The following is a 57,376-nucleotide window of genomic DNA, read 5'->3' on the forward strand; positions in this document are numbered from 1 at the left end:
GACGCGACCCACTTCAGCAAGGTATTCAAACAAGCCTACGGAATCACGCCACGAGCCTGGCGCGAGACAAACCACCCCCACTCCTCCACCTGATGTCACAGCATGGCCGGCGTTACCGGAATCACCGCTGCCCAGCCGCCCCGGGGATCAGCCGGGACAAGGCTGAGAACCACAACCGATCGGCGGCCTCATGGCGGGGACGGCTGATGTGACGGCGCAGCACCGCGTTCTCGTGCCACGACTGGCGCCCTTCGACATCTCTGCCGGGTGCGTGCGCCGAGTCGATACGCAGCGCGGTGCTGTCGCTGGTGCGCAAGACGGCTTGCCGGGCGTAGCCTCATTGCATCGAGTCGGCGCGCCTGATCTGATTGTGGCCGCGCATCAGCGACCGTCGCCACTGCCGCCGATCACTCCTCGTCGCTGCCGGTCGGCGAGCTTAGCAATATTGAGTTGGGCAACTTCCTCGAGCGCGATATCAAAATGATCGGCTATCACAGCGATGTACCACAGCGAGTCGCCGAGTTCCTTCTTGAGGTCTTCTATATCCCACTGTGAAAAATCGCTATCGTGATCGCGAACGATTTTCTTGGCTTTTTCGGCGATCTCGCCTGTCTCGCCGACGAGTCCCAGGAGCAGGTGAAAGAGTTCGTTGTGCTTGTTCTTGGGAGCGGCCGTCCGGAGTGCCGCCTGCTGATAATCATTGATGTTCAAGTGCTCGCCTATCGTGTCATGCCATGCGGTTCGGCCGCGTCTGCAGTGGGTTAGTGAAGGCTTGACGCGGCAATTCGGTGGGAGGTCGTGTTACGGGGCCGGGATTCGCATTCCCGGCGATCCCGCTCAGAATAGCCGCGTGACCGCGGATACGCCGCGAGACGTCGATGATCTCTGCATCGGTGGCGAAGGTGGCGATGAGGGCGTCCAGATCGCGGGCGTTGACGGCGTCCACGTAGGCCTGAACGCTCTTGGCCACGTCAGCGGCAGGAGGTGGGGCCGTGGAGGACGAGGCGGCAGGCACTGCGAGCGGCGGGGCGGTCGCGCAGCCAACCGCCAGGATGACGACGACGACAGCGAGCGCCCACCGAATATTGCGAAGAGGTTTTATGGCGTGATCATGCGGTGCCGGGCGTCCCCAGGTACAAGACCTGTTCTCATAACCGATGGCTATGGCAACCGCCGATGCGCTCGGCATGGAGGCTGCGGGAATGATGGTGGGGCAGTGGGTTGGCCACCGCGCTGGCCGATGCGCCCGCTGATCGCCTTGAAGATCCGCCGCTGGTCGTAGCGATGTGTGGGGATCGCGGGTGTCCCGTTGATGGCACCGGTCCCAAGACAGCAATACGCGACACGCTGCCGAATCGCATCCATCGGGAGTCCGCCGCCTGCTGACCCGTGCGGAACTCCACCTTCAACCCACCGCTGAGCCTCCTGTCCCTTGGCCACATCAACGCACCTACTGATGCTTGAATCCCTTCCCGGTACGGTCCAGCGGGTCGGGCGGCAGGCCGAGGTAGTCGGCGCGCAGTTCGTCCCAGGCCGACAGACGGTCGAAGTCGGGCTCGTCGAGGAGCTGCTGGCGGTCGGTCAGGAACGGGTTGGGCAGGAGCACGGTCATGAGCTGGTCTCCGCGCCCGTTGAACATGCGCAGGCCCCACGACACGGGGCTGCCGTCGGCGCTGATGGAGCGGTAGAGCTCGGCGCGGGCACAGCGGCGGATGGCGCCGAGCTCGGGGCCGCCGGCGGTGTGCTCGCCGATGCAGAGGTGGAAGTGCCAGCGGCCGAAGTCCACGGTCACGTAGCCGTCGTAGAGGCTGATGCGTTCGGGAGCGTTGGGGGCGGCGACCTCCCAGGCCGCGCCCTGGACGATGACGCCGAACCAGATGTGCTCCCAGTGCCGCTCGAAGATGCGGGTGACGAGGGACAGCAGCGTCTCCTCGTCGGTGGACAGCGGCCAGACGTGCAGGGTGCCGGTGCCGTGTTCCTCGACGACGGTGTGGCTCATGAGGTCTCTCCTATGGCCCGCGCCCACTGATCGCGGCGGGCTTGGTCGGGGATGAGGGCGCAGTCGCCGCACTTGCCACCGTCGGGCAGGCGGTAGTACAGGCAGCAGCTGCGCCGGACGAAGAACGGGTGGCCGGGTGCGGGTTCGGCGAGTTCGCCGGTGCCGCGCAGCCGTCCGATCCGGAGCAGGTCGCGGCCCAGTTCGATGGCCGCGGCGGCCTGGGCGGGGCGTTGGCGGGCCATCGCCCGGACGGTGCCTGCCAGGGCCGAGGCGGCGTTGCCCCACAGCAGGCCGGGCGCGAGCTTGACGATGCCCGTGATGGTCGTGGCGAGTGGTTCGAGTTGCTCGGTGACGACCCGGCGGTAGAGCATCGCGGGGATCCGGTCGGGAGCGCGTACGTGCCAGCCCGTGAGGCGGGCGGCGCGCAGCGGCAGGGGGCCGGTCGGGGCAGGACGCCAGCGCAGGTCTCCGGCCGGGAGGTCGAGCAGCAGGCCGTGCTCGACGAACACGCCGGCGGGAGGGGACCACAGGCGGGCGGCCAGGCCCTGGAACAGGATGGAGGCGGCGACCCTGCGCTCACGCGTGGCGAGCCGCTCCGCCACCTCGTCGATCTTGTCCGCCAGCGTCCGGGAGCCGGTGAGCAGGTCGGGCAGCGGGCGCCAGCCAGAATCATCGGGCTCGCCGGCGCTCGGCGGGGTGAGTTCGAAGTAGCCGCCGATGGCGCTGACGCCGGCGACCGCCGCCGCGAGCGTGTCCTCGTCCGCGGGCAGCAGGCCGGGTGGCTTCGCCGACCTGGCGGCGGCGCGGGCGAACGCGGCCACCTCCGGCAGGGTGTCCAGGCGCGATCGTGCACCGTCGTAGGCGGCCTCGTATGCCTCGCCGGTGTGCCGGACCGAGAGGACGGGTTCGGCGCCGCCGCTGTGCCAGCCCTCGCGGGCCAGCGCGCGTTCGAGCAGGGGGCGGTGCAGGCCGCCGGCGGTCACGGAGACGGTGCCGGTGCCGCCGGGGTGCAGCGTGAAGACGCCCCCGGCGGCGTCGAAGGAGAGTTCGTCGCCGTCGAAGGTGGTGCCGATCGCTCCGGTCAGTGTCAGCTCCTCCGGGGTCCCGGCGCGCAGCCCGCCGCCGGGTTCGAGCAGCCAGACGCGGTCGGCGACGCGCAGGGCCAGTTCGAGGTCGTGGGTGGAGGCCACGATCACCAGGTCGCGTTGCCTGGCCAGGCGGCGGAGCAGGCCCATGAGCGCGACGCGGGAGGTGACGTCGAGGAAGGCGGTCGGCTCGTCCAGCAGGATGACGGACGGCTCCTGGGCCAGGGCGCGGGCGACGAGGACGCGTTGCCGTTCTCCGTCGGACAGTTCGGTGACCTGGCGGCCGGCCAGGTGGCCGGCCTGGACGGCGGTCAGCGCCCAGGTGACGATCTCGTGGTCGGCGGGCGACAGCCGGCCGCTGAAGCCGGTGTGGGGATGGCGGCCGAGCCCGGCCACCTCGCGGGCGCTGAGCAGCGGGGGCAGGTCACGTTCGGTGAGCACGACGGCGAGGCGGCGCGCCAGGTCTGCGGCCGGGACGGAGGCGACCGGCCGGTCGCCGATCAGGACGGCGCCGGACAACGCGGGTTGCAGGGCGGCCATGGTACGCAGCAGGGTGGATTTGCCGGTTCCGTTCGGGCCGATGAGCACGGTCAGCTCGCCGGGCGCGGCTTCGGCGTCGAGCCCTTCGAGCACCCGGCGTTCGGGCCGGCCGCGCCTGGCCGGGTAGCCGGCGCAGAGCTCTCGCAGGCGGAGCGCCATCGTCACACCCCCAGTCCGGTACGGGCGGCGCGGCTGCGCAGCAGCACCGTGATGACCACCGGCGCGCCGACGATCGTGGTCACGGCGTTCAGCGGCAGCACCACCCCGCTGCCCGGCGCCTGGGTGGCGACACAGCACAGCAGCGCGGTGGCCGCGCCGAGCAGCGCCACGCCGGGCATCAGCAGCCGGTGGTCGGTGGTGCCCAGCAACAGCCTGGCCACGTGCGGCACGGCCAGGCCGAGGAAGGCGACCGGGCCGCAGTAGGCGGTCACCGCGCCGGCCAGCACGGAGGCGAGGAGCAGGGTGAGCGTGCGAACCAGCCGGACACGGACGCCCATCGTGCGCGCGTAGTTCTCCCCGAGCAGCAGCGCGTTGAGTGGTTTGACCCCGGCCAGTGCGCCCGCCAGGGCGGCGAGGCAGACCGGCCCGAACAGGCCCAGGTCGGCCCAGGTGGTGCCGGCGAAGCTGCCCAGGCCCCAGCTGATGAACTGCTGGGCGCGCTGCGGGTCGGTGTAGACGAGCAGCAGGGTGATGACCGAGGTGGCGGCCGAGCCGACCATGACGCCGACCACCAGCAGCGTCACGACCGAGCGGACCCGCCGCGACAGCGCCAGCACCAGGGCGAGCACGGCCGCCGCGCCGCCCGAGGCGGCCACCACGATCCCGGCCCGCCCCAGCCCGGCGACCCCGGCCGTGAACGCGCCGGCGGCGCCGCCCCAGCCGACGATGACGAGCGCCACGCCCAGGCTGGCGCCGGAGCTGACGCCGAGGATGTACGGCTCGGCCAGCGGGTTGCGGAACAGCGTCTGCATCTGCACCCCGGCCACCGACAGGGCCGCTCCGGCCAGGGCCGCGGTGAGGGCGCGTGGCAGCCGTACCGTCCAGATGATCTCCGTGATGGTCGGGTCGGCGGCGGGGGCGCGGAGCACGGCGGCCAGCGCCTGGTCCAGCGGGATGGAGGTGGAGCCGAGGGTGACGGCCAGCGCGAACGCGGCCGGGACCGCCACCGTCAGGCCCCACAGGACACCCGCCCGGCGGCGGTCTGCCGCCGGTGCGGCCGGGATGGCTACCGCGGTCACTTGGTGAGTTTCTGGTAGAAGGTGAACTGATGGCCCGGGGCCAGGTCGGGGTGGAGGATGGCCACCAGGTCGGCGAGGATCAGCTCGGGGTGGCCGACGCCGCGCTCGAAGAAGTCGTTGCCGCCCTCCGGTCCCAGCGCCTTGTTGGACGACCACACCTGGCCCGACTCGTACGCGGCGAACTTGGCGTAGCGGGCGTCGGCCTTCTCCACGTCCGTGAGGGTCTTCCACTCGGGGGCGGTGGCCAGCCACACCTGGGCGTCCTTGGCCTTGGCGAGCACGGCCTCCAGGTCGAGCGTGGTGCTGCCGGGGCCGGGGAGATCGGCCCAGGCGTAGGTGCCGCCCGCATCCTTGATCAGCCTGCCGACGTAGCTGCCGCCGTTGGAGACCGACCACTGGCCCTGGTACATCTGGCCCGGCAGGATCGTGACCGGGGTGACGCCCTTGACCTTGGCGGCCAGGGCGTTGTAGTCGGCCTCCACCTTGTCGAACACCGTCTGGGCCTGCTTCTCCGTACCGGTGAGCGCGGCCATGACTTTGATCCACTCGGCCCGGCCGAGCGCCGTGCTCTCCAGCCATTCGGCGTTGGCGACCACCTTGACACCGGCCTGGCGCAGCGGCCCGTACGCCTTGTCCTCGGTGCCGCCGGTCATGAGCACGTCCGGCTTGGCGCCGATGACCTTCTCGGTGTCGATCTCCTGGCCGGAGGCGTACTCGGTGACGGCGCCGGCGGTGACCCGCTCGCGCACCTGCGCCGAGGTGATGAACGCGGCGGAGGCCACACCCTTGAGCCGGTCGAGCACGCCCAGGTCGGTGACGAAGGGCAGGTGCGTGGTGGCCGCCGAGAACAACGACCTGATCGGCGTCTCGACGGTGATCGCGCCCGCCAGGTCGCCGGTCAGCTCGGGCGCGGGCGTGCCGCAGCGCACCAGCACGTACGTCTCCGCCCTGGCTCCCGGAGCGGGCTGCTTGACGGTGACGACCTGGTAGTTCCTGGCGTAGGCGAGGGTGACGTTGGTGGCGTGCCGCAGCGTCTGCTTGACCGGGAAGTAGTCCGTGTTCGCGTCATAGGCGGTGACGCAGCGGCCGTCGGCGGGTGCCGGGGCCGCGGCGGGCTCGGGGGTGCCGCACGCGGTGGCGGCCAGCAGGACGGCGAGCAGCACGCCTGAGAGGTGGCGGGAAGGGCCCAACGGGGAGCTCCTGGGGGACGGGCCGCGGCGACCGTTCCTCGACGGCGCCCACGGCGGGTGATGAGCGGGATCACCGGAAAGAACCGTGGACAGCCGGGTGCCATGGCGGTCACCGTCCTCTCTTGGGGAGATCCGCCCCAAATTCCTCGAGGAGGCGACCGCGTGAGTCTCCTGGCTCTCGGGTCAACGCTCACCCCGGCCTTCCCACCCATGGGCAGTGGCCTTCGTCGGGGATCGCTCACCGATCACAGTGGCGGGACCGCGCCGGAATCACACCGGCTTCCTCGTTCCGCCGTCGCCTGCATGATGCTGTTAGGTAGATCTTTGCTAGGAGTTGCCCGGTCCCGTGGTCGGTGAAACCGGGAGTGTCCCGCCATCCGGACCCTTGTCGCGTAAGAGGCGTCCGCGCTCTAGGGCGGCCTTTGCGGTCGGTTCGCCCTGTCCGCCAGGCAGGCGCGTCGCACGAGGGAACCCGGTACGAGTCCGGGACCGATCCAGCCGGATGTCCCCCGGATATGGGACGAAGCACGGGTGCCGGGGCTGATCGAGGAAGGCTCGGGCGCGGGCACCGAGCGGCCCTCGTCGCACAGCCGACGCGACTCGGTCATGGTGGCGTCCACCAGGGGACGGTCCGGGCCACCGGTGGGCTCGTCGGCGAGCAGCTCCTTCACGCGTAGCTTCATGGCACGGTCACTCATGTCCTGGGCTGCGAGGGCACATCACGGAGCGGGCTTCCACTCGGGGAGTGTGTTGAACAGGCCGCCGGTGGCGTGCTCGTGGGCCTCCACTCCGACCGTGATGCCCGACCAGCCGCCCCGCACCACGTAGGTGTGCTTGAGGTAGACCAGGTACACCCACACCTGGTCATCGCTGAGGCGCCGCTGGAGTTCGTCGTAGGCCCGTTTGCGTACGGCGGGGTCGGCCGACTGGCGTCCGGTGTCGAGGAGTTTGTCCACCTCGGGCGCCTTGTAGCGGCCCGGGTTGAAGTAGCCCTGGCCGATGAAGGATGAGTGGAACAGCTCGTAGTTGGTGTAGTCGGGATCGTACGGACTGCCCCAGCCCATGATCAACGCGTCCTTGGACATGCGCGCCTCGATGGCCTCCCAGTCCAGCCCGGCCAGTCGCACGTCGATGCCGATCTTCTTGGCGTCCGACGCCACTGCCAGCGCCAGTTCCTTGCGCAGCGAGTCGCCCGCCGGGTACATGAGCGTGAACCGGGCGGGCGTGCCGCCCTTGGCGCGGATGCCGTCCGCGCCGGCCTGCCATCCGGCCTCCTCCAGCAGCCGCACTGCCGCGTCCCGGTCCGGTGCCGCCGGGCCGTCCACCGCCGGGTTGTGCCAGTCGGTGCCCGGCGCGACGGGACCGAACGCCGGTTCCCCGGCCCCCGCGAGGATCGTGGCGACCATGGCCTGCCGGTCGGTGGCCAGGTTCAGTGCCTTGCGGATGGCCAGGTCACCGGTCACCGGCTGCTCCAGCGGGAACATGACGCCCCGGTAGTCGGCGCTGGGCGCCTCGTACACCGTCACCCCCGGCTGGTTCCTGAACCGGCCCGCCGCCTTGGGCGGCAGCTCCGTCGCGGTGAACTCCCCCGCCGCCATCCGGGTGGCCCGGGCGTTGTCGTCGCTGGTGTACGCCAGCACCACCGTTTTGATCGCCGGCCGGGCACCCCAGTACCGCTCGTTGGCCTTGAGCGTGATCTTGTCGCCTTTGACCCACGACCCGAAGGTGTACGGCCCCGTCCCCACCGGGTCGCTCTTGACGTCCGAGCCCTCGGGCACGATGCCGAGCGTGGCCCGCTGCAAAATCGGCGCGTAGGGGTACTTCAGCCGGAACACCACCGTCCGCGCGTCCGGCGCCTCCACCTTCTCGATCGCGGCGTAGTCGCCGCGGATCGGCGAGTTGTTGGCCGGCTTGAGCAGCTCCCGGTAGGTGTAGGCGACATCGGCGCCGGTCAGCGCCTTGCCGTTGTGGAAGGTGACGCCCTGGCGGAGGGTGAAGGTCACCTCGGTCCCCTTGACCTCAGGTAACGCCTCGGCCAACGCGGGTCGCAGCTTCAGGTCAGGGGTGCGGCGCACCAGCCCGTCGTACAGCAGGGAGCCGCCGTCGGGCGCGTACCCGAGCACGGGGCTCAGCGTGTCGGGCTCCGACCCCAGGCCGAGCACGACGGTGTCCTGCGTTCGCGACGCCGTGGGCTGCGTCGGGGCCGAACACGCGGTGAGCGCCAGGAGCATCGCCGCGAGCAGGGCCGGTCTGCGCCTCATGCAGTGACCGTAGAGCGACATACTTGCTATTGCAATACCTTCGCAAGAGTGCGACGGAAGCGGGCGAGCAGTAGTGCGGCGGTGGCGGCGAGGCCGGTGAACAGGCCGAGCCAGGTGCCGAGCGTGTCCAGCCCGACCGGTACGGCCAGTAGCCAGGCGGCGGGCAGCCCGATGAGCCAGTAGCCGACGAGGGTCACCCGGAAGCCGCCCTTGGTGTCGTCGACGCCGCGCAGCAGCCCGACCCCGATGTTCTGCGCGCAGTCGGCGAACTGCATGACGGCCGCCACGAAGAGCAGGCCGGTGGCGATCTCCATCGCCGTGGTGTCGCCCGGTTGCAGGAACGGGCGCAGCACCAGGCCGGGCAGCGCCACGTACAGCACGGCCACGACGCCCATCGCCACGGCCCCGCAGGCCAGCGCGGCGCGCGCGATCCGCCGGGCCTGCCGTGGGTCGCCGAGGGCGACCTCGCGGCTGACCCCGATGGAGGCGGCGTGCGACAGGCCGACCGAGATCTGGAAGACGATGTAGACGAGCTGGTTGACGGCGGTGTGCGCGGCCAGGGCCGCGGTGCCGAAGGTGCCGACGAGCAGGGCGACGACGGAGAAGAAGCCGGCCTCGGAGCCGTAGGTGGCGGCGATGGGCACGCCGAGGCCGGTGAGCCGGCGCAGGGTGGCGGGGCGGGCTCGCCAGGCGCGCAGGTCGAGCATGGGAGCGAGGTCGGGGTCGCGGCGTGCGGAGAGGTACAGGGCGATGGAGGTCAGCAGGTGGACGGTGCTGGTGGCCAGGCCGATGCCGGCCGGCCCGAGGGAACCCATCAGCGCCAGATTGAGTGCGAGGTTGACCACGATGGAGGCGAGGGTGATGCGCAGCAGGGCCTGCGGGCGGCGCATCCCGACGGTGAACTGCCGGATCGCCTGGAACCACAGGCACGGCACCAGTCCGGGCGCCAGCGCCCACAACATGGGCCGCATCGCGTCGATGACCTCGGGGGCCTGCCCGAGCAGCGCCACGCCCTCCCCCACCGCGATCATGAGCGCGGCGCCCGCGACCCCGGCGGCGGTGGCCAGCGCCAGCGCGGCGCGTACGAGGTCGCCGAGGTCCTCCCGCCGGGCGTGCGCGGCGGCCACCTGGTTGCCGACGGCGGTGACCAGGCCGACGCCCATGGTGCGGAACTGGTTGAAGATCACCATGGCCAGCCCGCCGGAGGCCAGCGCCTCGACGCCCAGCAGGCCGAGCATGGCGGTGTCCGTGGTGGTCAGGGCGACCTGGGCGAGCTGGGTGAGAGCGAGCGGTACGGCCAGTGCGGTGAGCTCACGGGTCGTTGTTACCTTGCGCATACTCTCCCTTTAGGGTAGGCACACCTAAGCAAAACTGCACCATGGACGGGGACAAAGTGGACCTTAGTCGGCGTCAACTCTTGACGTCCGCCGGGGGTGCCGGGCTCGTGGCACTGCTCGCGGCCTGCGGTGGCGAAAACGATCCCAGGCCGGCGGGATCGGCCCAGGGTTCCCCGGTCAGCGGGGGCACGCTGCGGATCGGCGCGCTGGGCCGGGCGAGCGCGATCACCCGCGACCCGCACGGCACGCAGGCCAACGAGAGCGACTACCTGATCATCAGCCTCATCTACGACACGCTGACCGCCCCCGGCTCCCCCGACAACACCGCCCCCAGGCTGGCCGCGACGTGGAAGGCCGACGAGGACGTCAAGACCTGGCGGTTCACGCTGGCCAAGGGCGCGACGTTCCACGACGGCACGCCGGTCACCGCCGAGGACGTCGTCTGGTCGTTGCGCCGGCTGCGCGACACCCCGGGCGGCGCGTCCCGCCTGCCCGGCATCAAGACCTCCGGCATCGAGGCGGACGGCGACACGGTGGTGCTCACCTCCGACTATCCGAACGCCGACCTGCCGCTGCTGGTACGGCTGTCCACCTTCGTGCTGAAGAAGGACACCGAGGACGTCTCGAACGCGCCGGGCAGCGGGCCGTTCAAGCTGGGGTGGTACCGCGACGGCAACGCCCGCCTGGTACGCAACGACGCCTGGCACGGCGGCAGGCCCTACCTCGACGCCATCGAGGTCAAGATCTTCGAAAGCCCGCAGGCCATGGCCAACGCGCTGCTCGGCGGCCAGATCGACGTGGCCTCCAACGCCGGCGCGGTCGCGGCCAGGACCGCGGCCGCCCGTCCGGGCGTGCAGGTGCTGCGCCGGCCGAACGACATGTCCATGCCGATCGTCATGCGCACCGCCGAGGGCAGCCCGTTCGCCGACCCCAGGGTGCGCGAGGCGCTGCGGCTGGCGGTGGACCGCGAGGCCATGGTCAAGCAGGTGCTCAGCGGGTACGGCCGGGTCGCCAACGACGTGCTCGGCACCGGCGACGCCGCCTACGCCAAGGATCTGCCACAGCGCACCCGCGATCTCGCGCGGGCCAGGCAGTTGTTGCAGGAGGCCGGGTTCGACCTGACGAAGACGTATCAGCTGCGCACCACGGAGGACGTCGCGGGCCTGGCCGAGTCCGCGACGCTGTTCGCCACTCAGGTACGCGAGGCGGGCGTGCGGGTCGAGGTGGTCAAGGAGGAGTCGGGGACGTTCTGGGACAAGACCTGGCTCAAGGCCGACCTGTACACCACCTACTGGGGCACCAACGACTCGGTGCTCTTCTTCGCCAGCAAGATCCTGGCCGGGGACGCCGCGCAGAACGAGACGGCGTGGCGGGACGCCGAGTTCGACCGGGCGTACAAGCAGGCCGTCGGCACCCTGGACGAGACCACCCGGGCGCAGGCCATGCGCAGGCTTCAGGAGATCCAGCACGAGCGCTCCGGCTACGTGTTGTGGGGCATGGCCGACGGCATCGACCTGGCCGCGGCCACCGTGCGGGACCTGCCCAAACTGCCCGGGTACGGACGAGTGCAACTCGAGCGGGTATGGCTGGCCAAGCAGTAGCGGCGCTCACCCGGCTCGGCTGGGTACTGGCCCGGCGGGTCGCCCTGCTCGCCGCGTTGCTGGCGCTGGTCTTCGCCGTCGTCGAGGCCCTTCCCGGTGACGCGGCCGAGGCGACGTCCGAGCGGGGCGAGAGCGCCGCCGACGTCGAGCGGCGGCGTGTGCTGCTGGGGCTGGACCAGCCGCTCGTGTGGCGGTTCCTGCGCTGGATGGCGGGTCTGCCGGCCGGTGACCTCGGGGTCTCGGCGCGTGGCGAGCCGGTGCTGAGCCTGCTGGCCGGACCGCTGCCGAACACGTTGCTGCTGGGTGGGCTGGCGCTGGCGGTCACCGTGGTGGCGGCGGTCGGGCTCGGCGGCTGGGCGGCGCTGCGGCCGGGATCGTGGACCGACCGGGTGATCTCCGCCTCCGCCACGGCGGTGCTGGCGCTGCCGGAGTTCGTGATCGCGGTGGCGCTGGTGCTGGTCTTCGCCTTGTGGGCGGGCGTGCTGCCCGCCGCCACGCTGGCCGGCGCGGACGGCGCGCCCGCGTCGTGGAACATGCTGGTGCTGCCGGTGCTGGCGCTGGCGATCCCGCAGATCGGCTGGAACGCCCGGATCGTCCGCGGCGCGCTCGCCGACGAGGGCAGGGCTCCGCATGTCGCGGCGGCCGTGCTGGACGGGCTGACGCCGCGCCGGGTGCTCACTCACCATGTGCTGCCTGGTGCGCTGCCTGCCATTGCGGCGGGGGTGGCGACCTCAACGGGCATGCTGCTCGGCGGCGCGGTCGCGGTGGAGACGATCTTCAATTATCCGGGGGTGGGGGCGCTGCTCGCTGGTGCGGTGGCCGATCGGGACGCCCCGATCATCGCGGGTGTGGTGGCGCTGACCGGGGTGGCCATCACCATGGTGCTGCTCGTGGCGGACGCGATCCGCGCCTGGGCGGCAGGGGTACGCCGGTGAAGCACCGCATGGTGTTGCGCCTGCTGCCGGCTCTGGTGCTGCTGCTGGTGGCCGTGGCGGGCCCGTTGCTGGCGCCGCAGCCGGTGGACCAGCCCGTCACGATCCCGTACGGTCCGACGGGGATGGACGGGGCGCTGCTCGGCGGCGACCAGCTCGGCCGGGACGTGCTCAGCAGGCTGCTGCACGGCGGCCGGGATCTGGTGATCTCCTCGCTCGTGGTGGCGGCGCTGGTGACCGGGATCGCGGCCGTGCTCGGCGTGGCCGGCGCGCTGCGGCCCGCGTTCGGGCGCGTCGTGGAGCGGACGGCGGACGTGTTCATGCTGCTGCCGGCCGTGCTGGGCATTCTGCTCATCACGCTGTCCTGGCCGCAGGGTGGCCGGTTGGCGCTCGTGGTGGCGGCGGTGGGTCTGGCCCTCCCGTACGCGGTGCGCTTCATGGCCGCCGCCGCGGCACCCGTCGTGGCCACCGGTTATGTCGAGGCGGCGGTCGCGGGCGGTGAGCGGATGTGGCATCTGATCTTCCGTGACGTGCTGCCCAACCTGCGCGCCACCGTGCTCGCCCTGTTCGGCCTGCGTTTCGTCTCGGCCGTGTACGTGGTCGCGACGGCGGCGTTCCTGCAGATCGGGCCGCAGCCGCCGGCCGCCGACTGGGCGTTGATGATCCGGGAGAACTCCCCCGGCCTCGTCCTCAACCCCTGGGCCGTACTGGCTCCCAGCATCGCGATCGGCCTGCTCGCCATGAGCGTCAACCTGGCGGCCGGCGCCTTCAGCCCCAAGGCGGAGCGCACATGACCGTCCACGCGCGGATCGACGCGCTGACCGTGGCCACGCCGGACGGGCACGAACTGGTGTCCGGCGTCGGCCTCACCGCCCGGGCCGGACGGGTGCTGGCCCTCGTGGGCCCGTCGGGCTCGGGCAAGACCACCCTGCTCCGGGCCATGATCGGCGATCTCCCTGCCGGTACCAGCCGTCGTACGGGCATGGTGGAGACGCTCGGTGTGGACGTCCTCGGCTGTGGGGCGGCCGAACTGCGCGCGCTGCGCCGTACCCGCGTCGCCTACGTCGGCCAGGATCCAGGATCGGCCCTCAACCCCTGGATGCGCGTCGGGAGGCTGATCACCGAGACCGGATCCCCTGGTGAGGCCGCCGACCTGCTCGACGAGGTGCGCCTGACCGGCATCCCCGGGCTGCTCAAGCGCCGGGCGGGCGAGTTGTCCGGCGGCCAGCAGCGCCGCGTCGCGCTGGCCAGGGCGCTGGCCCGCCGCCCGGACCTGCTGCTGCTGGACGAGCCCACCGCCGGGCTCGACGCGGCGCTGCGCGACGAGATCGGCGACCTGCTCCACAGCCTGGCCGCCCGGCGCGGCATGGCGGTGGTGCTGTCCTGCCACGACCAGAAACTCATCGCCCGGCTTGCCGACGACGTCCTGAACCTGCCCGGCGGCACCCCTTCCACGGCAGTGCCTCCGGCGTCCGCCGGGCCCGTCACCGAGCGGGCCAAGGAGTCCGGGCTGCGGGCACGCGCGCTGCACGCCGAGGTGGGCGCGGGGCGCCTGCCGGTGCTGCGCGGGGTGGACCTCGACGTGCCGTCCGGTACGGCCGTGGCCGTGGTCGGGCCGTCCGGGTCGGGCAAGACCACACTGCTGCGCGGGCTGGCCGGCCTGCACCCCTTCTCCGCCGGCACGGTCACACTCGACGGCGTCTCCCTCCATCCGAACGTCCGCGGGCGCGGGCGCGACCAGCGGCGCAGGCTCCAGTTCGTCCCGCAGAACCCGATGGGCGCGCTGAACCCCTCGACGACCGTGTCCGCCGCCCTGGCCCGCCCGCTGCTCCTGCACCGCCGCTGCCCGCGCGCCGCCGTGCCCGCCCAGGTCGCCGCGCTGCTGGAGCAGGTGGGACTCGGGGCCGAACAGGCGGGCCGTTATCCGCGTGAGCTGTCGGGCGGCCAGCGGCAGCGGGTCTCCATCGCCCGCGCCCTGGCCGCCGAACCCGACGTGCTGATCTGCGACGAGATCACCTCGGCCCTGGACGGCGGCACGGCGACGGCGGTGATGGAACTGCTGGTCCGGCTGCGGCACGAGCGTGGCGTGGCCGTGGTCTTCGCCTCCCACGACCTGGCCCTGGTCGAGCATTACGCCGACACCGTGATCAGCATCGGCCGGTGAAAGCCGCATGCCCCGCGCGGGGGCATGCGACTGCCGTCAGTCGACGGCCGGTCCGGCGATCGGGACGTACCCGCCGAACGGGCCGAGCAGCTCGTTGCCGGCCTGGCCCGCGAAGCTGACGCCCAGGGCGCCGCTGGAGAGACGGGCAGGCAGGAGTTGCGCGGCCGCCCGGAAGGACACGTCGTAGGCGATCTGCGGTGAGCTCAGACCAGTTGCACATCATTCGCAGAAGCATATGATTTGCAGACCTGTCATCTGATCGCCCAGCCAGAACCGCTGACCCTGGAGGGGGTGGTTCCCCATCGAGGCACACCTCACGGACACGCACGACGACATCGGGGACCTGCTGCCCCGGCTGGGGCTGCGCAGGACGGTGCCACGCCTGCTCATCCTGGACATCCTCGGCCAGGCGGCCACCCATCTCAGCGTGCTGAGCCTGCACAAGCTGGTGTCCTCGCTGTACGAGACGGTCAACGTCTCCACCATCTACCGCAACGTGACCGTGATGACGCAACACGGTGTGCTGCACAGCATCGACTACGCCGGCGAGACCCTGTTCGGCATCGCCGTGGTCCCGCACCACCACCTGATCTGCCGGCGCTGCGGCACGCTCGTCGAACTGCCCGCCGACCACCTGTCCGAGGCGGTGGCCAGGGTGATGGCGAGCAGTGGCTTCGAGATGAGCTCCGACGGCCAGGTGCTGAGCGGCCGTTGCCACCGCTGTCGGCACGCCATCCGGGATCTCAGCTAGTTGCGGGACTATGGTTGTTGCGAGTTATATGCAAGTACGAGATTTCGAGGAGAGATGGCCCATGGGTGACTACACCCTCCCGGACATGCCCTACGACTACGCCGCCCTGGAGCCCGCGATCACCGGCGAGATCCTGGAGCTGCACCACGCCAAGCACCACGCCGCCTACGTCAAGGGCGCCAACGACACCCTGGACAAGCTGGCGGAGGCGCGCGACAAGGGCGAGTTCGGCGGCCTGGTCGGGCTGGAGAAGACGTTCGCGTTCAACCTGTCCGGGCACGTGCTGCACACGATCTTCTGGCAGAACCTGTCCCCCGACGGCGGCGACCGCCCCGACGGCGAGCTGGGCGATGCCATCACCGAGCACTTCGGCTCGTTCGACGCCTTCAAGAAGCAGCTCAGCACCGCCACCGCCACCGTGCAGGGCTCCGGCTGGGGCATCCTGGCGTGGGAGCCGCTGAGCCGCCGCCTGGTCGTCGAGCAGGTCTACGACCACCACGGCAACGTCGGCATGAACACCACCCCGCTGCTCGTGTTCGACGCCTGGGAGCACGCCTACTACCTGCAGTACCGCAACGTCCGCCCGGACTACGTGGAAAAACTGTGGGGCCTGATCAACTGGAACGACGTGATCGCCCGCTACGACGCCGCCCGCGGCGCCTAGCCCCGATGCCGGCGACGCCCGCCCGGCCCGAGCTTGGTCCGCGGGGCCAGGCGGGCGCCGCCATCCGTCTCGTCCCCGCTGACGAGGTCGACCGCATCCTGGCCGCGGTGGCCGACGCGGCGGACGAGATCTTCACCCGCCCGCCCTGGACGCAGCCGCGCCAGGCCGCCCGAGCCGTCGCCGACCGCCTGGCCGCCGACGCGCTGCTGCCCGGCTTCATCCTGGCGGCGGCCCTGCACGAGGATCGGCTGCACGGGTTCGCCTACGGTCTGCGCTGCTCACGACTCGCACTGGCGGCCTCCCGCCTGCCGCGCGGCGACTTCACCCTCAAGGAACTGGCGGTTCTGCCTCCGGCCCGCGGACGCGGACTGGGGCTGAAGTTACACGACGCGATCCTGACCGCCGCGCCCGCCGCGTCCTGGTGGCTGACCACCCACCCGCGAGCCATCGAGGCCCTCGGTCTCTACCGGCACCGTGGCTGGCGAGTGGCCGCGCTGCAGGGCGCCGAAGACCGTACCCGATTGATCATGTTCCGCGAGACTCGCTGACACATCGGCAGCCCCCGCGCCCGACCCAGGAGGTCCGCCGGATGACCCGCACCCTCCGCATCACCCCTGGGCACCAGCTCTACCTGGGGGCCGACGGCATCTGGCGCTGCCATGAGCCCGACGGGCGCGTGACACGGATCCCCGCCCCCGGCACTCTGATGCGCCGCCTCCCCGAAGCCTTGGCGGGCACCACCGATCCGGACCTGATCGACCTGCTGCGGGCTCTGGAGGAACGCGGCATCCTCACCCGGCACGACAACGCCTCGCCCCTGGCCGGCCGCGTGGTCCACGTGATCGGGGACAACCCGGTCGCCGACATGACCGCCGCGCTGCTCCAGCCCCATCTTAAGGTGGAACGCGGCCCGCTCGACTCGGTCGGGGGCGTGGACATGGTCGTCGCCTGCGCCGGCTGGCTCCCCGACGCCGAGTGGCAGCGCCTCGATCGGCTGTGCGCCGGTATTCCGTGGCACCGCTGTCACGCCGAGGGCCTGACGTTCCGCCTCGGCCCGTGCGCCATCCCCGGCCGCACCGCCACCTACGCCGACACCCGCGCCCGCCGGCTGGCCGCCGCCCGCTCACCCCACGAACTGCTCACGTTGTGGGAGCGGATCGGCTCCGGCGACCACCTGGCCCCCGAGCCGTGGACCGCGACGAGCGGCACCGTGGCCGGGCTGCTGGTCGACGACGTGCTCGCGCTCCTGTCCGGGCAACCGGTCCCGAGCGAGGGCCACCAACTGGTCGTCGGCCCATCGCCGGCCCGGCATCCGGTGCTGCCGCTGCCCCGGCCTGGCTGGTCCGCGGCGGCCTCGCCCGAGCAGCTCGTGGACCCGGAGTTCGGGCTGATCAGGCGGCTGGCGCGGGAACAGAGCGCCCTGACCTCGTGCGTGCTCTACCGCGCGTATGTCTCCGCCACCGACCGTTTCGCCCCCTGGACGGCCGACCGGGTGGCCACCGGCACCGCGCTCGACAAGGCACAGGCGAGGAAATCGGCGATCGGCCAGGCTGTCGAACGCTACTGCGGCAACGCCGTCCCCGATGACCTGAGGCGCGCCCGCCACGCCGACCTGGGCACCGAGGCGATCGACCCCGAAACCCTCGCCCTGTACGCGCCGCGCCAGCACGCCGCACCCGGTTTCCCGTTCACGCCGTTGACCCCGGACTTGGAGATCGCGTGGGCGACCGGCCGCGACCTGGCGGGCGGCGCGGACGTCATGGTGCCCGCCTCGCTCGTGTACCTGAACGATGAGCGGCCACCGCACACGAACGCCCGCATCGGCGCCGGCCTCGCCGCCGGCATCAACCGCGAACGAGCCGAACGGTCGGCGCTGGAGGAGTTGTTCGAGCGCGATGCGGTCACCCTGTGGTGGCTGCGCGGCGAACGGGCCACCCATCTCCCGACGCCGCGTGGCCTGACCGGGGCGGTCACCGAGGCGACAGGCCGCGGCATCGTGGTCACCTTCCTGGCTGTTCCGTCCGAATTCGGCGTGCCGGTCGTCGGCGCCTTCCTGGAGGACCGCGCCCGCCGGATCGTGGCTTTCGGTACCGCCTGCCGCTCCGGCCCGGAACCGGCGGCGGCCAAGGCGTTCGCCGAGGCGGCGGTGTCGTACACGACGAGCTTGGCCCTGCTGGACGGCGACGGCCCGCTGTGGCGCACCACCGACCACCCCTACCGGCCTTTCCGCGCCGACCGGACCTACCGCGACGCCTTCCACGACGACTGGCGCGACCTGACGGACCCGAAACTGCATCCGCAGCTCTTCCTCGACCCGCGCATGCAGGGCCCCTCGCTGGACCGGCTGCGCCATCCGCGCCCCGGCCCGCCGCCGGCGGCCGTGGACCCGCGCGGCTACCTCGCGCGGCTGACCGGTGCCGGGCTGCGCGCCATCAGCGTGGACGTGACCACGCCGGACGTGCGCGCCACCGGGCTGCACGTGGTGCGGGTGGTAGTGCCCGGCCTGTACGCCACCGCGCCCGCGGCCTTCCCCTTCCTCGGCGGATCCCGGCTCGGTACGACCGAGCCGGTCCTCGATCCCTTGCCTCTCGCCTGAGCAGTGTCCGTGATGATGCGCATCGACCCAGATGCCGGCGGCCCGTCCGGACGTCCGCGGACCCCGGACGTGGGCCGGCCCGCACCTGACACGGGAAGCAGGTGCGGGCCGGGGCTTGGTGTCACCGAGACTTCGGTTATGACCACCCCCGTGGCTTACCTCTTACATCCGGGCGTACACGAGGTCTTGTCACTCTGTCTCCGAACCGCCATCCTTGCTTGAGCTGTGTTATTGCAAATCATGTGCAACAAGGAGCCCTGCGTGAGGCGTCCGCCGATCGTCCTGTCAACTCCGCTCGTCCTGACCGGCTGCGGAACCTTCACCATCGCGCGGTGCCGCTCGAACGAGGCGGAGTTGACATGGTGAACCGGACCCTGCTGGGTCTGATCCGTCCGGGGCGCGGCTGGCTCGCCCTCGCCGTACTGGCGGGGGTGCTGGTCTCGGCCACGTACGCCGGGCAGAGCCTGTTGCTGACCGCGGCCGTGGCGCAGGGCGTCGGCGGCGACCTCGCGGCGGCGGTCCTGGCCTGCTGCGCGGCGCTGGCGCTGGTCGCGGTGCGGGCCGTGCTGGTGTGGGGCCGCGAGGTCGCCTCGGCCAGGGGCGCGGAGGTGGTGAAGGCGGCGCTGCGTGATCGGCTCTACCGCCACCTGCTCACGCTCGGCCCCGGCTACGTCGCCGAGGTGCGTACGGGCGGCGTGCTGACCACGCTGGTGGACAGCGTCGAGGCGATCGACCGGTATGTCGGGGTATTCGTGCCGCAGGTGCTCATCTCGGTGCTCGGCGGGCTCGGCATCGTGGCGGTGCTGGCCTGGATCGACCCGGCCGTCGCGGTGCTCGTGGCGGTCACGGCCGTGCTGGCCGCCGCCGCGCCCCGGCTGATGCGCCGCCGGATGCGCGACGGGCTGACCGCGTACTTCAAGGGCTGGAAGGGGTTGAGCGCCGACTACCTGGACGCGGTGCAGGGCCTGCCCGCGCTGAAGGCGGTCGGCGCCGACGAGCGGTTCGGCGCCGGGCTGGCGGGCAGGTCGTGGTCGTTCTACCGGGACTCGCTGCACTTCACGTTCGTCGGGACGGTCTCGGCGGGCTTCGTCGGGTTCTTCGCCGCGCTCGGCACGGCCGCCGCCGTCGGGCTCGGCGCCTGGCAGTACGCCTCGGGCGCGTTGTCGCTGACAGCGGTGTTCGCCGTGCTGCTGCTGTCGCGGGAGGCGTTCCGGCCGGTCACCGAGCTGATGGCGGCCTTCCACGCCGGCCAGGGCGCGCTACCCGCCACGCACGGCATCGCCGAACTGCTCGCCGCCCGTCCCCCGGTCCCCGACACCGGCACCGCGCGGCTGCCGGGCACGCCTCCGGAGGTCGTCTTCGAGGACGTCACGTTCACCTATCCGGGACGGGAGCGGCCCGCCCTGGACGGGGTGTCGCTGCGCCTGGCGGCCGGTCGCACCACCGCGGTGGTCGGGCCGTCGGGGGCCGGGAAGAGCACGCTGATCCGGCTGCTGCTGCGGCACGCCGACCCCGGCGGCGGCAGGGTCCTGTTCGACGGCGTGGACCTGCGGGAGGCCGCGCTGGCCGAGCTGCGCGCCGGCGTGGCGGTGGTCTCGCAGGAGGTCTATCTGTTCCACGGCACGGTCGCCGGCAACATCGCCTACGGGCGGGCCGGCGCGAGCCCTGCCGAGATCGAGCGGGTGGCGCGGGCAGCGCACGCGCACGAGTTCATCGCCGAGCTACCTGACGGCTACGACACCGTGATCGGCGAGCGCGGGCTGCGGTTGTCCGGCGGGCAGCGCCAGCGGCTGGCCATCGCCCGCGCGCTGCTGGCCGACGCGCCGCTGCTGATCCTGGACGAGGCCACCTCCAGCGTGGATGTCGCCGCCGAGCGCGCGCTGGTCCAAGCCCTGGAACGGGTACGGGCGGACCGTACGGTGCTGGTGGTCGCCCACCGGCTGTCCACGGTCGCGGACGCCGACCACGTGGTCGTCCTCGACGAAGGCCGGGTGGCCGAGGCCGCCGCCCCCGACAGGTTGCTCGCCACCGGTGGCGCCTACGCCCGCCTGGTCGCCCGCCAGCAGGAAGGAGCGGCATGACCACCATGACCACCGCCGCCGTACCGTCGAGGAAGGGCGCCCTGCTCACGCTGCTGCGCCCCGAGCGGGCCCGGCTGGCCGCCGCCATCGGCTGCGGGCTGCTCGACCAGGGGCTCGCGCTCGCCGCCGCCCTGCTCGGCGCGGCCCTGATCGGCCAGGCGTTGAACGGCACCGCCGCCACCGACCTGCTGCCCGGCCTGATCGTGCTGGGGGTGCTCGTGCCGCCGAAGGTGCTCGCGGCGTGGGCCGAGTCGTACATCGCCCATGACCTGGCCTTCCGCGTGCTGGCCGAGCTGCGTGACCGCTGCTACCGCAAGCTGGCCGCGCTGACCCCCGGCTACCTGCTGCGCCGCCGCTCCGGCGACATCGGCGCGACCGCGATGGCCGACGTGGAGATCCTGGAGCTGTTCTTCGCCCACAGCCTCACTCCGCTGGTCGTGGCCGCGTCCGTGCCGCCCGCCTGCCTGGTGGCCGCGTTCTGGCTGCATCCGCTGGTCGGCGCGGCGCTGCTGCCCGCCGTCGTGGCCATGGCCACGGTGCCGTTCTGGCTGCGGCGGCGCTCCGCCGCGCAGGCGGAGCGGATGCGGGAGGCGGCGGGCGAGGCCGCGGCGGAGACCGTGGACGCCGTCCAGGGCCTGTCCGAGACGCTCGTCTTCGGCCGTCAGGAGCACCAGGCGGCCCGGCTGGCCGCCGCGACCGAACACCTGAACCTGACCTCGCGGGCGCACCGTTCCCGTGGCGGCGTGGAGAAGGCCGCGGGCGACGCCATCGCCGCGGCCGGCCTGATCGCCGCCCTGCTGGTGGCGCTGGCCCTGGTCAACGCCGGCGCCCTGGCCGCCGGCCAGGTCGTGGTCGTCGCCGTGCTCGGCGCGTTCGCCTTCCTGCCGCTGATGTCCCTGGTCGACACCTGGCGGGAGCTGTCCACGATCCGCGCCGCCGCCGCCCGCCTGCTGCGCATCCTCGACGCGGTGCCGGACGTCACCGAGCAGGCCGCCGGGCCGGTGGACCGGATCGAGCCCGAGGTGACGTTCGAGAACGTGAGCTTCCGCTACGGCGACGGCCTGCCGGACGCCGTGCGCGAGATCTCCTTCACCGTCCCGGCCGGGACGACCGTCGCGCTGGCCGGCCACTCCGGCGCGGGCAAGAGCACCTGCGCCTCCCTGTTGCTGCGCCACTGGGACACCTCGGCCGGTTCGGTACGCGTCGGCGGCCACGACCTGCGTGACCTGCCCTTCGACCAGTTGCGCTCGACCGTGGCCGCGGTGCCGCAGGACACGTACCTGTTCGCCATGAGCGTCCGCGACAACCTCCGCCTGGCCCGCCCCGACGCCACCGACGCCGAGGTGGAGCAGGCCGCCCGCACCGCCTGCGCGCACGACTTCGTCGCGGCCATGCCCGACGGCTACGACACCCTGGTCGGCGAGCGCGGCGCGCACCTGTCGGGCGGGCAGCGCCAGCGGCTGGCCATCGCCCGCGCCCTGCTCACCCGTGCCCCGGTCCTCGTCCTGGACGAGGCCGTCTCCAACCTGGACGCCGACAGCGAGGCCGCCATCGACGAGGCGCTGCGCGCGGCCAGAGGCGAGCACACGACGCTCGTCGTCGCCCACCGCCCCTCCACGCTGCGCGCCGCCGACACGGTCGTGCTGCTGAACGGCGGCCGGGTGGTGGACATGGGCCCGCACGACGACCTGTTGACCCGCTCCCCGGAGTACCGCCGCCTGCTCGCCCGTTGACCCGCTCCCCGGAGTACCCCCGCCTGCTCGCCGTTGACCAGCGCCCACCCCGAGTTTCGTCAGGCCGCTGAGCCCGCGTTCCGGGTCAGGAGCCGGGCGAGAGGATCCATGGCGGCGGTGCTGTCGGCGGGCGGCTTGCCCTGGGCGAGACCCGCGTTGCCTGAGACCGTGATGCCGGTCCGATGACGGTCATCCACCGGGCAACGGCACCCATCCGTCAGGTGATCGGCGCCGAATCCCTGTCATGACCGGTGACGCGTCTTCCCTTCACCGCAGCGGTCCTTCCGAGGTCCTTCGTCGCGGCGCTCGCCCAGCACGGCTGCCTGGCGCGGGACGCCACAGAGCACGAACAAGGAGAAGATCATCATGAGCAAGCGCCTCACCGCCGGTCTGCCCATCCTCGCCCTGGCCCTATCCCTGACGGCACTCACCGCCTGCGCCGCAGGACCCTCCGGCACTGCCATGGCTCCCAAGAGCAGCAGCGCCGCCCCCGCGCCGGACACCAGCGCGCCGACGGCTCCGGAACCCGGCAACGACTCCGCCCCGGAGCCGGCCGCGACGGACGAGCAGTTCGGGATGTCCTGCTCCGCGATGCCCGACGACGGCCAGGGCAGCTTCACCGGCATGGCCGACGAGCCCGTCGCCACCGCCGCCTCCCACAATCCGCTCCTGACCGCTTTGGTCGCTGCCGTGAACAAGGCCGGCCTTGCCGACACCCTCAACGGGGCCAAGAACATCACCGTCTTCGCCCCCACCAACGACGCCTTCGCCAAGATCGACAGAGCCACGCTCAAGAAGGTGCTGGCCGACAAGAAGACGCTGTCGGACATCCTCACGTACCACGTCGTCCCAGGCCGTAAGACCCCCACCGATCTGGAAAGCGGCTCCTTCACCACACTGCAGGGCGGTGAGGTCACCACCATGCGCTCCGACGACGGCTACACGGTCGGCGACGCCACCGTGGTCTGCGGCAACGTCCGCACCCGCAACGCGACCGTCTACCTCATCGACACCGTCCTGGTGCCCCGGAGTTGACGGCCACGACGAACACGGAGCAACCTAGGCCACCGGTTCATCCATGCCCTTTGCGGAGGAACTCCGCGTTGAGAACGTGGGGGCGACGCCGTAGGACGCCTTGCGCGATGCACGGCGCAGTGTGGCCAGGACGGCCGGACCGAGGACGGTGATCGCGACGGTGTTGGTGATGGCGCGGCCGGTGTCCCAGCCCGCGGTTGACGTCAGCAGGGTGAAAATGGCGAAGCGGTGCAGGTTCTCCCATGGGGAATCGCCGGGGACGTAGGAGATGTGGCCGTCGTGGTAGGGGACTTCGGCGCCGGCGATGAACGGCCAGAACCACAGGTTCATCAGAAACCCGAACAGGTACGCCACGGCGATGCCGTAGGCGACCAGCATGGCGATCTCGGCTTTGCCGCTGACGCGGCGCGGCAGCAGCCCGGCGCCCATGCCGATCCACGCTGAGCACAACATCTGGAACGGCAGCCATGGGCCGACGCCGGCGGTGAGGAGCGCGGAGGCGAACAGGGAGGTGCAGCCGAGAACGAACCCGAAGCCGGGGCCGAAGACCCGCCCGGAGAGCACGAGCATGAAGAACACGGTCTCGATGCCGGCGGTGCCGGCGCCGAGCGGCCTCAGTGCGGCGTTGACGGCCGACAGGACTCCCAGCATCGCCAGGGCCTTGGAGTCCATGCCGCCTTCGGACAACTCGGCGAGCACGATGACGATGATGACGGGCAGGATGCCGATGAAGATGAACGGCGCGTCGGGTGCGTGCTGCATGCTCTGCGGCTCGACGCGGACGAGCAGCGGCCACACGAACATCATGAGCCCGATGGCGGATGCCAGCGCCAGCACGAGCATCGAGCGCGGGCCGACCCGGACGGCCTGCGCCCCTCGCGGCGTCAGCGATGTCATCGAGCCTCCGGGGAGAGCGCGGCACGGACGTCGGCGACCGTCAGCCAGTCCGGGCCGAGGATCTTGGCGACCTGCGGCGCGAACGCCGGCGAGCCCCCCAGCACGTCGCGGGCCGGGCCGTCCGCGACGATCTCCCCTTCGGCCATGACCACGACCCGGTCGGCCACGGCCGCGACGAACTCGACGTCGTGGGTGGCGACGAGGACGGCGCGTCCTTCGGCGGTGAGCGTGGCGATGATGGCGGCCAGCGTGGTTTTGGCGTCGTAGTCGAGCCCGCGGGTCGGCTCGTCGAGCAGCATGATCGGCGGTGACGCGGTGAGCTGGACAGCCAGTACGAGCGCGAGGCGCTGCCCTTCGGACAGGTCGCGCGGGTGCGCGGCCGGGTTGATGCCGGGTGCGAGCCGGTCGAGCAGGTTCCGGCACGAGCCGGGCACGGCGTCCGCCTCCCGGTCGGCGGCGGCGCATTCGTCGGCGACCCGGGCGAGATACAGCAGGTCCGCGGCGGTCTGCGGGACGAGCCCGACGAGCGCGCGGGCCCGCGCGCTGGTCAGTTGCCCCGGGTCGTTGCCGGCGACCGTGACGGTGCCGCCCTGGCGCGGTCCCGAGCCCTGCAGCGCCCACAGCAGCGAGGACTTGCCGGAGCCGTTGCGGCCCATGAGTGCGAGTACCGTGCCGGCGTGCAGATCCAGGTCGATTCCGCGGACGGCGACGGTCGTGCCGTATCGGACCGCGATGTTCCGGCTGGTGAGCACCGGCGTCCCGGCTGCGCCGGCCGGGGTGTCCGGGACGGCGAGGAGCGCTTCGCGCAGGGGCTGGGCGCGCCTGCGGGCCTCCCGCACCGACAACGGGAGAGGTTCCCACTCGGCGAGGCGGCCGAGCGCGACGATGGGTGGCCCGATCGGCATGTCGCGGAGTACGGCGGCCGGTGGGCCGTCGACGAGGGTTCCGTCACCTGGCAGGTACAACATCCGGTCGGCGAACGGGACGACGCGTTCCATCCGGTGCTCGGCGAGCAGGACGGTGGTGCCGAGGTCGTGGACGAGCCGCGCCAGTGTCGCCAGGACGTCCTCGGCGGCGGTCGGGTCGAGTGCGGACGTCGGCTCGTCCAGGACCAGGACCGGCGGGTGCATGGTCAGGACCGAGCCGATCGCGACGCGTTGCTGCTGCCCGCCCGACAGCCTGCGCAGGGCGCGGCGGCGCAGGTCGGCGATGCCGAGCAGGTCGAGGGTCTCCTCGACCCGGCGGCGCATGACGGGGGGACGCAGCCCGAGCTGTTCCATGCCGTAGGCGAGTTCCTCCTCGACGGTGTCGGTGACGAATCCGGCGAGCGGATCCTGGCCGACGACGCCGACGAGGTGGGCGAACTCGCGTGGCGGCCGGGAGGAGGTGTCGGCGCCGCCGACCGCCACCCGGCCTTCGAGATGGCCCCCGGTGAAGTGCGGGACGAGCCCGTTGAGCGTACCGAGCAGGGTGGACTTGCCGGCGCCCGTCCGTCCGGCGATGAGCACCAGTTCGCCTTCTCCGATGCTCGCGCCGACGCCTGCGAGGACGGGATCGGGCTGCCCGTGGTACCAGAAGGAGACGTCGGTCAGTTCGATCACGCGGGCACTCTCTCCGGGAGATGTTCGGCCGGGACGTGCTGGAGCTCGGGTGGCGGGGTGAGGAAGGCCGGCAGCGTACCGGCGAGCACCCCGCACAGCGGCTCCCATGACAGCAGCGGCCACGACAACTCGATGAGTGACGGATTGAGGTTCGTCGGGTCCACGCTGGACGTCGCGAACAGCGCGACCGCGACGGCGATCCCGCTGCCGGCAGTGACTGTCTCGGCGAGCCCCCAGCGGTCGGGCCGGTAGCGGGTGCGGTGGACGCGGCGCCCGGCGAGCCGGAACCCGGCCAGCGCCACGGCCAGTCCCGCCGCCAGGACGGGCAGGGCCAGGAAACGGGGTGTGCTGCCGTCGAGGGTGGCGTAGACGCCGACGCACACACCGGCCAGCCCGACGATCATCAGCGCTCCGGTGACGAACCTGGCCTTCGGTCTGGCCTCGCCGGCACGTCCGTACCCTCGGGAGTCCATCGACGCGGCGAGCGACAGTGACCGGTCCAGAGCGTCTTCCAGCACCGGGATGACGATCGTGCGCAGCGCGTGGATCCGCTTGCCGCGGGTCCCGCCGCGGAGTTTGCGGGCCTGCCCGACCCGCAGGACGCTCTCGGCGAGCTGGGGGAACACCGACAGCGCGACGATCACGGCGGTGCCGACCTCGTACAGGGCCGGTGGCATCGCCTTCAGCAGCCGCTTCGGGTTCGCCAGCGCGTTGCCCGCGCCCAGACAGAGCACCATGGCCGCCAGGCGCAGCCCGTCGTAGAGTCCGCCGAGCAGCGACTCGGCGGAGACGTCGCCGAACAGCCGGATGCCGGCCGCCCACGCCGGCAGGGGGATCTCCGGCAGGCTCAGCAGGATCGTGGAGCCCTCCGCGCCGCCGAAGACGAGCCGGAAGAGCACGCGGAAGGTGACGATCATCGCGCCGAGAACGAGGTAGAGGCGGAACGCCATGGCCCAGGGCGCCTCGGCGCGCCGGGCGATCACCATGTGACAGACCACCGCGATGATGGTGAGCAGCAGCCATGGGTTCGTCGTGCGGCTCGCCGCGACGGCCAGGCCGAGCGTCCACGCCCACCAGGCGCCCGGGTGCAGGTCGCGCGGCAGGAAGTAGGCGGCGGAACGCGAGCGCGGCAGGAAGTGGGCGGCGGAACGCGAGCGCGGCAGGAAGTGGGCGGCGGAACGCGAGCGCATCAGGCGTCTCGGGAGCGACGGCGGCGGCGGGCGGTCAGCCAGGTCGCCGCGCCGAGCGCGACGGTCGCGGCCGCTGCCGCCCACGGCGCGTAGTCGCTCGCGCCGGACTGCTCCTTGACGACCTCGGTGATGTCCGGAGCGTCCTGTCCGCCGACGAAGGCAACGTTGTGGGCGGGGTCGTCCGCGACGGATGCCTCCGGCCTTCGGGGCAGAGGGCGCGGCAGGGTGCTGCCGTCCTGCCGGGACGCCTCCTGCGGCGGTGCCGCCTCCCCCGGCTCCTCCCACCGCGTCGGATCCGTGCTCGGGGCATCCTGTACGGCGGGGGCATCCGGGGCCGCGGGATCCCGTGCGGCGGGAGAATCCGGATCCGGACGCAGGGGTGTGGCGGAAGGGCTTGTGCTCGGGGTGGCGTCCACGCGCGGAGGATCCTGCGCGGCGGGAGGGTTCTGGTCCGCACGGGGTGCGGGATCCTGTGCGGCGGGTGGATCCGGGTCCGTGCGCGGGGGGTCCTGGGGAGGGTCGTCGCCGCCCGAGCCGGGCTGGACCGCGCTCGGATCGTTGGTCGTGGGAGCGGGCTCGTCAGGGGTGTCGCACGAGCCGCCCTCGGTTCCGGGACGGACCGCGGCGATCCGCGGCTTCGGGTTGGTCTCGGCGGTGGCGTTCAGGGAGAACGACCAGCCCTCGAACCCGCCCGCGACGAAGTCGCGGTTCTTGACGCCCCACTGGCTGTATTTCCAGGCGCAGTTGTTGCCGGCATGCCAGTACGACCAGTACCCGGCGGCGGGCGGCGTGTCGATGCACGCCTCCATGTAGTTCTCGTTGCCCGTCACCGGGATCTTCTCCACGGCCGACGGCCGGTTCTCGATCCGGCAGATGAACGCCTCCCCCCACCGCTGCACTCCGGCGATCTGGAATCCCGCGCCCTTCAACGCGTCCAGGCCGGTGCCGCGTTCCGGCTGCGGGTTGCAGCGCACGATCGTCGTGCCACCGAGTTGCTGGAAGTCGACGACGACGGTGACACCCGTCCCGTCCTGGCAGAACCCCGGTTTGCCTTTGGACGGGTCGATCATCGCCGATGCGCCGGGCGCCGCCGGGAGAAGCACGCCCAGCATCACGGTGACCGCCGCGAATGCCCGGACGAGCGTTCGCGGACGGCGAAGGGCCGCTCGCTTCATTGGACCGTCAGCGTGGCCGTGTTGTAGACGGTCCCGCCTGCGCCGGTCGCGCGGATCGTGTACGTGTAGGCGCCCTTCGCCGTCGGTGTCACCGTCTTCGTTCCACCCGGGGCCGCCAGCGCGCCCGACCAGGAACCGCCGCCTGCCGCCGGTGCGACCGAGAATGCGGTCAGCGCCGTCGCGTTCGTCGAGGTCCAGGTCAGCGAGGTGCTCTGGCCCAGAGTGATCTTGCGGTCGAGGTCGTTCACGGACAGGCTCACGGTCGGGTTGTCCGGGTTGACCGCGGGGTTGCTCGGGGTGACGCCCGGCGGCGGGTTGCTGGTGGCGGTCTTGTTCAGCGAGAACGACCAGCCCTCGAACCCGCCCGGGATCACGTTGCGGTTGAGCGCGCCGTAGCTGCTGTACGTCCAGGTCGTGCCGGTGCCCGTGGCGTTCCAGTACGACCAGTAGGCGGCGCCGGGAGGGGTGACGACGCACGCCTCGCGGTAGTTCGGGTTGCTGGAGATCGGGATCGATTCGGCAGCCGAGGGGCGGCCCTGCAGCCGGCACACGAACGCCAGGCCCCACTGCGCGACACCCGCCACGCTGATTCCGGCGTCCTGGAGGGCTTGAATGCCGGTGCGCTGGGTACCCGGCGTGGGGTTCGGGGAGCAGCGGGTGAGTGTCGGCGCGGGGGCGCCGCCATTGCCGTCCAGTTCCTGGAAGTCGATGACGACGGTGACGCCGCTCAGGGCGTCGGCGCCGGTGCAGATGCCGTCATAACCGGCGGCGTGCGCCGGTGTCTGCACGGCCACCGTGAACGCGGCGGATAAGACGAGGCCGCAGAGTCCGGCAGAAGTCCTTTTCACGTGGTGGTCCCTTCAGGACGACGGGGTGGGGTCCGGGTCAGGCGTTTGGTCGCGAGCGGGCTTGTGGCCGGTAGGTCGTGTTCGAGGGGGCCCGCTCCTGCGGGCGCCGTCTTGCGAGAAGCGATCCGGCGGCCGGCGTAGCCGAGCCCGGCGGCGGCCACGATCGCGCCGAGCGCGAACAGGGGCCACATCGGCCACGTATCCTCGGCCGGGCTGCGACGCGCGGCCGACTCCTGCTCCTTCAGATACAGGCCGATCGTCACCGGCGAACCGGGAGCGCTCAGCCAGGAGCGCTCCGCCAATCCGGGAGCGCCGGCGATGCTCACCGTCAGGTCGCTTCCGGCTCCGGGAACGCCGGCGATGCTCGCTGTCAGGTTGCTCGCTGTCAGGTTGCTCGCGGCTCCGGACGTGCCGAACCCGCCGTCGGGCAGGAGCAGCGCGCCGAGCGCCCGGGTGGTGTCGCCCGCGTCGAGGCCCACAGCCCGGCGGCCCCCGGCGACGGCCGCGCTCAGCGCCACGTCGACCTGGCCGCCCGACCGCACCAGACCGTCGCCGGAGGTACGGGAGGCGAGCACCGCGGCGGCGTTCTCCAGGGCGGTACGGTGACGTTGTGACCAGCCCGCCGGGGAGTTGCTCACAGAGGGCTTGATCTGGAACGCGACGGGCGCGGCCGGCGCCTGGCCCGCGGCGGCAGGGGTGCTGCGAGGTTCGCCGCTCAGCGCGGTGATCGCGGCGGCGGTCGCGGCCAGGTCTCCGGTCGCGCAGTCCTTGGTGTTGAGGTCCGCCGGGAACGAACCGTCGGAGCATTGGCTCTGGAGGAGCGCCTCAAGCGAAGCCGTGGTCTCACCGGGAGCCCCGCCCGCGGTGATCGCGAGGACGGCCCACGCCTGCCTGCGGACCAGGCCGTCCCCATCGCCATAGACGCCACGGTCGACGAACCGGCCCTGCGCCGTCCTGAGCTGGGCAAGGCTGGCCTTGAGCCGATCGGCGGTCGTCGCGAGGCCGGCGGGCGCGGCCGGCTCGGTCTGGAGGAACCGGGCGATGATCTGCAGTTTCGCCAGCGGCTCGGCATAGGCCGCGGGCCCCTGCTCATACGGCGCGCCGTAGGCGTAGGCCTGGATCGAATCCGGCTGGAGCAGGAACAACGACGCCCGGGTGACGGCCTCCGGCTGCTCGCCCAAGGCGCGTAACGCGAGCACGAGGTCCGCGCTCGCGTCGTAGTCGACGTACGTCTCGCCGTCCTTGGTGACCTCGACGTGGTCGCCGTCCACGAGCCGACCGGCCAGGTAGGCGCCCAACCGTCCGGCCGGGCCGGCGGTGGCGGGCACGGACTGGCCCTGCGGCGGCATCGAAGGGCCGGAGTCCGTGCCGGGCAGCGTCGTGTCGCCGCTCGGGTCGTCGCCGGCCGCCGGACCGGAATCCGGTCTTCGCGGTGTCGGAGCGGACCGCGGTTTCGGTCTGGGAGTCGTCCTGCTCGTCGCCCTGGGCCTGGCGACCGGCTTCGCCGAAGTTTTCCGGGTGGGTGTCGCGTTCGGCCGGGACGTTGCTGTCGCGGTCGCTGTCGCTGTCGCGGTCGTGGTCGTGGTGATCGTGGTGGTCGTCGAATACGTGGTCGTTGAGGTGACGGTGGTCGTCACTGTCGGGTTTGGGGATGGGCTCGCCGTGGGGTTGTCAGTCGGGCTCACCGTGGGGGTGACCGTAGGGGAAGGGCTGGTTCCCGGGTCTTCGCCCGGAGGTGGGACCCTGCCCTGCGAAAGGTCGTGGAAGCCGATCCGGGCGAGTCCGAGCGTGGCCTGGGCACCCGCCCGGATCCACGTGTCGAGCCCGACGATGCCACCGGTCCTCGCGGCCTGGTACTCCTCCGGCGTGTAGGCGATCGCGCCGATCTGGTCGCCGAGTGCGCTGTCCCCGTCCGCCGTGGCCGTCGCCTGGGCGGACTCAAGGTAAGCGGTACCGCGTTGCACCGCGTCGTCGGCGCCGCCCGCATCCACGAGCGCCTGCACGATGAGTCCGGTGCTGTTGGTGTTGGGCGCCTCCGTGCTGACGCCGCCTCCCCATCCGCCTCCGGGCTTCTGGTTCGCCTTCAACCAGGACACGGCCGCGTCGATCGGCCCATCCAGCCCGGTCGCACCCGCGTGCCGCGCGGCCAGCAGCGCCGACAGGGCCATGCCCGTGGCGTCGCCGTCCGGCGCGGACTGGCCGAACGGCTTGCCCTCGTCACACGTCGAGACCTTGGTGCCGTTCGACGTGACATGGTCGCCGGTCTCATCGGTCGGGATATAGCCGAAGAAGATCCGGAAGTAGCCTTCCGAGCACTGCTGCCCTATCAGTGTGTCGATGGCCGGCCTGTCGTTCTCGCCGACGCCCGCCAGCCCGATCACGCCGAGGGCCTGCCCGAACACGTTGGCGTTGTTCGAGACCGAGTCCGCCAGGTCGGGGTTCTTGGAGTAGTCGCTGACGCGCCCCTTGTCCGGACCCGACCGCATGATCGCGCCCTGGGTCTCCGCGACCATGTCGTGGCCGCCGAAGTTGCGCGGGTCCCGTCCGGCGACCTGGGCGGCCACCAGCACCTTGGCCGTGGCCCCGCCGACGATCACCGCGTCGTAGCCCATGCCGGGCACCAGGCCGTCCCAGGTGAAGTAGTCGCTGGCATGCCGCTCGTCGTCCAGGTACCGGACGATGGGTTCGGCGAGTTCGCCCTCCCCCGCGGCTCGCAGGGCGTACAAGGTGTCGATCATGAGTCCGTGATCGGGTAACGCCCCGCCGAGCGGGTTCTGTAATGTCCCGTCGGCGCCGAGTTGACGGGACAGCCAGCGCGCGCTGTTGCGCGCGGCCTCCGCATCAGCAGCCGAAGCGGCCGTGACAGGGCCGAACACCATCGTTGCCGCCACGATGCCGGCTACAGCGGACAGCACCGCGACAGTCGACCGCCAATGTCCAGGAAAGGTGTGATCCACGCCTCGTCCTTTTGCGCGAACAGCAAGGAGAGGACGATATGGACCCGCCGGCCAACCGTGTCCACCTCTGCTACTCGCGACAGTGGTCTGACATAACTCGTCCGCAGGATGGACCCGACTTGTCACCTTTGGTGACCTACGGTTGCGCGACAGTGCCGGACTTTGACCGGCTTCCTCGCTGCGGACGACAATATTCACTTAGGGTTAAACGGGTTGAATCGTAACAACAAGCCTCGAATCCGACAAGGGGTCATCCGATGTCCGGCAGATTTCGTGATACGTCGGAGCGCGGATAAATGGCGGCATTATTCTTCTGACGGTGTCACTCATAGGGTGTCACCGCGCTCTCCGACGATCCGCGCCCACTGTTCCCGGCGTGCCCGATCGGGAATGAGCGCGCAGTCGCCGCACTTGCCGCCGTCGGGGAGCAGGTAGTAGAGGCAGCAACCGCGCCGCACGAAGAACGGGTGACCCGGCGCGGGTTCGGCGAGTTCGCCGGTCACACGCCACTTCGTCGATCTTCGCCGCTAGCCCACGAGAGCCCGTCAACAGCTCCGGCAGCGGGCGCCACTCCGTCCCGCCCGGCTCGTCACAGTCGGTCGGCGCGTGCTCGCAGTGGCGGGACCGCGCCGGAATCACACCGGCTTCCCCGTTCCGCCGTCGCCTGCATGATGCAGTTGGCCACAGGCAGAGCTGCCCGGTCGCGTGACCGGCGAAACCGGGAGTGTCCCGCCATCCGGACCCGTTGTCGCGTAAGAGGCGTCCGCGCTCTAGGGTGGCCTTTGCAGTCGGTTCGCCCTGTCCGCCAGGCAGGCGCGTCGCAAGAGGGAACCCGGTGGGAATCCGGGACTGCCCCGCAGCGGTGAGTGGGAACGACCGCCGTCACCAGCACTCGGCCCCCAGCGGCCCGGGGAAGCGACGGCCACTAGGAACAAGCAGGGCGCCCACGAGTCCGAAGACCTGCCACTGCCCGCGCGCGACCTCCGCGCGCGGCGACGTCGACGGCCTCGAGGGCGGGCCGGGCGGACCCACGGGCATGTCTTCGTGTCCGCGCTGTGGTCGCGCCTTCGCTCCCGGGAATCCGCCGAGGTCTCTCGTGACTCGCGAAGGAGAGTTCCGTGGCCGATATCTCCGCCACTCCCACCGTGTACGGCTACCCGCGTCAAGGACCGGACCGGGAGCTGAAGAAGGCCGTCGAGGGCTACTGGGCCGGGCGCGTCAGCGCGGCCGAACTGAGCTCGGTGGCCGAGACGCTGCGCCGCGACAACTGGCGCCGCCTGACCGACGCCGGTGTCGCCGAGGTGCCCACCGGCGACTTCTCGCTGTACGACCACATGCTGGACACCACCGTCATGGTCGGCGCCATCCCCGAGCGGCACCGCGCCGCGGTCGCCACCGACGCGCTCGACGGCTACTTCGCCATGGCGCGCGGCACCCAGGACATCGCGCCACTGGAGATGACCAAGTGGTTCGACACCAACTACCACTACCTGGTGCCCGAACTCGGCCCCGACACCACGTTCACCGCCGACCCCGCCAAACAACTCGGCGAACTGCGTGAAGCCTTCACCTTGAACCTGGAGGCGCGCCCCGTCCTGGTCGGCCCGGTCACCTACCTCCTGCTGGCCAAACCCGCGCCAGGTGTCGATCCCGGTTTCGAGCCGCTCAGCCTGCTGGAGCGGCTGCTGCCCGTCTACGCCGAGGTGCTGGCCACGCTCTGGTCCGCCGGAGCCACCTGGGTCCAGCTCGACGAGCCCGCCCTCGTGCAGGACCAGCCGCAGGCCGTACTGGACGCCGCCGCTGCCGCCTACCGGCACCTCGGCGAGCTGACCCAACGGCCCAAGCTCCTCGTCGCCACCTACTTCGACCGGCCGGGCGAGGCCCTGCCGGTGCTGGCCGGCGCGCCCATTGACGGGCTCGGGCTCGACTTCACCGCTACCACGGCAGCGGAGCTGAAAGCCATCGGCGGCCTGCCCGGCAAGCGGCTGATCGCCGGTGTGGTGAACGGCCGCAACATCTGGATCAACGACCTGGCCAGGTCGCTGAGCACGCTCACCGCACTGCGCGACCTCGCCGGCCGGGTGGACGTGGCCGCCTCCTGCTCGCTGCTACACGTCCCCTACGACGCCGAACTCGAGACCGGCCTCAACCCCGAGGTCGCCCGCTGGCTGGCCTTCGCCCGCCAGAAGAGCGCCGAGATCGTCACCCTCGCCCGCGGCCTCGCCGGCGCGGACATCTCGGCCGAGCTGGCGGCCAACCAGGCCGCCCTGCAGGCGCGCGCCACCTCCCCGCTCACCCGTGTCCCGTCGGTACGGGCCCGCGCCGAGGCCGTCACCACTACCGACACCCGCCGCGCCCAGCCCTACGCCGAGCGCGCCGAGGCCCAGCGCGCCCGGCTGGGCCTGCCGCCGGTGCCCACGACCACGATCGGCTCGTTCCCGCAGACCGCGGAGCTGCGCGCGGCCCGCGCCGACCTGCGGGCCGGCCGCATCGACCAGGCCGCCTACGACCAGCGCATGGAGGCGGAGATCCGCACGGTGCTCGCCTTCCAGGAGGAGGCCGGCCTGGACGTGCTGGTGCACGGCGAGCCCGAGCGCAACGACATGGTGCAGTACTTCGCCGAGCAGCTCGACGGCTACGTCGCCACCCAGCAGGGCTGGGTCCAGTCCTACGGCAGCCGGTACGTGCGCCCGCCCATCCTGGCCGGCGACATCTCCCGCCCCGAACCGATGACGCTGCGCTGGACCGGCTATGCCCAGTCGCAGACCAGCCGCCCGGTCAAGGGCATGCTGACCGGCCCGGTCACCATGCTGGCCTGGTCGTTCGTCCGCGACGACCAGCCGCTGGCCGACACCGCCCGCCAGGTCGCCCTCGCCCTGCGCGACGAGGTCGCCGACCTGGAGGCGGCCGGCACGGGCGTGATCCAGGTGGACGAGCCCGCACTGCGCGAGACGCTGCCACTATGCGCCGCCGACCGGCCCGCCTACCTGGCCTGGGCTACGGAGGCGTTCCGGCTGGCCACGGCCGTGGTGCGGCCGGAGACGCAGATCCACACGCACATGTGTTACGCCGAGTTCGGCGAGATCCTGGCCGCCATCGACGACCTCGACGCCGACGTGATCAGCCTGGAGGCGGCCCGCTCACATATGCAGGTCGCCCACGAACTGGCCGAGGCCGGCTACCCGCGCGAGGTCGGGCCGGGCGTCTACGACATCCACTCGCCCCGCGTGCCGAGCGTCGCGGAGGCCACCTCGCTGCTGCGCAAGGGCCTGGACGCGATCCCCGCCGAGCGGCTGTGGGCCAACCCCGACTGCGGCCTGAAGACCCGCGGCTGGCCCGAGGTGCGCGCCTCGCTGGAGAACCTGGTGGCCGCGGCCCGGGAGATCCGCGCCGAGGCCACCGACTTCAAGGCCGGCTGACGCCCCGCCCGCGTCCGGCACCCTTCCCGGGTTCCGGACGCGGGGTCGCTCCATGCGACCGCCGAGCTCATGAGGTGTCAGCTCATGAGGTGTCCCCGGACTCTCCTACGATCCGGCCCGCTGCTCACGGCGTGCCTCATTTCGAGCCCCGCACGTTCTTTGGCCCCCTGCCGCGGACCAGGATGAGGTGGGGAGTGTCGCTGCCTGGGCGGGTGGTGACGTGGGCGTCGACGCCGAAGACGGCGGCGGCCCGGGATTGCCGGCGGTCGGACCGGCGCGCCAACACGTGCATCAGGAGCCCTTCTCGGATGGTTGATCAAGATCTGCCGGTGATGGCCGGGCGGTGAGGAGCCTCGTGCCGAAGGCGGCGATCACGGCGGCCAGCACGGCGAAGCCGGCGGCCGAGGCGAACATCACGACCGTCCCGCTGCCCGCGTCGACGAGCGCCGCCGCGACGAGGTTGCCCAGGGCCGAACCGGCGAAGGTGGCCGTGATGCCCCAGGCGAAGGCCTCGGTCAGGGTTCCCTCGGGCGCGCATCGGCCGGTGAGTTCGCCCGCGCGGCGGCCCGGTCGATCAGCAACCCGGCGTCGGCCAGCGCCGAGACGGCTTCGTGCACCGAGCCGAGCTCGAACTCGCCGAGCTGCGCGGCCACCTTCTCGGCCGTCAACCAGTCGGTGAAGTGTTCCAGCGGCGCCACCGCCTGGGCGTCCACGGCGACCGCGTTGTCGGTCTCGGTGTCGGTGGAACGGCTTTCCAGGTAGTTCTCGGCCGTCAGTTCTCCGTCGTGCCAGTAGATCATCAACGTTTGTGCCCGTCGGTACTCCGGCTGTGTCACGCACGCTCCCTACGGTCCGTTGTCGGTGGTGAGGTGGGTGCGCGCGGCGAGTTTCGCCGCCACGTGCGCCGCCGTGGCCACGCTCGGACACCTCGCCGGCGGAGGCTCCTTCGACCCGGCGGCGGCGGCACTGGGCGGTTTCCTGCTCCTGCTGCTGCCCGCGCTGGCCCTGACCGGACGTGAACGCTCGCTCGCCTCCATCCTGCCCGCGACGGCCGCGTCGCAGGTGATCCTGCACACGCTCCTCACGTGGAGCGCGGAGCGGCAAGCGGCGGCGCATCACGAGGCGATGGCCGGGATGGTCCACGTGCATCCCACCGCGTCCACCGGGGTTCGGGATGCTGCTCGTGCACGCGGCGAGCGTGCTGCTCACCTCCGTGTGGCTGCGTTGGCTGGAGGAAGCCCCGTGCTCGCTGGTGCGGCAACTGGCCGGGTGGGCGCTGCGCCCGTTGCTGGTGCTGTGGTTCCTGTCAGCCGAAGCGATCACCGCCCCATCGCGATCCATCGCGCGTGCGCGCCGGGCTGAGATCGCGCGCATCCGGCTGTTCCTGCGCTACGTCCTCGTGCTCAGGGGACCTCCCGGAGGCCAGGCCCGGCCCGTGGTGGTCGCGTGATCTGGTGATTCCGATCCGATTCGACCCACAGAGAGCACGTACTTCATGAGGAATTCCGCAGGCTGTTGGTGACCACGAACACCGACGACAGGGCCATGGCGCCACCGGCGTTGAGCGGGTTGAGCAGTGTAACTGCCCCAAATCCTCATCCGTCGAGTGTCAGGCATTTTGTTTTATGGACAGATCGGTTTGGGCCTCGTGACAGTGGCATGGTTCTTTCCGTTCGAGCGGCCGATATTCGGGGAAAGTCGCCTGCCCGCGTCCCACGATCCGGCCGGCGCCGTCGCGGATCACGGCGTCGACCGTCTGGCGCGAATGCTTGGTGGCATCTCCTGGCAGCGGGACGAACACGACGGGAACGGGTGAGGCCGGGGCCGGCGTGGCGCGCATGACAGGCAGCTCGCCCTTTTCACACATGCCGCGCCGGTCGCACACCTCGTATGTGCGCCCCTGCACCGCGACTGTCCCCTCCATCAGGAGTTGCACGCCGCTTCCCCCACAAGGCCCGCACTGCACCTGAGCTGAGCAGGCGGTCAGCAACGCAGTCGCGCCGGCGATCAGCAGGGCGGTGAGAGGTGAGGGCGGGGCGGCGGTCATGGTCGGCTCCGGAAGTACGCGGGGTGGTCCGCGCCCTGGCAGAGAACGCGGACCCGGACTTCATGGTTGGTCGCAGGCTATTCCGGCCCACAGTCCGCATGGGAGTGGTGTGACCGTGGCACTTCGCGCCGGAGACCCCGCTCACCGACGAATCGTGGACCGAGGGCGTCACGGAGGTGGCCCGCACTGACGCCAAGATTTCGATTCTCGGGGGCGAGGTGGTGAGGCTCGGACCGCGCACGACTTCCGCCGCACGCTCATCGGCGAACCACTCGACTCCGGCGCCGACCTGGCCGCCGCCCGGGCCCCGGTGGGCCACGCGAACCCGACCGCCACCGCCCGCCACGACCGCCGGCCCGCCGCCAAGCCCGGGCGCCCGTGGCGCGTCCGGTCAGCTCTCGGTGGGTTCGAGCAGGATCAGCGGCACCTCGCGATTGCCGGCCTCGACGGCCCGGGCGCGAAGGTCGGCGAAAAACGGGTAGAGCTCGTCGGTGTAGGCCAGCCAGTTCTCCCGCTCCGCACCTTCGGCCACCCGGGCGGTCATCAACCGGCGATCGGGACCGTCCTGCAGCTGCACCGTCGGGTGCGCCACGAGGTTGTGGTACCAGCTCGGATTGCGAGCCTGGCCGCCGGCCGCCGCGCCGATGGCGTAGACACCGTCACGCTCGATGCGCATCAGGGCGACCTTGCGCAGCTTGCCCGAACGGGCGCCACGCATGGTCACCACGACCAGGGGGCCACCCTCCATCGTCGCGCCTTCGCGGCCATCGGTGCGCTCGTAGAGCTCGACCTGACCGCGGGTCGTCGCGTCGGCACTGGGGACGTATTCACCGTCGAGCAGATCCGTTGTCATGTCAGAAAGTTCCTTTCATTGGGGTGGCGTTTTCACGCGCGGCCGTGGATGTCGCAGCCGGAACCGGCGGGACGGTGGAGCCGAACACGTTCACCGGCTTCAGCCGGTTACCTGGATCACGGTCTTCCCGATGGTCCGGCCGCTCTCGGCGAGGGCGTGCGCCGTCTTCATGGTCTCGGCGGTCAGGCCCCCGAGCGTGGTGGTGGTGACGATCGGGCGCAGCCGACCCGCCGCGACGTCGTCCGCTTCCCGGGCGAGGATCCGGCCCTGGCTGCCGGCGTCACCGCCGGCCACGAGCTTGCTGAACACCATCTCGCTGTGCAGCGACAGTGACTTTCCGGTGAGGGCCCCCGGGTCGAAGGGGCCGGTGAGGTCGCTGGAGGCCAGGTGGCCGAAGGGGCGCAGTACCTCGACGATCGCCCCCAGATGGCCGCTGGTGCCCGAGGCCGAGAACACCAGGTAGACGTGGTCGATCCCCGCCGTGTGGAGCTGTCCGGCCAGGTCACCGCGGTGGTCGACGCCGCTTCACCCGGGTTGATGCCGATCGCACGGACTTCGACCAGCAAGTCACCGTCGCGTAGCCGAGGTTCGGCGACCTCGGCCAGGGTGATGGCGAACGCGTCGAGCGTGTGCGCTTTCCCGTACGCGAGTGCCTTCATGGCTTCATTCCTGTCTCAGGGCGTGCAGCGCCGAGAGCGGCCCGCCGATCTGCATCAGGCGGCCGCCATCACGCAGCGTCCCGGCGTCGACCGGCGCGAATCCGAGGGCGTCGGCGACGGTGTGGAAATCCGCCTTGGCGGCCTCGTCGTCACCGGCGTAGAACAGCAGCTGCCGCCCTTCCGCGTGCCGGGGATCGGCGGCGATGTACTGGGCGTGGAGGGTGTTGAAGGCCTTGACCACGCGCGCGCCCGGCGCACGATCGGCTACGAACTCACTCGCCGTCTCCACCCCGAGATCGGTGACGGCCGGCAGCATCGACTCCGTGTTGTTGGTGGTGTCGACCAGGATGCGGCCGTCCCATTCGGGCAGCCCGGCCAGCGCGTCACCGACCTGCGGCCACATCACGGTGAGGAAGACCATGTCGGCGGCGGCCGCTTCGTCGGCCGTGCCCGCGCTCGCGAGCGGCCCCAGCCGGGTCACGACGTTGAGCAGCGTGTCCGGGCCGCGGCTGTTGCTGAGCGTCACCTTGTGGCCGGCCGTCACGAGGTGGCCGGCGATGGCCTGCGCGACCGTCCCGGCGCCGATGGTTCCGAAGTTCATGACCGTCCCTTCAGTCTTTGATGACGTCCGCCATCATAATTTATGATTGTGGACGTCATCATTAACTGTCAAGCCTGGACTCGTCCGTGCGCTCCCGTTTTGATGATGAGTATCATCAGGAGAGACGAGCTCGCCGGGAAGGTGGTCGACGTGCCCCGCATCACGCAAGAGCAGAAGCGGCTCAACCACGAGAAGATCGTCAACGCGGCCGGTGCGGGATTCCGGCTGCGCGGCATCGACGGCATCGGCATCGAGGAGCTGATGAAGTCGGCAGGCATGACGCACGGCGGGTTTTACAACCACTTCGCCTCGAAGGACGATCTCGCTCTCGAAGTCCTCCGCCAGGGCTTCGCCGACTCGCTCGAGGCGCTCGACGCCATCCGCGAAGCGCATCCCCGCTCGGCGCGCGCGGCCCTGCACGACATGGTCGACGGGTACGTCAACGCCGAGCACCGCGACCACCCCGAGATCGGCTGCGCCTCGGCCGCCCTCGTATCCGACGCCGGCCGCCACGGCGCCGCCGCCCAGGCCGCATACCGGCGCGGGCTTGACGGCTACTTCGCCACCATCACCGACATGCTGCTCGACCGCGCACGCCAGTCCGGCACCGAACTCACTCCCGCCGAAGCCCGCGAGCGCGCGGTGGCGCTGTTCAGCCAGATGGTCGGCGCGCTGATCCTCTCCCGGGCGATCGCGGACGCCGCCCCGGACCTGTCAGACGAGGTGCTGACGGTCAATCGGCGGCGGCTCAAGAAGCTGTGACCGACGTCGTTCCGGCCGCCCCCGGCGGAGCGAGTCCGGCGTCGAGCAGCGGCCCCGCATGGGGCCGTCGGCGTTTGTGTCGCTTCCCGATGAAGATCGCCAGCCGTTGGATCGCGTAGCACCTGACCTTGCCGATGCGGATCGTGGAGTGGCCGTACTTGAAGTACGCCGCCTACCCGCGCAGGAAGGCGTCCAGCTCCTGCACGACCGCATCGACCGACATCCGGTCCGAAGAAGCGCTGGTGAACACCAGCGCCACGCGATGGCCGGATGCTGATTCGGCCCCCGAATCAGGAGAGGCCATGACGTACCCGCCGCACGGCAGGACGCTCCAGCCGAAGCCGGCGGGGCCCTGCCTGCGAGATTTGTGAGATGGGGAAATATCCGGCGAGGATTCTGTCAATCGAGGCAGAGCCGCGCTCACCGGAACGCGTTAAACTCCCCATGATCGGCGAGGCTGCCGTCCTCGGAGGAGCACGTGTACGCCGTTGCCTGGTTCGGAGTGCTGGGCCCGCTGGAGGTGACGGCCGCAGGGCGACCGGTTCCCGTCCCGGGGCGCAGCCAGCGTGAGCTGCTCGGAGTCCTGCTGCTGCGCGCCAACGCGCTCGTCCCGGTCGACCTCCTGGTCGAGGCGCTGTGGCCGGACCGGGCCCCGCCCAGCGCCCGCAGGCAGATCCAGAACGGCGTGGGCCGCCTGCGCAGGACGCTGACCGGCGGCGGGGTGCCGGCCGAGACGCTGGAGACCCGGCCGGGCAGCTACCTGCTGCGGGTCTCGCGGGAGGAGCTGGACCTGCTGTCCTTCCACTGGCACGCGGAGGAGGGCAGGCGGCTGGCGCGGGCGGGGCGCGGCGCCGAGGCCGCCGCCCGCCTGCGTGCCGCGCTGGCGTTGTGGCGGGGACCGCCGCTGGCCGACCTGGACGGGCGGCTCGTGGTGGCGGGGGCGCGGCGGCTGCAGGAGGACCGGCTCGCCGTACTGGAGGAATGTCTCACGCTCGACCTGCGGCTGGGCCGGCACCACGAGGTGGTGGGCGAGCTGGCGGCGCTGGTGGAGGAGCACCCGCTGCGCGAATCGCCGCGCGCGCTGCTGATGACGGCGCTGCACCGGGCCGGGCGCACCGCCGAGGCGCTGGCGGAGTACCACAGGGCGCGGGCGGCGTTCGTGGCCGACCTGGGCCTGGAGCCGGGGCCGGAGCTGCGCGAGCTGGAGAGGAGCATCCTGACCGGCACGCTCGACCCGCCCCCTGAGCCGCCCGTCGCCACGCCGCAGGCCCGGCGCCGCCCCCGCCAGCTCCCGCCGGACATCGCCGACTTCACCGGCAGGCGGGAGCTGGCCGGATGGCTGGAGGAGCTGCTGGCCGGCGCCGGTGGCTCCACCGCGGTCGTGATCGCCGCCATCGCGGGCCAGGCCGGGGTCGGCAAGACGGCGCTGGCCGTGCACGTCGCCCACCGGCTGTCGGGCGGGTTCCCCGACGGGCAGCTGTACGTGGACCTCGGCGGCGGCGGCCAGGCGCGGCCGGCCGAGCCCGCCGAGGTGCTGGCCCGCTTCCTGCGCGCGCTCGGGGCGCACGGCGCGCAGATCCCCCAGGCCCTTCAGGAGCGGGCCGAGGAGTACCGCTCGGCGATGGCGGGCCGGCGGCTGCTGGTCGTCCTGGACAACGCGGTGGACGAGGCGCAGGTGCGGCCGCTCGTCCCCGGTACGCCGGGCTGCGCCGTGCTGGTCACCAGCCGCTCCCGCCTGGCCGGACTGCCCGGCGCGCGCCTGGTCGAGCTCGGCGTCCTGGACGGCCCGCAGGCGGTGGAGCTGCTGGCGCGCATCGTGAGCGGCGACCGGGTCGCCCCGGAGCCGGAGGCCGCCCACGAGCTGGCCCGCTTGTGCGGGCATCTGCCGCTCGCGCTGCGCATCGCGGGGGCACGGCTGGTGACCCGCCCCGACTGGCCGCTCGCCGAGCTGGCCGGCCGCCTGACCGACGAGCGCCGCCGCCTGGACGAGCTCTCCTACGGCGACCTTGAGGTACGCGCCGGGCTCGCCGTCAGCCTGGGCAGGCTCAGCGCGCGGGCGCGGCGGCTGTTCGGCCTGCTCGGCCACCTGTACGCGCCCGAGTTCGCCGCGTGGGTGTGCGCCGCGCTGCTGGACACGACGGCGGCCGGTGCGGACGAGCTGATCGACGAGCTGATGGACGCCCAGCTCCTGCAGCCGTCGGGCGCGGGACGCGGCAGGTACCGGCTGCACGACCTCGTCCGCCTGTTCGCCAGGGAGACCGGCGCGCAGGACCCCGGCCCCGGGCTCGCCCGCGCGCTGGGCGGCTGGCTGGCGCTGGCCGGGCAGGCCCACATCGCGGTCTCGGGCGGCGACTACGCCGTGCTGCACGGCGGGGCGCCGCGCTGGACCACCGGACTGCCCGGCCTGCCCGAGGACCCGCTGGCCTGGTACGACAGCGAACGCCTCAACCTCGTCATGGCGGTGCACCAGGCCGCCGCGGCCGGGCTGGACGAGCTCTGCTGGGACCTGGTGAGCAGCACGTACACCTTGTTCCTGACCCGCGGCCACAACGACGACTGGGAGGAGACGCTCAAGGCGGCGCTGGCGTGCACCCGCCGCGCGGGGAACGCGCGCGGGACCGCGACCATGCTCATGGGGCTGGGCTTCCTGGGCGCCTACCGGCACGACTACGCCGAGGCGGCCGTGGTGCTGGAGGAGTCGGTGCGCACGTTCCGCGAACTCGGCGAACGGCAGGGCCTGGTGTACGCGCTGGGCGTGGCCGCGCACGTGGACGGCATGATCGGCCGCTACGACGAGGCCGTGGCCTTCCACGAGGAGGCGCTGCGGGCCCACCGCGCCTCGGGCGACCTCGGCGCGGAGGTGCTGCTGCTGCGCTCGCTGGGCCAGCTCCTGGTGGAGATCGGCCGGCCGGAGCAGGCCCGGCCGCACCTGGAGCGGGCCCTGGTGACGGGCCGCGGCGGCGACCGGCGGGTGCACGCCGAGGTGCTGTACTGGCTCGGCCAGCTCCATCTCGGCGCAGGCGAGGTGGACCGGGCCGAGTCCGACTTCAAGGAGATGCTGGCCATCGCCGAGGAGCTGGCCGACCCGCGCGAGGAGGCCGAGGCGCGTTACGGGCTCGGCCTCGTCCGGCTGGACACCGGCGCGCTCGGGGCCGCCTCGGGCCTGTTCCGGCAGGCCATGGAGCTGAACCGGCCGCTCGGCGAGCCGCTGACGGACGGCCGGATCAGGACCGCGCTCGCCCTGGCGCACCATCGGCGCGGGGAGTTCCGCCAGGCGATCGGCTACCTGACGGAGGCGATCAAGATCTTCGGCGCGATCGACACGCCGTTGTGGCAGGCGAGGGCGTACCGGGCGCTGGGCGACGTGCACGCCGCGCGCGGTGACCGCTCCGCCGCCGACGCGGCCCGCGCTCGCGCCCGTGACCTGTTCACGCGCGTCGGCTCGCCGGAGGCCATGGGCGAATAGCGGCTGAATGTCGGTTTTATGAGGGATCTATGACTCGCCCGTCCTAAGCTTCGGGCGCCTGGGGACAGGACGGCACCACCCTCAGCACCACCCGGCAGCACCCCGGGCAGTCCTGCCGTCGTCACATCAGGTTCCCGCCATGGAGGCGCCATGTCCGGGTCGTCGCGTGTCTCGTTACGTTTCCGGGTGATCACCGTCGCCGCGCTGATGCTGGCCGGCCTGGTCGTCGCCCCCGTCGAGGCGGTGGCGGCGCAGCCGCCGCTGGATTGGAAGGCGGCGGCCGACCGGCTCGACACCGGCGGGAACCCGCCGGCGTCACCGCCGATGGAGCAGCCACGCTCGGCGCAGCCGATCCGCAGCGACCGCGCGCCCGCGGCCCCTTCGCGGAACCTGCCCGCGGCGGCCTCCGCCGAGGTCACGCTGGGCGCCGCCGCCGTCGCCCGGCGCGCGCAGGGCACGCCGGTCGAACTGGCCGCGGCCGGTCCGGCGGCCACCGGGCGGCGGCTGCGGGTGGAGGTGCTGGACGAGACGGCCGCCGCCCGCGCGGGAGCGCCCGGAATGGTGTTCCGCGTGTCCGGGCAGGGCGGCGCGCCGCTGGGCGAGACGGCGCTGCCCGTCTCGCTGTCGATCGACTACTCGGCTTTCGCCGAGCGCTTCGGGGGCGGGTACGCGGGGCGGTTACGCCTGGTGGCGCTGCCGCCGTGCGCCCTGGAGGACCCCGTGCCCGCCGGCTGCGCGGCCCGCGCGACCGTGGTGCCCAGCCGTAACGAACGCGCCGCCTCCCGGCTCACCGCGTCCGTCCCCGACCTGACCGCGCTGACGCCGCCGGCCGCCCCGCCCGCCGCGGGCGCGCCCGCGCGGGCCCCCGCCAGGGATGCCCGCGCCGCGGTGCTCGCGGTCATGGCCGCGCCCGAGGGCGAGGAGGGCTCCTACAAGGCGACCCCGCTGTCGTTGTCCGGCGACTGGCAGGTCAGCACCGGTTCGGGCGAGTTCGCCTACACCTACGACGTACCGGAGCCGAAGGCGCCCGCCGGCCCGACCCCGAAGGTCGGCCTGCGGTACTCCTCCGGCGCGGTGGACGGCCTGGTCTCGGGCAAGAACACCCAGGGCGGGCCGGTCGGGGTCGGCTGGGCCGACCTGGCCGACTCCTTCGTCGAGCGCCGCTACAACTCCTGCCTGGACGACGGGCAGGTGTACGCGGACCTGTGCTGGAAGTCCGCCAACGCCACCATCTCACTGAACGGCCACGCCGCCGAACTGGTGCCCATGGCCGGCACCAGCCCGCCGCAGTGGCGGCTGAAGAACGACCCGCGCTGGAAGGTCGAGCAGCTCACCGGCGCCGACAACGGCGACGCCGACGGCGAGCACTGGAAGGTCACCACCCCCGACGGCGTCCAGTACTTCTTCGGCCGCGGCGTCAACCCCGACACCGGCCGGCGCACCGACTCGGTGTGGACGGTGCCGGTCTTCGGCGACGACGCCGGCGAGCCGTGCCACACCGCGACCCCGGTCCCGTGGTGCGCGCAGGCGTGGCGGTGGAACCTGGACCTGGTCATCGACCCGCACGACAACGTACAGCAGTGGGAGTACAGCAGGGAGATCGGCCACTACGCCGCGCTGAACGGGTGGCCGGGCCTGGAGCACACCGAGTACGTGCGCGCCGGCGCGCTCAAGGCCATCAGCTACGGCCAGCGCCGCGCGGCAGGCGAGACGGCCCCGGCGGCGAAGGTGGAGTACACCACCCGCTACCGCTGCCTGAACCTCGACGACGAGTGCCCGGCGCCGACGGCCGCGACGGCGGCCTCCTACCCGGACACGCCGGTGGACCTGATGTGCTTCACCGCCGTCTGCACGCAGCACAGCCCGACCTTCTTCACCGCGCTGCGCTACAGCCAGATCACCACCTACGTGGACGACAACGGGTTCGTCAAGATCGACACCGTACGGCTCGCGCACGGCCTGCCGGACCCGGACCCGAACCGTCCCGGCGACCGCAAGCTGTACCTGAACTCCGTCCAGCGCACCGGCCACAGCGTGCCGACGCCGCTGACCCTGCCGCCGGTGACGTTCTGGCCGGTCGCGCTGGCCAACCGGGCGGACACGGCGGGCGGGGCGGCGGCGATGCCGCACTACCGGATCGCGATCGTCACCAACGAGTACGGCGGCGAGATCCACGTGGCGTACGGGCGGCCGCACCCGTGCCCCGCCGCCCTGCCCGACCCGCCGAACTGGCACCTGAACACGCGCGACTGCTTCTCCCACTGGCACGCCCCCGAGGGCGGCGCCGCCGGCTTCGCCGTCTTCCACAAGTACCTGGTCACCCGGGTGGAGCAGCGCGACCCGCTCGGCGGCGGCCCCGCGATGGCGACCACCTACCAGTACGGCGACCAGGTGCAGGCCGGCCTGCCCGGCGCCGCGTGGCACCACGACCGCGACGAGTTCACGCCCAACGCCCGCCAGACCTGGTCCGAGTGGCGCGGGTACGCCGACGTCCAGGTCACGCAGGGCACGAGCAGGACCCGTTACCGCCTGTTCCGCGGCATGAACGGCGACCGGCTCGCCGGGGACGCCTTCCCCGGCCCCGGCTCCCGGGTGGTGACCACCTCCAGCCTGGACGGCACCGTCACCGGGGCCCGCGACGAGAACTGGCTGGCCGGCCAGATCCTGGACGAGCAGTCGCCGCGCGCCAACGGCACCGTCGAGTCGGGCGCCGTGCGGGGCTACCACGCCCACCGCACCGTGGACGCCGCCGGGCCCGACCCGCTGGACGACGCCTGGTTCGTCGCGCCCGCCGACACCGTCAGCCGGCTGCGCGACCCCGCCACCGGCGGCTTCCTGCGCAAACGCACCCAGACGGTCTACAACGGCCTGCTCGGCACGCCGGACCGGCTCATCGAGCACGGCTGGACCCACGTCACCGGCGACGAGCGCTGCACCTGGACGGTGCCGGTGGTCAACGCCGACCGGTGGATGCTGGACTTCCCGGCCTCGGTGACCCGCTACGCCGGCACCACCTGCGAAGGGGCGGAGGTCGCCAAGGAGGAGTACGCCTACGACGGCGGCGCGTTCGGGGTCGCGCCCGCGACGAAGGGGGACCGTACCGGCTCGCGGGTGAAGCTGACTTCGGCCGGGGCGTGGGCCACGACCGCCACGACCTACGACCCGCTGGGCCGCCCGCTGCAGGAGACCGACCCGAACGGCAACAGGACCAGGACGTCCTACACCCCGGGCATCGGCCATCCGGCGACCACCACGGTCACCAACCACCTGGGCCACGTCACGACCACGGCCTGGTTCCGGCCCCGGCAGGCGCCGGCGATCGAGACCGACCCGCGCGGCAAGAGGACCGTCATCGGGTACGACGCGCTCGGCCGCATCGACACGGTGCACCTGCCGACCGAGCAGGGGGCCGGTGCGCCCGCGTCCTACCAGTTCGGCTACGTCATCGACCCGAACAAGGTCAAGCCCACGGCGGTCCGCACCCGCAGGCTCCAGGACACCGCCGGCGGGACGCCCCGCTACCTCGACACCTGGACCGTCCAGGACGGCTGGCTGCGCGAGCGGCAGGACCACACGCTCTCGCCCGAGGCCGGCCGGGTCATCGTCTCCGACACCGCCTACGACGACCGCGGCCTGGTCGCGGCCGTGACGCAGCCGCAGGCGCTGCCCGGCGCGGCGGGGCAGAACGTCCTGCCGGCCCCCTCGGGAGGCTGGGCCAACGAGGTCGCCGTGGCCTACGACGAGCTGCGCAGGCCCGTCTGGGAGATCAGCCGGGCGGCGGGCGCCTACCGGCGCTCCGTCGTCGTGGACTACACCCACGACACGATCAGGACGACCCCGGACCCGCCCGCGGGCGGCGTCGTCCGTACCACGAAGGACGCCTACGACCGCACCGTCAGGATCGAGGAGCTGGAGGGCACGGCGTGGCGGCCGACCGTCTACGGCTACGACGTGGCCGACCGGCTCGTCTCGGTCAGGGACCCCGCGGGCAACACCATCACCGGCACCTACGACCTGGGCGGCCGCAGGGTCGCGATGAACGACCCGGACATGGGCTCGTGGACCTACGCCTACGACGCCGCCGGCAACCAGACCCGGGCCACCACCGCCACCGGGAGCCAGGTCCACACCCGTTATGACGCGCTGAACCGCGTCACCGAGCGCCGCAGGGACTCCGCCACCGGCCCGCTGCTGGCCTCGTGGGCCTACGACGCGTCCGGCGAGCGCGGCCTGCCCGACAGCTCCACCCGCCACGACTCCAGCGGCGAGTGGGTCGTCGACGTCACCGGCTACGACGACCGCGGACGCCCTGCCGGGCGCACCTGGACCGTCCCGAACGGGGTCGACGGCCTGTCCGGCTCCTACACCGTCGGCTACGGCTACGACGGCGCCGACCACCGGACCCGGATCACCTACCCGGCGGTGGGCGGCCTGCCCGCCGAGACCGTGACCACCGGCTACAACGCGCTCGGCCTGGCCGAGACGATGACGGGCGCCGAGGAGTACGTCTGGGGCGCCAACTACGACAACCGCATGCGGCCCGCCTGGCTGCTGTCGGGCTCGCGTGCCGTGCCCTTCAGCCGGGTCTTCGACTACGACGCCGACCAGCGCCTGTCCCGCCTGCGCGCCGGCGGCGGGAGCAGCGTGTCGCAGGACGTCCGGCTCGCCTACGACGTCACCACCGGCGACGTGGTCGAACGCGACACCACGCTGAACGGGCAGTCCTGGCGGGAGTGCTTCGGCCATGACGAGCGCCGCCGCCTGACCCGCGCGTACACCACCGCCGGCGCCTGCGCGGGCGGCGCCCCCGGCACCGGCCCCAACCCCTACGACCACACCTACGCCTACAGCACCGACGGCAACCTGACGCGGCGGGTCGAGGGCGCCACCACCGTCGCCTACACCTACCCCGCCGCCGGCTCGGCCCGCCCGCACGCGCCCACCGCGGCCGGGTCCGGCGCCTACACCTGGAACGCCAACGGCGACCTGGCCACCCGCACCACCGCGGGCAAGACCGAGACCTTCACCTGGAACGCCGAACGCCTGCTGACCAAGATCGACGATCCCGGCGGCGACACCTCGTTCGTCTACGACGCCGACGGGACCCGGCTGCTTCGCCGCGGCCCCAGCGGCACGACCCTCTACATCGAGGACCACGAGATCACCCGCTCGGCCTCCGCGCCGGCCCTGACCGCCACGGGCGGCACCAAGGCGATCCGCACCTACTCCTTCGCGAGCATGACCACGGCGGTGCGCGGCAGCGGCGGCGTCGAGTACCTGGCCACCGACAACCAGGGCTCGATCCAGCTCACGGTGCCGTCCGGGGCGACGACGCCGTCCCAGGCGCGCTCGTACCAGCCGTACGGCAAACCGCGCAGCACGGCGGCGACCGGCACGGACCGCGGCTGGATCGGCCAGATCGAGGACGAGGGCACGGGCCTGAACCACCTCAACGCCCGCTACTACGACCCCGTCCTGGCCCGGTTCATCTCCCCTGACCCGCTCGCCGACCTCACCGAGCCGCAGAGCCTCAACCCCTACGCCTACGGCAGGAACGACCCGGCGTCGCTGTCCGACCCGGCCGGGTTGCAGGCGCAGGACGACGAGCTCACCGACCAGGAGGTCATCGACGCCTTCATCTGCGCGGGCGGCGGCTGCGCGATCGAGGCGGCCGACCCCACCGAGGCCGTGCTCATCGACGAGTACTGCGCGATGGCGGGAGAGCCCTGCCACGCCCTGACCCCGGCGCACGCCATCGGCATGATCGCGGCCATCGCCGCCCCGCTCGCCGCGCTCGCGGAGATCTTCGTGGGCGACTGGGTGGACTGCGCCACCGGCGGCGACCTGTGGTCCAGCGCCTGCGGGTGGTCGCTGCTCGACCTCATCCCCGTCCGCAGGATCGTGGACGCGATCGGCGTGCTCACCTCCGCGCGCCCGGCCGCGAACGCGGTCGAGGAGGGCGCGCAGGCGGCGGACGAGGTCGCCGCCGCCGACGAGGCGGCCGAGCTGAGGCCCTACGGGGGTCCCGGCGGCGGCCACCACATCCCCGCCAAGAGCGCCTTCGAGGGAGCGCCCAACTACGCCGAGAACGCCGCCCCGGCGATGCCGCGCTCGGAGCTGGCCCGCCTCGGCCTGTCCCACGGCCGGATCACCGGCGCCCAGCACACCCTCTACCGGCAGCACTTCGCCACCGGAAAACCCCTCACCTGGAGCATCATGGCTAGGATCGAGACCGAGGCGCTGACGCTCCAGGGCATGCCGGAAGGCATGGCCAGGGCGACCGTCGACAAGGCGATCGCCATGCTCCAGGAGGCCGGAGTCAGCGGACCCACCCGTGTCCCGTGGAGCAGATGACATGCCCGACAACGCCGTCGAAGAGTTCGCCCGGCTTCTCGTCGAACACGTCAGAGACGCCGCGATCCGCGGCTGCGACCAGGACCTGAGCCCGGCCGCGGGGACGGTCACCGCCCCGCGCTGGCCTCAGGCCCGTACCGAGGAGGACCTGGCCCTCGTCCGCGCGGTCATTCCCGACTGCGTGGACGCGGCGGTCAGCCAGTTGCTGCTGGCCATCGACCAGGGCCTGCTCCGCCTGTCCTACACCGACGAGGGCGGCCGCCGGGTCGATCTGCCCGAGACGGGGCGGGGCGAGCTCACCGGCTGGTACCTGGGCGCCGACGGCTGGCGCGGCCGGTATTCGGCCGAACGCTTCGCGGACGACTTCGGCGACCTCTGACGGAGCCGATGCAGGCGGGCACCTCCCGCCACGGTCCGACCGGAACCCGGCGGCCCGGGGCGGGAGGCGCTCGCTGAGGTCGACTACCTCGTCGTCGATGAATGGCTGCGCGGGATCGGCACGACGGCGTCCCACGGCATAGCCTGATCAAGCCTGAGCCGGTCACTACGCAGCGTTCTGCAAAGGCGTCAGCGGTCCCGACGGGTCATGACCATGGCCAGAGCCTCCAGGTCGGCGGCGGCGGCCGGGGCCGGATGGGCGCGGCGCAGGGCGCGCAGGGCCGCGTCCAGTCGTCGCCTGGCCTCGGCGGCGGCCCATCGCCGCCCGCCCGCCCGTTCGATCAGGCAAGCGGCCTGCTCGATCCACGCCGTGTCGGGCTCCTGCGGCCGGTCGTACAGTCCGGCCAGGCGTTCCCCGGCCGGGGTGCCGGAGGTCAGGGCGGCCACGACCGGCAGCGACTTCTTGCGTGAGGCCAGGTCGGAGCGGACCGGCTTACCCGTCGCCCGCCCATCGCCCCAGATCCCCAGCAGGTCGTCCACGAGCTGGAACGCCAGTCCCAGCTCCCGGCCGAACTCGCGCAGCGACAACGCCACGGCCGGACCGGCGCCGGCCGCGAGGGCGCCGAGCTCGCACGCGGCGCCCATCAGCGTGCCCGTCTTGGCCTCGGCCATCTCCAGGCATTCGGCGAGGCCGACCGCTCCGGAACGCTCGAACGCGAGATCCTGCGACTGGCCGACGCACAACTCCCGCACCGCGGCGGCCAGCACCTTCACCGCGGCCCCGCCGCCCGGCTCCGCCGCGGCGCCGACGTGCTGGATCGCGGTGGTGAGCAGCAGGTCGCCGGTCAGGACCGCCTGAGCGGTGCCGAACACCGCCCACGCCGCCGGCCGGTGACGGCGGGTGAGGCCGCCGTCCATCACGTCGTCGTGCAGCAGGGAGAAGTCGTGCACCAGCTCAACGGCCACGGCCGCCGCGGTCGCCGCCTTCTCCGCACTCGCGTTGCCGGCCGCCGCGGCGCGGGCGCAGGCGAGCGTCAGTGCGGGGCGCAGCGCCTTGCCGGTGGTGCCGGTGGGGCGGCCTTCGCTGTCCCACCAGCCGATGTGATACCCGGCGATGCGCCGGATCTCGGCGGGAAAGCCGTCGATCACCGCCCGGTGTGCCGGCTCGATCAACCGCCGAGTGCGCTCCAGGATCCCCGCCGCCGCGTGTGTGGCGCTCTTCTCTGCGCTCGCGGTGGTGCGAGGGGTCTGCGTGACCTTGGCGAGGCTCGTCATCGGCTCTTCAGCTCCTCTGGCCGGACGGCGCCGGACACGCCCCCGGCCGCGAGGGAGGGGGCCGCCGTGTCTTCTGTCAGCGGCCGGGTGCCCGTGTAGACCGGGATCGACTGCGGCCCGTACGTCAGGAAGGACCGCGAGTACGGGATCTCCTCCAGCGGAACGGCCGCCCTGAGCAGCGGCAGCCGGCCGAACAGCCGCGGCAGCGCGACGACGGCCTCCATGCGGGCCAGGGGCGCCCCGAGGCACGAGTGCACCCCGTGCCCGAACGCCAGATGATCCCGCTCTCCCCGGGTGATGTCGAACGCACCGGCGTCGGGCCCGTAGCGGGCGGCGTCCGTGGCGGCCGCGCCGAAGCAGACCATCAGCGCCTCGCCCGCCGCTATCGGCACGCCGGCGATCTCCACCGGCCGGAGCGCGTACCGGAAGATCGCCGCCGCGATCGGCGGGCGCAGGCGCAGGGTCTCCTCGGCGACGTCGGGCCACAGGTCGCCGTCCCGGGCGCGGGCGAGCTGCCCGGGATGGGCGAACAGGTTGACGATGGCGTGACCGAGCAGGTGCACGGCGGTCTCGTGACCCGCGATGAGCAGCAGGAACAGGGAGTCGGCCAGTTCCTCGGCGGACAGGCGGTCCTGGTCGTCGTGGGCGCGTACCAGAGCGGTGGTGAGGTCGTCGCCCGGCTCGTGCCGTTTCTCCTCGGCGAGCCGTCCCAGGTAGGCCATGAGTTCCCGGGCGGCGGCGTGGATCTGCTCCGCGGAGCTGTCCTGCGACACCAGAATCCGGGTCCAGCCGCGCAGCGGGGCGCGCCACGCGCCGGGAACGCCGAACAACTCGCAGATGACGGCCGTCGGCACCTGCTCGGTGAACAGCGGGACCAGGTCCACCGGCGTCCGGCCGCCGTCGCTGTGGGCGATCAGCTCGTCCAGCAGCGTGTCGGTCATCTCCTCCATCCAGGGGCGCAGCGCCTCGACCCGGGTGCGGGTGAACGCCCTGGACAGCAGGCCGCGCAGCCGCCGGTGTTGCGCACCGTCGCGTACCAGCATGTGCTCGCCGAGCACCAGCGGCATGAGCGGCCAGTCCGGCGGCACCGTGCCGTCGCGCAGTGCCCCCCAGTGCGAGGAGTGCTTGCCGAACAGCTTGTCGTCGCCGCTCAGCACCTCGAGTACGGCGGCGTGCGTGGTCACGGCCCAGGCGTGGACGCCGCCGGGCAGCCGTACGGGGACGACCGGACCGGCCTCGCGGAAGCGGGCGTGGGTGAGCGGCAACGGCTCGCCGGGCACGGGGAGCCGGAAGGGGGGCGGGAAGGGGATGGCGGTCACGGTCGACCTCCTTCGGCGGGTGGGTCGAGCAGGTCCTGCACGTACGAGGCGGTCCTGCCCGGTTCGGGGATCTCCGAGGCCGCGAAGCGGATCGTGCCCGTGCGATCCCAGCTCTCCATGCCGGCGGCCCACGACTGCTGGTCGCGTACGCACCGCATGACCGGAAGCTGCGCCGCGGCCGTCATCCCCAGCCGGTCCATCGTGGCCGGCAACGCCTCGGCCGCGGCGAGGTGGTCGGCCACGCGGGCGGCGATGCGGGCGGCCACGGCGGCGACGGCGGCGGGGCCACCGAGGCCCTGGTGATGGTCCAGGACGGTGACGAAGTTGATCGGGTCGTCGCGCTCCATGTGCAGCGAGTGGATGTCGTTGATCCAGCACATGATGTCGGCGGTGCCCAGGACCAGCGTCTGGTATTCGGGGGTCCGGTAGAGCGGGTCCGTCACGGTGGCGCCCTCCACCAGCTCCACGAGGTCGAGCGTGGGCAGCACGGTGCTGGCGTCGCGCCGTACCGCGATGTAGGCCGCCACGCCGGGCACGGTGCCCGACGCCCGGTAGGAGTTCTCCGTGAGATGGCCCCCGAGCCACAGGTCCAGGTTGTGGCGGAACCTGGACACCCAGGCCGGGGGACGTCCCGGCAGCGTGCGGCCCAGCAGGTCCCGCAGGGCGTCCGGCAGCGGATGGCCGGGGTGCCGCGCGGCGCGCTCGTCGCCGGCGACGATTGCGCGCATGCCGGCGACGAGGTCCTCGTACGGTCCGGTGCGGCCGGTGGTGTTCGCGCTGTTCTGCTGGTCGTCGGTGATGAAGAACAGGCTGTTCCAGTCCGTGATCAGGGCCATGCCGGCGAGGGGGACGTGCGGGCAGAGGGTGGACATGACCCGGCCGTAGCCGAGGGCGCGGAACTTGGCCACGATCTCCGCGGAGCGCAGCAGGCCGCGGGCGCGGCACCAGCGCTCCGTCATCTCCTGGACGAGGGCCGACTGCGGGTGGGTGGCCGTGGCGAACGGCAGCTTCAGGTCGGGGAGCTCATAGGTGTCCACGGCGGTTATCCACGCGCTGTACGGGTCCGCCGGTGGACCGTCATGGGCAAGCGGTCGGGGCGTACGAGGGCCGTGGCGACCTCGCGCACCGGAGCGTCCCCTGCCGGCCGGAACGTCCAGTGCGCGCAGATCGCGGCGGTCACCATGGTGAGCTCGGTGAGGGCGAACAGCTTGCCGATGCACTGGTAGGCCCCGGCGGCGAACGGCACGTACGCCCCCTTGGGGATGCGCCCGGAGCTCTCCGGCAGCCACCGGCCGGGATCGAAGCGCAGCGGGTCGGGGAACCAGCGGGCGTCATGATGCAGCAGGTACGGGCTGTAGATGACCTCCGAACCCGCCGGGATGGCCATCCGGCCCACGCGCACCTCGGTCAGCGTGCGGCGCATGAACACCAGCGGCGTGCGCAGCCGGAGCACCTCGTTGATCACCCGGCCCAGGTATTCGAGTGCCGGCAGGTCGTCGAAGGTGACCGCCCGGCCGCCGAGCACCTCGTCGATCTCCGCCCGCACGCGCCCGGCCACCTCCCGGTCGCGGCCGATTTCGTACAGCACCCAGCCCAGCGCCGCCCCCGGCGCCTCGATCCCGGTCAGGGCCAGCGTCATCACCTGGGCGTGGATCTCCTCGTCAGGCAGGCTCTGTCCGTCCTCGTCGCGTACCGCGAGCAGGACGGACAGCACGTCGCCGCGGTCCTGCCCGGCCTGCCGGTAGTCGGCGATCACGTCGTCGATCGCGCCGTGCATCCTGGCCATCGCGCGCCGGAACCTGAGGTTGCCGGGGGTGGGGACGCGTTCCCACGCGGTCGGCAGCACGGTGCGCAGCAGCAGCCCGTGGGTGAGCGCCCGCATGCCCTCCTTGATCGCCTGGGCGGTGTCCGGGCGCGCGGTGAAGGCGAACAGGCTCCGGGTGAGGGCGGTCAGCGCCAGGTCGTTCATGACCTCGTCCATGGCGAGTGTCTGGCCGTCCCGCCACGAGTCGGTGACCTGTTCGGCCGCGGTCCGCATGACGGTGGCGTAGCCGATCAGGCGCTCGCGGGTGAAGACCGGCTGCAGCAGGCGGCGCTGCCGGCGGTGCTCGGCGCCGGACACGGTGGCGATGCCCTTGCCGAGCGCCGGCTCCAGCTTCTCGAAGATGCGTCCCCGCGTGTAGTCGAGGTCGCCCGGTACGAGCACCTCGCGCACGGTGTCCGGATGGGTGACGAGGTAGACGGGAAGCCGCCCGAAACGCACCTTGACGACATCACCGAACGCGGCGGCGGACGGCAGGAACTCCAGGGGCCGCCGCAGGACGGGCACGATGTGGCCGAGCAGCGGCCACGCTCCCGGCACGTCGGGAGGGCGGTGAGAGATCTCTTGGGCGAGGGCCATGGCGGCATCCTCCGGCCGGCTCGAACGGGTGGCTTGCGTCAAATGACTGCAATGACTGCCCGGGGACGAGGTTCCGGTGCTCCCGGGCGGCCGTGGTAGTCGCCGTAGGGTGAGGGCCGTACAACCACCGGGTGACAACATCCTGGCCTTGGACGCCGCCCACACCGGACCGCACAGTGCAGAGGACCGGATGCATCCCTGCCGCCCGTGCGAGGCCCGCCATGAACCTTCCGCCCGAGCAACTGCCCGTCCCCGGCGAACGTTCCGTGCGGACGGTCCGCCGGCTGCGCGACGAGGTGGGCCCGATCGCGCCCGTCAAGCTGCCCGGCGGCGTACCGGCCTGGCTGGTGACCGGCTACGACGCGATCACCGGCGTCCTGGCCGGCGACGACGTCCTCTACAGCAAGGACGCCCGCAACTTCACCGCGCTGCACGACGGCCGGATCCCCGCCGACTGGCCGATGCGCCAGGTCATCGAGGGCGAGCACCTCCTCATCAAGGACGGGGCCGACCACCGCCGGCTGCGCGGCCTGGTCAGCCGGGCCTTCACGCCGGCCCGCGTCCAGGAGCTCGCGCCCCGCGTCCAGGTGCTGGCCGAGGACCTGCTGGACGGCCTGCTGGCCGAGGGCGACGGGGCCGATTTGGTCCGCTGCTACACCGGCCCGCTGCCGATCATCGTGATCTGTGAGCTGTTCGGCGTGCCGCCCGCCGAACGCGCCGGGATCCGCGCCTGGACCCAGGTGCTCGTCTCCCACGACGCCACGCCCGCCGACGCCGCGCGGGCGGGGGCCGCGCTGCTGGCCTACCTGGCCGAACACGTCGAGCGGCGGCGCAGCGACCCCGCGGACGACCTGACCACCGGCCTGATCAGGGTGCAGGACGCGGACGGCGACCGGCTGTCCGCCGACGAGCTGCGCTGGATCCTCTGGTCGGTCATCGTGGCGGGCCACGAGACCACCATGCACCTGATCGCCAACGCCGTCGTCGCGCTCTGCGCCGACCGGGACCAGCTCGACCGGGTACGGGAGCGGGGGGACTGGGCCGCGGCGGTGGAGGAGGCCCTGCGTGCGCGCAACTCCGTCGTCAACACGGTGCCGCGCTACCCGCTGCGGGACGTGCGCATCGCCGGCGTGCGGGTCGGCGCGGGTGAGGCGGTCGTGGTCGGGTTCGGCGCGAGCGGCACCGACCCCGCCAGGTACGGTCCCCAGGCCGAGCGGTTCGACGTCGAGCGGCGGGCGCAGCCGCATCTGGGCTTCGGCAGGGGGACGCACTTCTGCCTCGGCGCGCCACTGGCCAGGCTGGAGGCGCGCATCGCGCTGTCGACGTTATTCACCCGCGTGCCCAAGCTGCGCCTGGCCGTACCGGAGGAGGAACTCCTCTACACCTCCTCGATCATCACGGAGGGCCCGCGCGTGCTGCCCGTGCTGCTGACATGACGCCTTCGGGCAACCGCTTGCCGTGAAACGAACGGTCCCGCGTTCCGCCGCGCACGATGGAGTAAAGTCACTGCTCGTGCGGACGCTCTGGGGACGCGAACGGGAATGCACCGTCCTGCGGCGTCACGTGACGGAGCTGCCGGACGCGGGCGGGGTGCTCGTCGTGCGCGGCGGGGCGGGCGTCGGCAAGTCCTCGCTGCTCTCCGTCGCCGCCGAGGAGGCGACGGAGCACAAGGTGGAGCTCGTACGGGTGGTCGGCATCCAGTCGGAGTGGCACCTGCCGTTCGCGGCCGTGCACACACTGCTCGGGCTGCTCGGCGTCGATGAGCCGCCGGTGGCGGGCGACAGCGTGGACCATTACCGGTTCCGGCTGTCGCTGGCCCTGCTCGGCGCGCTGACCTCGCGTTCGGAGCGGCGGCCGCTGCTGGTCCTGGTGGACGACGCCCAGTGGCTGGACACCCCGAGCTGGGAGGCCCTCGCCTTCGTCGGCCGCCGCCTGAGCGCGGACCCTGTCGCGCTGATCCTGGCGCT

Annotated in this window: 50 protein-coding genes and 4 riboswitches (1 of these 54 cut by a window edge); of the genes, 20 read left to right on the plus strand and 30 right to left on the minus strand. The window is 72.3% G+C overall.

Annotated elements, in window-relative coordinates; translation table 11 throughout:
* Window positions 1-93, plus strand: a 93-nt coding sequence (locus AB0I81_RS00005; protein ID WP_360650124.1) for an AraC family transcriptional regulator, incomplete at its 5' end; no start/stop codon positions are given.
* Between the two features lie 288 nt (window positions 94-381).
* Here the strand turns inward: AB0I81_RS00005 and AB0I81_RS00010 are convergent.
* From AB0I81_RS00010 to AB0I81_RS00050, 9 genes are all read right to left on the minus strand, one after another.
* Window positions 382-711 (minus strand): nucleoside triphosphate pyrophosphohydrolase family protein, encoded by a 330-nt coding sequence (locus AB0I81_RS00010; RefSeq protein ID WP_360647204.1) that lies wholly within the window; start codon window positions 709-711, stop codon window positions 382-384.
* Window positions 712-727: 16 nt separating this feature from the next.
* The gene (locus tag AB0I81_RS00015; protein WP_360647207.1) at window positions 728-1,189 is read right to left on the minus strand and encodes a nuclear transport factor 2 family protein; all 462 of its coding nucleotides are present in this window, start codon (window positions 1,187-1,189) and stop codon (window positions 728-730) included.
* A 261-nt stretch (window positions 1,190-1,450) separates the two neighbouring features.
* Entirely contained in the window at window positions 1,451-1,999 is a 549-nt protein-coding gene (locus AB0I81_RS00020) for a hypothetical protein (RefSeq protein WP_360647210.1), read from the minus strand.
* Window positions 1,996-3,783, minus strand: a complete 1,788-nt coding sequence (locus tag AB0I81_RS00025; protein ID WP_360647213.1) for an ATP-binding cassette domain-containing protein — start codon at window positions 3,781-3,783, stop codon at window positions 1,996-1,998. Before AB0I81_RS00025 ends, AB0I81_RS00020 begins: the two co-directional genes overlap by 4 nt.
* A 2-nt stretch (window positions 3,784-3,785) precedes the next feature.
* Window positions 3,786-4,862, minus strand: a complete 1,077-nt coding sequence (locus AB0I81_RS00030) for an iron ABC transporter permease (RefSeq protein ID WP_360647216.1) — start codon at window positions 4,860-4,862, stop codon at window positions 3,786-3,788.
* On the minus strand, window positions 4,859-6,052 hold the full coding sequence (locus tag AB0I81_RS00035) for an ABC transporter substrate-binding protein (protein ID WP_360647219.1): 1,194 nt from the start codon (window positions 6,050-6,052) through the stop codon (window positions 4,859-4,861). The genes AB0I81_RS00030 and AB0I81_RS00035 overlap by 4 nt, the downstream gene beginning before the upstream one ends.
* Window positions 6,053-6,195: 143 nt before the next feature.
* Window positions 6,196-6,374: riboswitch (cobalamin riboswitch) on the minus strand.
* An 88-nt stretch (window positions 6,375-6,462) separates the two neighbouring features.
* Window positions 6,463-6,735: a hypothetical protein gene (locus AB0I81_RS00040; RefSeq protein WP_360647222.1), complete on the minus strand. Its 273-nt coding sequence runs from the start codon at window positions 6,733-6,735 to the stop codon at window positions 6,463-6,465.
* A 36-nt stretch (window positions 6,736-6,771) separates the two neighbouring features.
* The gene (locus AB0I81_RS00045; RefSeq protein ID WP_360647225.1) at window positions 6,772-8,313 is read right to left on the minus strand and encodes an ABC transporter substrate-binding protein; all 1,542 of its coding nucleotides are present in this window, start codon (window positions 8,311-8,313) and stop codon (window positions 6,772-6,774) included.
* Between the two features lie 26 nt (window positions 8,314-8,339).
* Entirely contained in the window at window positions 8,340-9,650 is a 1,311-nt protein-coding gene (locus AB0I81_RS00050; protein ID WP_360647228.1) for an MATE family efflux transporter, read from the minus strand.
* Window positions 9,651-9,757: 107 nt separating this feature from the next.
* Here AB0I81_RS00050 and AB0I81_RS00055 point away from each other — a divergent pair, with 107 nt between their 5' ends.
* From AB0I81_RS00055 to AB0I81_RS00070, 4 genes are read left to right on the plus strand one after another with little or no spacing between them, the layout of a single operon-like run.
* A complete protein-coding gene (locus tag AB0I81_RS00055; protein WP_360647231.1) occupies window positions 9,758-11,251 on the plus strand; it encodes an ABC transporter substrate-binding protein in 1,494 nt (497 codons plus the stop codon).
* Window positions 11,233-12,186: an ABC transporter permease gene (locus tag AB0I81_RS00060; RefSeq protein ID WP_360647234.1), complete on the plus strand. Its 954-nt coding sequence runs from the start codon at window positions 11,233-11,235 to the stop codon at window positions 12,184-12,186. Before AB0I81_RS00055 ends, AB0I81_RS00060 begins: the two co-directional genes overlap by 19 nt.
* Window positions 12,183-12,977: an ABC transporter permease subunit gene (locus AB0I81_RS00065; protein ID WP_360647237.1), complete on the plus strand. Its 795-nt coding sequence runs from the start codon at window positions 12,183-12,185 to the stop codon at window positions 12,975-12,977. Before AB0I81_RS00060 ends, AB0I81_RS00065 begins: the two co-directional genes overlap by 4 nt.
* Window positions 12,974-14,347: an ATP-binding cassette domain-containing protein gene (locus tag AB0I81_RS00070; RefSeq protein WP_360647240.1), complete on the plus strand. Its 1,374-nt coding sequence runs from the start codon at window positions 12,974-12,976 to the stop codon at window positions 14,345-14,347. The genes AB0I81_RS00065 and AB0I81_RS00070 overlap by 4 nt, the downstream gene beginning before the upstream one ends.
* A 36-nt stretch (window positions 14,348-14,383) precedes the next feature.
* On the opposite strand, the gene AB0I81_RS00075 is transcribed toward AB0I81_RS00070, so the two are convergent.
* Entirely contained in the window at window positions 14,384-14,527 is a 144-nt protein-coding gene (locus AB0I81_RS00075; protein WP_360647242.1) for a hypothetical protein, read from the minus strand.
* 181 nt (window positions 14,528-14,708) lie between these two features.
* On the opposite strand from AB0I81_RS00075, the gene AB0I81_RS00080 reads away from it, so the two are divergent.
* The 6 genes from AB0I81_RS00080 to AB0I81_RS00105 all read left to right on the plus strand — a co-directional run bounded on the left by AB0I81_RS00080 (window position 14,709) and on the right by AB0I81_RS00105 (window position 22,172).
* On the plus strand, window positions 14,709-15,098 hold the full coding sequence (locus AB0I81_RS00080) for a transcriptional repressor (RefSeq protein ID WP_360650127.1): 390 nt from the start codon (window positions 14,709-14,711) through the stop codon (window positions 15,096-15,098).
* Between the two features lie 61 nt (window positions 15,099-15,159).
* The gene (locus tag AB0I81_RS00085; protein WP_360647245.1) at window positions 15,160-15,762 is read left to right on the plus strand and encodes a superoxide dismutase; all 603 of its coding nucleotides are present in this window, start codon (window positions 15,160-15,162) and stop codon (window positions 15,760-15,762) included.
* A gap of 5 nt (window positions 15,763-15,767) precedes the next feature.
* Window positions 15,768-16,310: a GNAT family N-acetyltransferase gene (locus AB0I81_RS00090; protein WP_360647248.1), complete on the plus strand. Its 543-nt coding sequence runs from the start codon at window positions 15,768-15,770 to the stop codon at window positions 16,308-16,310.
* Window positions 16,311-16,351: 41 nt separating this feature from the next.
* Window positions 16,352-18,358 (plus strand): YcaO-like family protein, encoded by a 2,007-nt coding sequence (locus AB0I81_RS00095; protein ID WP_360647251.1) that lies wholly within the window; start codon window positions 16,352-16,354, stop codon window positions 18,356-18,358.
* 359 nt (window positions 18,359-18,717) lie between these two features.
* Complete coding sequence (locus AB0I81_RS00100) at window positions 18,718-20,439, plus strand: ABC transporter ATP-binding protein (RefSeq protein ID WP_360647254.1); 1,722 nt, start codon at window positions 18,718-18,720, stop codon at window positions 20,437-20,439.
* Window positions 20,436-22,172: an ABC transporter ATP-binding protein gene (locus AB0I81_RS00105; RefSeq protein WP_360647257.1), complete on the plus strand. Its 1,737-nt coding sequence runs from the start codon at window positions 20,436-20,438 to the stop codon at window positions 22,170-22,172. Before AB0I81_RS00100 ends, AB0I81_RS00105 begins: the two co-directional genes overlap by 4 nt.
* A gap of 59 nt (window positions 22,173-22,231) precedes the next feature.
* On the opposite strand, the gene AB0I81_RS00110 is transcribed toward AB0I81_RS00105, so the two are convergent.
* The gene (locus AB0I81_RS00110) at window positions 22,232-22,369 is read right to left on the minus strand and encodes a hypothetical protein (protein WP_360647260.1); all 138 of its coding nucleotides are present in this window, start codon (window positions 22,367-22,369) and stop codon (window positions 22,232-22,234) included.
* 169 nt (window positions 22,370-22,538) lie between these two features.
* On the opposite strand from AB0I81_RS00110, the gene AB0I81_RS00115 reads away from it, so the two are divergent.
* The gene (locus AB0I81_RS00115) at window positions 22,539-23,207 is read left to right on the plus strand and encodes a fasciclin domain-containing protein (RefSeq protein WP_360647263.1); all 669 of its coding nucleotides are present in this window, start codon (window positions 22,539-22,541) and stop codon (window positions 23,205-23,207) included.
* A gap of 24 nt (window positions 23,208-23,231) precedes the next feature.
* Here AB0I81_RS00115 and AB0I81_RS00120 read toward each other — a convergent pair whose 3' ends face one another.
* The 7 genes from AB0I81_RS00120 to AB0I81_RS00150 all read right to left on the minus strand — a co-directional run bounded on the left by AB0I81_RS00120 (window position 23,232) and on the right by AB0I81_RS00150 (window position 32,378).
* Window positions 23,232-24,104, minus strand: coding sequence for an ECF transporter S component (locus AB0I81_RS00120; protein WP_360647266.1), 873 nt, complete (start codon window positions 24,102-24,104; stop codon window positions 23,232-23,234).
* Window positions 24,101-25,705: an ATP-binding cassette domain-containing protein gene (locus AB0I81_RS00125; RefSeq protein WP_360647268.1), complete on the minus strand. Its 1,605-nt coding sequence runs from the start codon at window positions 25,703-25,705 to the stop codon at window positions 24,101-24,103. Before AB0I81_RS00125 ends, AB0I81_RS00120 begins: the two co-directional genes overlap by 4 nt.
* Window positions 25,702-26,895, minus strand: a complete 1,194-nt coding sequence (locus tag AB0I81_RS00130) for an energy-coupling factor transporter transmembrane component T (RefSeq protein WP_360647271.1) — start codon at window positions 26,893-26,895, stop codon at window positions 25,702-25,704. Before AB0I81_RS00130 ends, AB0I81_RS00125 begins: the two co-directional genes overlap by 4 nt.
* Complete coding sequence (locus tag AB0I81_RS00135; RefSeq protein WP_360647274.1) at window positions 26,895-27,998, minus strand: ABC transporter substrate-binding protein; 1,104 nt, start codon at window positions 27,996-27,998, stop codon at window positions 26,895-26,897. The genes AB0I81_RS00130 and AB0I81_RS00135 overlap by 1 nt, the downstream gene beginning before the upstream one ends.
* A gap of 68 nt (window positions 27,999-28,066) precedes the next feature.
* Entirely contained in the window at window positions 28,067-28,918 is an 852-nt protein-coding gene (locus AB0I81_RS00140) for a hypothetical protein (RefSeq protein WP_360647277.1), read from the minus strand.
* Window positions 28,915-31,833: a hypothetical protein gene (locus tag AB0I81_RS00145; protein WP_360647280.1), complete on the minus strand. Its 2,919-nt coding sequence runs from the start codon at window positions 31,831-31,833 to the stop codon at window positions 28,915-28,917. The genes AB0I81_RS00140 and AB0I81_RS00145 overlap by 4 nt, the downstream gene beginning before the upstream one ends.
* A gap of 101 nt (window positions 31,834-31,934) precedes the next feature.
* A riboswitch (adenosylcobalamin (AdoCbl) riboswitch) is annotated at window positions 31,935-32,077 on the minus strand.
* Window positions 32,078-32,201: 124 nt separating this feature from the next.
* The gene (locus tag AB0I81_RS00150; RefSeq protein WP_360647283.1) at window positions 32,202-32,378 is read right to left on the minus strand and encodes a (2Fe-2S)-binding protein; all 177 of its coding nucleotides are present in this window, start codon (window positions 32,376-32,378) and stop codon (window positions 32,202-32,204) included.
* 80 nt (window positions 32,379-32,458) lie between these two features.
* A riboswitch (cobalamin riboswitch) is annotated at window positions 32,459-32,579 on the minus strand.
* A 68-nt stretch (window positions 32,580-32,647) separates the two neighbouring features.
* A riboswitch (cobalamin riboswitch) is annotated at window positions 32,648-32,858 on the plus strand.
* A gap of 135 nt (window positions 32,859-32,993) precedes the next feature.
* Between AB0I81_RS00150 and metE the strand changes: the two genes are divergently transcribed.
* Window positions 32,994-35,294: a 5-methyltetrahydropteroyltriglutamate--homocysteine S-methyltransferase gene (gene metE / locus AB0I81_RS00155; RefSeq protein WP_360647285.1), complete on the plus strand. Its 2,301-nt coding sequence runs from the start codon at window positions 32,994-32,996 to the stop codon at window positions 35,292-35,294.
* 291 nt (window positions 35,295-35,585) lie between these two features.
* Here metE and AB0I81_RS00160 read toward each other — a convergent pair whose 3' ends face one another.
* The 3 genes from AB0I81_RS00160 to AB0I81_RS00170 all read right to left on the minus strand — a co-directional run bounded on the left by AB0I81_RS00160 (window position 35,586) and on the right by AB0I81_RS00170 (window position 36,370).
* Entirely contained in the window at window positions 35,586-35,711 is a 126-nt protein-coding gene (locus tag AB0I81_RS00160; protein ID WP_360647287.1) for a hypothetical protein, read from the minus strand.
* A 98-nt stretch (window positions 35,712-35,809) separates the two neighbouring features.
* The gene (locus tag AB0I81_RS00165; RefSeq protein ID WP_360647291.1) at window positions 35,810-36,130 is read right to left on the minus strand and encodes a hypothetical protein; all 321 of its coding nucleotides are present in this window, start codon (window positions 36,128-36,130) and stop codon (window positions 35,810-35,812) included.
* A 9-nt stretch (window positions 36,131-36,139) separates the two neighbouring features.
* Entirely contained in the window at window positions 36,140-36,370 is a 231-nt protein-coding gene (locus AB0I81_RS00170) for a hypothetical protein (protein ID WP_360647294.1), read from the minus strand.
* A 98-nt stretch (window positions 36,371-36,468) separates the two neighbouring features.
* Here AB0I81_RS00170 and AB0I81_RS00175 point away from each other — a divergent pair, with 98 nt between their 5' ends.
* Window positions 36,469-36,744 carry a hypothetical protein gene (locus tag AB0I81_RS00175; RefSeq protein WP_360647297.1) on the plus strand — a complete coding sequence of 92 codons (276 nt, stop codon included), beginning with the start codon at window positions 36,469-36,471 and terminating at the stop codon, window positions 36,742-36,744.
* A gap of 159 nt (window positions 36,745-36,903) precedes the next feature.
* Here the strand turns inward: AB0I81_RS00175 and AB0I81_RS00180 are convergent, their stop codons facing one another.
* The 4 genes from AB0I81_RS00180 to AB0I81_RS00195 form a co-directional block, all read right to left on the minus strand.
* A complete protein-coding gene (locus AB0I81_RS00180; RefSeq protein ID WP_360647300.1) occupies window positions 36,904-37,341 on the minus strand; it encodes a hypothetical protein in 438 nt (145 codons plus the stop codon).
* Between the two features lie 391 nt (window positions 37,342-37,732).
* Window positions 37,733-38,194, minus strand: coding sequence for a nitroreductase/quinone reductase family protein (locus AB0I81_RS00185; protein ID WP_360647302.1), 462 nt, complete (start codon window positions 38,192-38,194; stop codon window positions 37,733-37,735).
* 99 nt (window positions 38,195-38,293) lie between these two features.
* The gene (locus tag AB0I81_RS00190) at window positions 38,294-38,695 is read right to left on the minus strand and encodes a zinc-binding dehydrogenase (RefSeq protein ID WP_360650130.1); all 402 of its coding nucleotides are present in this window, start codon (window positions 38,693-38,695) and stop codon (window positions 38,294-38,296) included.
* A 162-nt stretch (window positions 38,696-38,857) separates the two neighbouring features.
* Complete coding sequence (locus AB0I81_RS00195) at window positions 38,858-39,454, minus strand: NAD(P)-binding domain-containing protein (protein WP_360647304.1); 597 nt, start codon at window positions 39,452-39,454, stop codon at window positions 38,858-38,860.
* 150 nt (window positions 39,455-39,604) lie between these two features.
* Here AB0I81_RS00195 and AB0I81_RS00200 point away from each other — a divergent pair, with 150 nt between their 5' ends.
* The gene (locus AB0I81_RS00200) at window positions 39,605-40,216 is read left to right on the plus strand and encodes a TetR/AcrR family transcriptional regulator (RefSeq protein WP_360647307.1); all 612 of its coding nucleotides are present in this window, start codon (window positions 39,605-39,607) and stop codon (window positions 40,214-40,216) included.
* A gap of 172 nt (window positions 40,217-40,388) precedes the next feature.
* Here AB0I81_RS00200 and AB0I81_RS00205 read toward each other — a convergent pair whose 3' ends face one another.
* On the minus strand, window positions 40,389-40,520 hold the full coding sequence (locus AB0I81_RS00205; RefSeq protein WP_360647310.1) for a hypothetical protein: 132 nt from the start codon (window positions 40,518-40,520) through the stop codon (window positions 40,389-40,391).
* 174 nt (window positions 40,521-40,694) lie between these two features.
* Here AB0I81_RS00205 and AB0I81_RS00210 point away from each other — a divergent pair, with 174 nt between their 5' ends.
* The 3 genes from AB0I81_RS00210 (at window position 40,695) to AB0I81_RS00220 (ending at window position 50,415) form a co-directional block, all read left to right on the plus strand.
* Window positions 40,695-43,682 carry a BTAD domain-containing putative transcriptional regulator gene (locus tag AB0I81_RS00210; protein ID WP_360647312.1) on the plus strand — a complete coding sequence of 996 codons (2,988 nt, stop codon included), beginning with the start codon at window positions 40,695-40,697 and terminating at the stop codon, window positions 43,680-43,682.
* A gap of 150 nt (window positions 43,683-43,832) precedes the next feature.
* Window positions 43,833-50,036, plus strand: coding sequence for an RHS repeat-associated core domain-containing protein (locus tag AB0I81_RS00215; RefSeq protein WP_360647315.1), 6,204 nt, complete (start codon window positions 43,833-43,835; stop codon window positions 50,034-50,036).
* A gap of 1 nt (window position 50,037) precedes the next feature.
* A complete protein-coding gene (locus AB0I81_RS00220; protein WP_360647318.1) occupies window positions 50,038-50,415 on the plus strand; it encodes a hypothetical protein in 378 nt (125 codons plus the stop codon).
* 188 nt (window positions 50,416-50,603) lie between these two features.
* Here the strand turns inward: AB0I81_RS00220 and AB0I81_RS00225 are convergent, their stop codons facing one another.
* Genes AB0I81_RS00225 through AB0I81_RS00240 form a run of 4 tightly spaced genes read right to left on the minus strand, consistent with a single transcriptional unit; the run spans window position 50,604 to window position 55,409 of the window.
* Window positions 50,604-51,689: a polyprenyl synthetase family protein gene (locus tag AB0I81_RS00225; protein WP_360647321.1), complete on the minus strand. Its 1,086-nt coding sequence runs from the start codon at window positions 51,687-51,689 to the stop codon at window positions 50,604-50,606.
* A complete protein-coding gene (locus tag AB0I81_RS00230) occupies window positions 51,686-53,008 on the minus strand; it encodes a cytochrome P450 (protein ID WP_360647324.1) in 1,323 nt (440 codons plus the stop codon). Before AB0I81_RS00230 ends, AB0I81_RS00225 begins: the two co-directional genes overlap by 4 nt.
* Complete coding sequence (locus AB0I81_RS00235) at window positions 53,005-54,045, minus strand: hypothetical protein (protein WP_360647327.1); 1,041 nt, start codon at window positions 54,043-54,045, stop codon at window positions 53,005-53,007. Before AB0I81_RS00235 ends, AB0I81_RS00230 begins: the two co-directional genes overlap by 4 nt.
* A 5-nt stretch (window positions 54,046-54,050) precedes the next feature.
* The gene (locus tag AB0I81_RS00240; RefSeq protein ID WP_360647330.1) at window positions 54,051-55,409 is read right to left on the minus strand and encodes a cytochrome P450; all 1,359 of its coding nucleotides are present in this window, start codon (window positions 55,407-55,409) and stop codon (window positions 54,051-54,053) included.
* Between the two features lie 221 nt (window positions 55,410-55,630).
* Here AB0I81_RS00240 and AB0I81_RS00245 point away from each other — a divergent pair, with 221 nt between their 5' ends.
* Complete coding sequence (locus tag AB0I81_RS00245) at window positions 55,631-56,845, plus strand: cytochrome P450 (RefSeq protein ID WP_360647333.1); 1,215 nt, start codon at window positions 55,631-55,633, stop codon at window positions 56,843-56,845.
* Between the two features lie 76 nt (window positions 56,846-56,921).
* Window positions 56,922-57,376 carry the 5' portion of a LuxR C-terminal-related transcriptional regulator gene (locus tag AB0I81_RS00250; RefSeq protein ID WP_360647336.1) on the plus strand. The gene runs 2,251 nt beyond the window's last position, so the window shows 455 of its 2,706 coding nt (coding positions 1-455); it begins with the start codon at window positions 56,922-56,924; its stop codon lies off the right edge, out of view.

It is taken from the genome of Nonomuraea sp. NPDC050404, assembly GCF_040655495.1.
Classification (GTDB): Bacteria; Actinomycetota; Actinomycetes; order Streptosporangiales; family Streptosporangiaceae; genus Nonomuraea.

Excerpts from the sequence above, each read along its gene's own strand:
- AB0I81_RS00015 (WP_360647207.1), bottom strand. The coding sequence starts at position 1,189 with ATGCCGAGCGCATCGGCGGTTGCCATAGCCATCGGTTATGAGAACAGG.
- AB0I81_RS00020 (WP_360647210.1), bottom strand. The coding sequence starts at position 1,999 with ATGAGCCACACCGTCGTCGAGGAACACGGCACCGGCACCCTGCACGTC.
- AB0I81_RS00025 (WP_360647213.1), bottom strand. The coding sequence starts at position 3,783 with ATGGCGCTCCGCCTGCGAGAGCTCTGCGCCGGCTACCCGGCCAGGCGC.
- AB0I81_RS00040 (WP_360647222.1), bottom strand. The coding sequence starts at position 6,735 with ATGAAGCTACGCGTGAAGGAGCTGCTCGCCGACGAGCCCACCGGTGGC.
- AB0I81_RS00045 (WP_360647225.1), bottom strand. The coding sequence starts at position 8,313 with ATGAGGCGCAGACCGGCCCTGCTCGCGGCGATGCTCCTGGCGCTCACC.
- AB0I81_RS00050 (WP_360647228.1), bottom strand. The coding sequence starts at position 9,650 with ATGCGCAAGGTAACAACGACCCGTGAGCTCACCGCACTGGCCGTACCG.
- AB0I81_RS00060 (WP_360647234.1), top strand. The coding sequence starts at position 11,233 with ATGGCTGGCCAAGCAGTAGCGGCGCTCACCCGGCTCGGCTGGGTACTG.
- AB0I81_RS00070 (WP_360647240.1), top strand. The coding sequence starts at position 12,974 with ATGACCGTCCACGCGCGGATCGACGCGCTGACCGTGGCCACGCCGGAC.
- AB0I81_RS00085 (WP_360647245.1), top strand. The coding sequence starts at position 15,160 with ATGGGTGACTACACCCTCCCGGACATGCCCTACGACTACGCCGCCCTG.
- AB0I81_RS00090 (WP_360647248.1), top strand. The coding sequence starts at position 15,768 with ATGCCGGCGACGCCCGCCCGGCCCGAGCTTGGTCCGCGGGGCCAGGCG.
- AB0I81_RS00095 (WP_360647251.1), top strand. The coding sequence starts at position 16,352 with ATGACCCGCACCCTCCGCATCACCCCTGGGCACCAGCTCTACCTGGGG.
- AB0I81_RS00100 (WP_360647254.1), top strand. The coding sequence starts at position 18,718 with ATGGTGAACCGGACCCTGCTGGGTCTGATCCGTCCGGGGCGCGGCTGG.
- AB0I81_RS00105 (WP_360647257.1), top strand. The coding sequence starts at position 20,436 with ATGACCACCATGACCACCGCCGCCGTACCGTCGAGGAAGGGCGCCCTG.
- AB0I81_RS00115 (WP_360647263.1), top strand. The coding sequence starts at position 22,539 with ATGAGCAAGCGCCTCACCGCCGGTCTGCCCATCCTCGCCCTGGCCCTA.
- AB0I81_RS00120 (WP_360647266.1), bottom strand. The coding sequence starts at position 24,104 with ATGACATCGCTGACGCCGCGAGGGGCGCAGGCCGTCCGGGTCGGCCCG.
- AB0I81_RS00130 (WP_360647271.1), bottom strand. The coding sequence starts at position 26,895 with ATGCGCTCGCGTTCCGCCGCCCACTTCCTGCCGCGCTCGCGTTCCGCC.
- AB0I81_RS00175 (WP_360647297.1), top strand. The coding sequence starts at position 36,469 with ATGCTGCTCGTGCACGCGGCGAGCGTGCTGCTCACCTCCGTGTGGCTG.
- AB0I81_RS00180 (WP_360647300.1), bottom strand. The coding sequence starts at position 37,341 with ATGACCGCCGCCCCGCCCTCACCTCTCACCGCCCTGCTGATCGCCGGC.
- AB0I81_RS00185 (WP_360647302.1), bottom strand. The coding sequence starts at position 38,194 with ATGACAACGGATCTGCTCGACGGTGAATACGTCCCCAGTGCCGACGCG.
- AB0I81_RS00195 (WP_360647304.1), bottom strand. The coding sequence starts at position 39,454 with ATGAACTTCGGAACCATCGGCGCCGGGACGGTCGCGCAGGCCATCGCC.
- AB0I81_RS00205 (WP_360647310.1), bottom strand. The coding sequence starts at position 40,520 with ATGGCCTCTCCTGATTCGGGGGCCGAATCAGCATCCGGCCATCGCGTG.
- AB0I81_RS00215 (WP_360647315.1), top strand. The coding sequence starts at position 43,833 with ATGTCCGGGTCGTCGCGTGTCTCGTTACGTTTCCGGGTGATCACCGTC.
- AB0I81_RS00220 (WP_360647318.1), top strand. The coding sequence starts at position 50,038 with ATGCCCGACAACGCCGTCGAAGAGTTCGCCCGGCTTCTCGTCGAACAC.
- AB0I81_RS00225 (WP_360647321.1), bottom strand. The coding sequence starts at position 51,689 with ATGACGAGCCTCGCCAAGGTCACGCAGACCCCTCGCACCACCGCGAGC.
- AB0I81_RS00240 (WP_360647330.1), bottom strand. The coding sequence starts at position 55,409 with ATGGCCCTCGCCCAAGAGATCTCTCACCGCCCTCCCGACGTGCCGGGA.
- AB0I81_RS00245 (WP_360647333.1), top strand. The coding sequence starts at position 55,631 with ATGAACCTTCCGCCCGAGCAACTGCCCGTCCCCGGCGAACGTTCCGTG.